Below are 56,197 nucleotides of genomic sequence, written 5' to 3'. Positions count from 1 at the left end.
CGCCGCGGCCAGCGCCATGTGTCCCTCGAAGCCGAGCCGGCCGGCCAGGTCCCGGTACCGGTCGCGGAAATCGCGGTAGCCGGCGTCGTCGCCCTTGGCGCGGGCGATGAGAGCGCGGATCCGTAACAACATGACGTCGCGAAGGATGAGGCCATCGCCTACCGGGATCGCCACCAGTCTGGCGATCGCGGCCTCGGCCTCGTCCACGTCACCCGCGGCGCCGCGGTCCAGCAGGGTCTCCGCGAGGATTCCGGTCGCCAGGATGTTGTAGGGAAGCTGTCCACTGTGAAAGAGGTCGTCGACCGCTTCGCGCAGCACCCGGATCGCCCCGGCCCGGTCGCCGCGCTTGGCCCGTTCGCGCGCGGTGTACACATCGATGCCAACCAGCTCGGACATATAGAACCGTCCGCTCACGCACATCTGCCGTACCTGGCCGAGGATGGCCAGTCCGCGCTCCCGGTCCGCCGGCGAATCTCGGTTCAGCAAGGCGTATCCCATGGTCACTCGAGCCAGGCCGAGCGCGATGTCGTCGCCGGCGCCTTCGGTGATCTGCAGCGCCTCGTCGATGTCGCTCAGCGCGTCGTCGCTGGCGAGCAGTACGCCGCAGGACACCGTGGTGAAGTACGTCCAGGTGATGACGAGTGCGTGGGTGAATCTGTCGGTGTTGCGTGCCATGGCGAGAGCATGATCGAGGTCCGCGCGCCAACCATCAAGGCCCAGGGCCCATTTGGCGATGCTGCGTGCTGCGAAGGCCGCTGCCAGCGGTGAGCCGACGATGAAGTTGCCCTTGGTGGTGTCGCCGTCGGCCAGGTCGATCGCCATCTGGGACCAGCGCAGCACCTCATCCATTTCGCCGCTTTCGATCTTGAGCGAGATCGGAGTCGCCGACAAGCCGACGGTGAGTGCGGGATCACCGATGGACTCGATCAGGGTCATGTGCTCGGACACCTGCCGTGATGCGTCGCGCACCCGGCCCTGCAGCATCAGTTCGCCGGTCAGCCCGGCCATACCGATGGCCAGTGAGGCTTTGTCTCCGGCGGACTCGCACAGCTCCTGCAGTTCCTCGAACCGGGCGCCGGAGACCTTCACCTTGCTGCGGAAGCCATTGCCGCACACCAGAGTGCGCGGAGCTATCCGCATCGCGGGCCGGTCGGGATCGTCGGCGGGCAGCAGGTCGGCGATCTGCCGGGCGCGCTCCCAGCACATCTGGGCTGCCGCGGTATCGCGGTTGTTCGCCCACGCTCCGGCGCGCATGTGCCAGGTGTATGCCGCATGCAGGTCGCCGGCGGCTTCCAGGTGTTCGGCGATCAATGCTGCGTTCTCGTCGGCCAGTTCGGGTTCGCGGTCGGCAATGGTGTCGGCCAGGCGTCGATGCAGTTCAGCGCGATCGGACTTGAGCTGTGATTCGTAGGCGACGGTCCGCACCATCGGGTGGTGGAATGCGAACTCCGCGTGCGGGGTGTACTGCACCTGATCGATCAGCTCCGCTTCGATCAGATCCCCGAAGAACGGCTCGGTGTCCAGGCAGGCCAACAGACCGGCACTGAACCGGGACCCGATCACCGCGGCGGCGCTCAGTGTTCGTTTGGCCGCCGGATCCAGCCGGTCGATACGCGCGGCGATGGTGGCCTGGAGGGTGGCCGGCACGCTCACCCGGCCCTGCCCGTCGCACAGCACGTAGGCGCCGCGTTCGCCACGGAGCAGGCCTCGTTCGGCCAGGTCGCGCACGATCTCGAGGGCGAAGAACGGGTTCCCGGCGGCCCGCCCGGCGATGGTGTCGGTGAGGTCGGCTACGCCGTCACCGGGCCCCAGGAGCTCGGTGATCAAGGCGGAGGTCTCCGAATTATCCAGTGGCGCAAGCACTATCGTCTGTGCGCCATGGACATGACTCAATGCCCCGTGGTACTCGGGGCGGTAGGTGATCACGACGAGGGACGGAGTCTGCGGCGTCACCGACAGGAAGTCCGACAACATCGATTCGCTGACGCCGTCGATCCAGTGGGCATCCTCGATGACGTAGACCGCCGGCGTGGTCCGCGCCAGCGACGCCGCGTTGACCAGGGTGGTGAGCCGGCGTCGCCGAGCGTCGGGGTCGATCACCGGCAGAACGACATCGGGGTCGGCGATGCCGAGCAGGTCGTCGAGTAGCTCCAGACTCTCCGTGGTGTCGTCGGGGACCTGGTCTCGAACCTTCGCGCGGGCCGCCTCACGGTCCAGGTCTGCCACACCGAATCCTGCCCGCAGCAGGCCGGCGATGGCATGAAATGGGATTTCGCTGGTGTGCGACTCGCAGAATGTGGAGTTCACCGGTACACCGCGGGCGGCGGCCTTCGCCGCGAGCTCGCTGACCAGCCGGCTCTTGCCGATGCCGGGCCCGCCCACCAGCAGGACGATGCTGCCGTGCCCCTGGATCGAGCGCTCCAGGATGCCCTCGATGGCGGATAATTCCCAGCCACGGCCGACCAGGGTCGATTCGCCGACATTGAGCAGGTTGTGTGCGGAATTGAGCTCCAGTAGCCGGCGCGCCCGGATCGGCTGGTCGGCACCCTTGACCTGCACCATCTCGGGCGCGCCCAGCATCATGGTGTCTTCGACCAGGTGGGCGGTCGACTCGGTGAGCATCACTCCGCCGGGTGGGGCGACCGATTCCATGCGTTGGGCCATCCCCACGTGTTCGCCGATCGCCGTGTAGCTCATCGTGTCGGTGCCGACTTCGCCGGTGATGACCTGGCCGGAACTCAATCCGATGCGCAACTGCAGGTCGAGGCCGTCGCGGGCCTTTACCTGCACCGCCAGCAGGGCGGTCTGCTGGTGGATCTCCAGTGCGGCCAGGCAGGACCGAAAAGCATGGTCTTCCAATGCAACCGGCGCCCCGAAGATGGCCATGATGCCGTCGCCGGTGAACTTGTCGACGGTGCCGCCATATCGGCGGACCACGGCGGCGGAGTGGTTGAACAGATCGCTCATGATCTCGCGGAGCCGCTCGGCGCCCAGGGTCGATGCGATGTCCATGGACCGCACGACATCGGCGAACAAGACGGTGACCTGCTTGTACTCGGCGCCCGCTGCCGAAGTGACGGGCGCCCCGCACGCATCGCAATACCGGGCACCCGCTCGCGGCTCGGTACCACACGCGCGGCACGTCGCAGTTTCCGTCATTTCGAAGCCCCCGCCATCGGAGAACCTGCTGCAACGAGGATAGAACGCAGCAACGCCGAAAGGGTACGGATGCCACACTGGCACGATGGGACTTTTCGCCGACCGTGACGAATCGAGCAACGACCTGCGCCGACGCGTCCAGGAACTCGAGCGCCGGGTTGCCGCCCTGGAACGGGCCGCCTCGGCGGCCGGGCACCCGGTGTCAGTGCCGCCCACGGGTCAGCCCAGCGAGATGATGGCCAGCCAGATGGTCCGCCAGCTCGCCCTGCAGGGCAACAAGATCGCCGCCGTCAAACTGTTGCGCGATGAGACCGGGCTGCGGCTCAAGGAGGCCAAGGACATCGTGGACCGGCTGGCCTGACCGAACCTAACCGCCCAGTGCGGTCCGCCAGGCGTCCAATTTGTCCTCGTAGCGCATCGTCTGTGCGGGGCTGGTCGACGGCACCCGCACACTGGGCAGCGCGGGCGTGCCGACCAGGCGCCGGTAATTGGCCTCGGCGGCGGCCCCGTTGAACACCACCCGATCGAGCGTGGGACGTAAGGCGAAGAACACCGCAAAGTCGTTGGGCACCATGCTGTCCCGTTCCACGGCCGAATCGAGGCTGCCCTCCCGACGACAGGACCGCAGTACATCCCACACGGCAACGTTGTGTGCACACAGGGCCCTCACCCGATCCGGATAGGGCGCATCGGCACTGAATCCGAAGAGGGAGCCGGTGATCCGCCAGAACGCGTTGCGCGGATTGCCGTAGTACTGACCGGCAGTCAGCGACATCACGCTGGGCATATTGCCCAGGATCAGCACCCGGGGCGCCTCGCCGACGATGGGATCCAACCCGTGCAGCAGCTCGGTCACCCTCGCATGTATACCGCGCACACGCGGGCGCCCCGAACGGTGTGGGGGTTATGTCACGTTCGGGGCGCCATGTCGTGAGTCTTCAGCTCAGGTGATGGACCTCCTGCAGTCCGTACACCGGCGTTGCCAGGCCCTCGTAGCGGGCCTTGAGCTGCAACGCCAGATACAGCGAATAATGGCGGGATTGGTGCAGATTGCCGCCGTGCAGCCACAGATTGGGCTGTTGGGTGGGCTTCCACATGTTGCGTTGTTCGCCTTCCCACGGCCCGGGGTCCTTGGTGGTGTCGGAGCCGAGGCCCCACACCTTGCCGATCCGGTCGGCGACTTCCTGGCTGATCAGGTCGGCCGCCCAGCCGTTCATCGAGCCGAACCCGGTCGCGTACACCACCACATCAGCGGGCAGCTCGGTGCCGTCGGCCAGGATCACCGAGTCCTCGGTCAGCCGGTCCACCTCGCCGTGCGCGAGTTTGATGCTGCCGTCGGCGATCAGCTCGCAGGCACCGACGTCGATGTAGTAGCCCGAGCCGCGGCGCAGGTACTTCATGAACAGGCCGGAGTCGTCGTCGCCGAAGTCCAGATCGAATCCGGCGGCTTCCAATCGCGCGTAGAAGTCCTTGTCGCGCTGGCGGATTGCGTCGTAGATGGGCCGCTGGAAGTCGGCCATGATGCGATAGGGCAGGGATGCGAAGGTGAGATCGGCCTTCTCAGTGGTCATTCCCGCGGCGACGGCCCGCTCCGAATACAGGTCGCCCAGGCCGAGCTCCATCAGCGAGTCCGATTTCACGATGTGTGTCGAGGAGCGCTGCACCATGGTGACGTCGACGTCGTTCTCGTACAACGCTTTACAGATGTCGTGGGCGGAGTTGTTGGAGCCGATCACCACGACTCGCTTCCCCAGATATCGGTCCGGGCCGGGGTGGTGGCTGGAATGGTGCTGCTCCCCGCGGAAGGTCTCCTGGCCCGGGAGCGTCGGGATGCTGGGCTTGCCCGACATGCCTGTTGCGAGCACCAGCTGCGTCGGCCGCAGCGTGACGGGCTCGCCGTTGCGGTTCACCTCGACGGTCCACCGCTGCTCGTCTTCGTCGTAGGACGCCGACAGGCAGGCGGTCGAGCTCCAGTACGGCACCTCCATTACCCGGGTGTAGAACTCCAGCCAGTCGCCGATCTTGTCCTTCGGCGCGAACACCGGCCAGTTGGCCGGGAACGGCAGGTAGGGCAGGTGGTCGTACCAGACCGGATCGTGCAGGCACAGCGACTTGTAGCGGTTGCGCCACTGGTCGCCGGGGCGTTCGTGCTGGTCGACGACGATGGCGGGCACGCCGAGCTGGCGCAGCCGGGCGCCCAGCGCGATACCGCCCTGGCCACCACCGATCACCACGATGTAGGGCTGCTCGGTGTAGCCGAGCGTGAGGTCCTCGTCGAGGCGCTTCTCGGACCAGGACCGCCGGTCCGGATCGGAGCCGTGCACGGCGCCCAGCGGCCGGTTGGTGCCCTTGCGCTCCTCGTGCCCCTTGAGCTCCTGCAGGGTCGTGAGGAGGGTCCAGCCCAACTCGTCGCGCAGGCGCAGGTGCCCCTTGCCGCGGCCCACCGCGGTCTCGAATTCGATGAACGCCGAGGTGACGACGGCCTCCCCGTCGAATTCCTCGGTCGGGGTCTCCGCGGTCCGGAACCCGGACGGGTCGGTGTCCGCCAGCCGCGCGGTAAGCATGTCGGCGATGCCGTCGTGGCCCTCGAGGGTCTTGAGGTTCCAGGTGAAGGCGACCAGGTCACGCCAGAAGCTGTCGGTCGCGAACTTTCCGACGACGCGTTCGACGTCCCGGTCGGCCAGTGCGGATTCGAAATCGGCCAGCCAGGCGTCAACCCGTTCCTGCGGTGACAGGGTGGCCAGCGGTGCGGCGGTGGTCTGTGTCATGTGGCTCAGCCCACACCGTGTCAAACACCGCAACAAGGGTTGCACGGGGTTGCAACCGACCCGGCGTTTGAGACCGCAACGTCTTGCAACCCTTACGGCGCACCCGGCAGGTCGCCTAAGAACGTCCACTATGAAAGCAGCCGTGTACTACGGACCGAACAAGGTCGAAGTCGCCGATGTCCCCGAGCCCGACCCCGCCCCGGGCACCGTCAAGGTCAAAGTCGGCTTCAACGGAATCTGCGGTACTGACCTGCATGAATACTATGCAGGACCGATCTTCGTGCCGACCGAGCCGCATCCGCTGACCGGCCGGCAGCTGCCGCTGACCATGGGCCACGAGTTCTCCGGAACCATCACCGATGTGGGTGCGGGCGTCACCGGCTTCGCCCCGGGCGACCGGGTGGCCGTCGAGCCGATCTACCGATGCGGACACTGTGCACCGTGCCGGGCCGGCACCTACAACATCTGTCAGCAGATCGGATTCCACGGTCTGATGTCCGACGGCGGCATGGCCGAATACACCGTGGTGCCGATCGCCATGTTGCACCGGCTTCCTGACAACGTCTCCCTCGAACTCGGCGCGCTGGTCGAGCCGATGTCGGTGGCCTACCACGCCGCCACCCTCGGTGAGGTCGGCCCGCTGCACACCGCGGTGATCTTCGGCGCCGGACCGATCGGAATCGGCCTGTGGTTCGCGCTGCGGGGCAAGGGACTCGACGACGTGTTCGTCGTGGAACCCTCGCCCACCCGCAGGTCCGCGATCGAGTCGCTCGGTGCCTTGACCCTGGACCCGACGGCCGTCGACGTCCCGGCGTTCATCGCGGATCACACCGGGGGCCGCGGGGCCGACGCGGCATTCGACGCTGCCGGCGTGGCTCCCGCGATCGAGGCGGCCACGGCGTGCGTGGGTGCGCGCAAACCGACGGTCAGCGTTGCGATCTACGAGAAGCCGCTGACGACACCGTTGCTCAACCTGGTGATGAACGAGTCCAGGATCCAGGGTTCGCTGTGCTACACCTCGGCCGACTTCGAGGCGGTCATTGATCTCATGGCGCAGGGGGTGTACGACACGAGGGGATGGGTCACTCCCATCGCCATCGATGACGTGATCGACGAGGGGTTCGAAGCCCTGCACGCAGGCAGGAAGATGAAGGTTCTGGTCGACCCGAGCGGAGGTGCATCGTGACGTTGCAGAGCAAGGTGGCGCTGGTGACAGGCGCGGGCCGGGGGATCGGTCGGGGTATCGCGCTGCGGCTGGCGCGGGAAGGTGCCGACCTCGCACTGGTCGACGTGGTACCGGACGGTATCAACGCCGTCGCCGAGGAGATCGCCGAAATCGGCTCGAAAACAACGACTTTCGTCACCGACGTGAGTGACCGCGACTCGGTCTACGCGGCGGTCGAGCACACCGCGGCCACCCTCGGTGGGTTCGACATCATGGTCAACAACGCCGGGGTGGCGCTGGTCGGACCGATCGCCGAGGTCACGGCCGCCGACGTCGCCCGGGTGTGGTCGATCAACGTCGACGGCGTGCTGTGGGGAATCCAGGCTGCCGCAGCCAAGTTCATCGAGCTGGGCCGGCCGGGCAAGATCATCAACGCCTCGTCGATCGCCGGTCATGACGGTTTCGCCATGCTCGGGGTGTACAGCGCGACCAAGTTCGCGGTGCGTGGCCTGACCCAGGCCGCGGCCAAGGAGTACGCGTCTGCGGGCATCACCGTCAACGCCTACTGTCCCGGCATCGTCGGCACCGACATGTGGGTCGAGATCGACAAGCGGTTCGCCGAACTGACCGGCGCCGCCGAGGGGGAGACATTCCAGAAGTACGCGGGCGGCATCGCGTTGGGGCGGCCGGAAACACCCGAGGACGTGGCCGGATTCGTTGCTTATCTGGCCGGACCGGATGCCGATTACATGACTGGTCAGGCGGGTCTCATCGACGGGGGGCTGGTGTATCGGTAGCCCGAGTTTGGCGTCCCGATGTGATGTGGAGCACAATCGGCGATGATGGCCGGTTCGTCGATACCTGAGCCCGCGGTCTCGCCTGGTGAGGATCCGCGGCGGTACGCCATGCTCTTGTCGGCGGTGTACGACGCGACCATGTCGGGTGACCGCGCGCCTGCGCGTCCTCGGGCGGTGATCGAAGACTCCTGGAACAGGCTGCGCGCCAAGGGGATAAACCCGGATCATCACATCCCGCCGCAGGTCGAGACGACCGGCCTGGACTTGCTGCGGCAGCAGTCCGGACTCATCGCTGTACTCGACGATGTTTCGCGAGGGCTGGACTCGGTGATCGACGAGGGCCACAACATCCTGGTGGTGGCGGATGCCAGGGGACGGGTGCTGTGGCGCTCGGGTTCGCCGCGCGTGCTCAGCCTCGCCGACCGCCTCGGTTTCATCGAAGGCGCGACCTGGAGTGAGAACGCGGTGGGCACCAACGGGATCGGTACCGCGCTGGCCTCCCATCGTGCGGTGCAGATCTTCTCGGCTGAGCATTTCCTGCGCAGCCACCACCCGTGGACGTGTGCCGGCGCGCCGATCCGAGATCCGCGGACCGGTCAGGTGATCGGCATCGTCGATGTGTCAGGCCCGGCCTCCACGGTGCATCCGACGACGGTCGCCCTGGTGGACCTGGTGGCGCGGCTCGCGGAATCGCAACTGCGCGAGGCGCATGACCGAACATTGAACCGCCTGCGTGCGGTGGCGGCGCCCATCCTGGCCAGGGTGGGCAGCCCGGCACTGGCAGTCGATGGTGAGGGCTGGGTCGCGGCGGTGGACTCCTTGCCGCTGCACAACCGGATCTTGTTGCCCGAGAGCGGGTTACCCGGCCGGGTGTGGATTCCCCCGCTGGGCATGTGCGATGTGGAGGCACTGCCGGGCGGGTGGCTGGTCCGGGTGGCCGACGACGCCGAGCCCAGCGCGGCCCCGTCGCGGGTCATCCTCGACCTACGCGATGGCGAACCGACGCTGGAGATGTCCGGCCAGTTCGGCAGCTGGCGGCGCAGCATCTCCTGCCGCCATGCAGAGATTCTGCTGGTCCTGGCGACCAGCCAGCAGGGCCGGTCGGCACCGGAGCTGGCGGAGGATCTCTACGGCGACCGGTCCAGGGTGGTGACGGTGCGCGCCGAGATGTCGCGGCTGCGTAAGCAGTTCGTCGGCCTGGTGGCCGGCAGGCCGTACCGCTTCGGGGATTCGGTGGTCGTGGACGTCCGTTATCCCCAGGACATGTCGTCGTTGCTGGCGTCCTCGACAGCTCCGGCCGTTCATGCAGCCCGTCGGTATACCTTGACCTGATGGTGGCAGACCCCACACTCCTTGACGGGCTCGACGGCGAAGCCGGCGCACAGCGTGCCGAACTGGTCGAATGGCTGTTGTCCCGCGGCATCACGGCCGACCAGATCCGCCAGGCCGGTACCCCGATGCTGCTGGCCTCGCGCCGGGTGGCAGGCGACGACGGCACCTATGTGTCGACGCGCGAGATCAGCGAGCAGACCGGGCTCGATGTCGGACTGGTACAGCGACTGCAACGGTCGATGGGGCTGGCGACAGTCGAGGATCCCGATGCCGCTGTGCTGTTGCGCGCCGACGCCGAGGCGGTGGCGTTCGCCGAGCGTTTCCTGGAGCTGGGCATCGCTCCGGACCAGATCGTGTTGATCACCCGGGTGCTCTCCGAGGGACTGGGCCGGGCCGCCGAGGTGATGCGCTACGCCGCGCTGGCGGCCGTGCTGACGCCGGGAGCCACAGAACTGGAAACCGCCAAGGCGACCGAGGCGCTGGTGGCGGAGGCGGCGCCGCTGATCGGGCCGATGATCCGCGACATGCTGTTCGTGCAACTGCGCCACTCGTTGGAGACCGAGGCCGTGACTGCCTCTGAGCGCGCCGAGGGATTGCCGATGCCCGGTGCCCGGTTGGTCACCATCGCGTTCGCCGATATCGTCGGCTTCACCCGGCTGGGTGAGGTCGTGCAGCCCGAAGACCTTGAGCGGCTGGCGAATCGGCTGGCCGACGCGGCACGTGAGGTGGCAGTCGGCCCGGTGCGGCTGATCAAGACCATCGGTGACGCGGTGATGTTCGTCAGCACCGATCCGGCGGCACTGCTGGACGCGGCCCTGCGATTGGTGGCTGCCACCGAAACCGACGAGGAATTCCCGCGGCTGCGGGTCGGGCTGGCGACCGGGCCGGCGGTGAGCCGGGCGGGTGACTGGTTCGGTGGTTCGGTCAATTTGGCCAGCCGGGTCACCGGGGCGGCGCGGCCCGGGACCGTACTGGTGGCCGAGTCCACCCGCGCGGCGATCGGCGAGACCGAAGGCGGCGAGAGCCGGTTCGGCTGGTCGTTTGCCGGAGCCCGACACCTCAAGGGCGTCAAGAATGACGTGAAGCTCTTCCGGGCCCGGCCCGCATAGAGATCTCCAGAGCTTTATCGAATCTTCATCGAACGACTAGAGCAGCCACATCGACTCTCGGGACGCTGGAGATGTGATGAAACTGATGATGCTGAGTGCCGGCGCGGTGGTCGCGGCGGCCCTGGTGGCCGGCTGTAGCAACGACCAGGCTGACAGGACTGCCGAGCCGATGACGAACACCCAGAGCACCTCGGCGGCAGCGAGCTCACCGGTCGCCGGCGAGGCTCACAACGATGCCGACGTGATGTTCGCCCAGCACATGATTCCGCACCACCAGCAGGCGGTCGAGATGAGCGACGTGCTGCTGGCCAAGCAGGGTATCGATGCGCGGGTGACTGATCTGGCCACCCAGATCAAGGGTGCCCAAGCCCCGGAGATCGAGCAGATGCAGGGCTGGCTGAAGCAGTGGGGCAACCCCCCGATGCCCCCCATGCCGCCGATGCCGGAGCAGGGCCACGGAAACATGGGCCACGGCGACATGGGCCACGGAAATATGGGTCAGGGTGGCATGCCCGCCATGCAGGGCATGGTGTCGGAGACCGATATGACCGCGCTGCGCAACGCCCAGGGCGTCGAGGCGGCCAAGCTGTACCTGACGCACATGATCGCTCATCACGAGGGCGCGATCACCATGGCGCAGGACGAGATCAAGGACGGTCAGTACCCCGCGGCGGTCGAGATGGCCCGCACCATCGTGAAGACGCAGCAGCAGGAGATCGACACCATGCGCCAGATCCTGGGTTCGCTCTAACCGGTCGGCAGGATGATCGTGAAGGTGGTCCCAGCGCCCGAACTGCTCACGCTGATGCGGCCGCGGTGCGCTTCGACCAGGGCCTTCACGATCGCCAGCCCGATCCCGGAGCCGCCGTGGTCGCGGTCGCGCGCGGTGTCGGCCCGGTAGAACCGTTCGAAGACATGGGGCAGGTGCTCGGCGGGGATGCCCTCGCCGGTGTCGGTCACCGTCAGCCTGACGCTCCGGTCGGCGGCCATGCCGGCATCGATCGTCACCCGGCCCCCGGCCGGGGTGTGTCGCAGCGCGTTGTCGAGCAGGTTGCCCAGGATCTGGGCCAGCCGGTGCGGGTCCGCCCACAAAGATGGCAGGTTCTCGTCCGCCCGCCAGCCCAGCGTCACGCCCTTGTCGTCGAACCGGTCCTGGGCCGCGGCGACCGCGGCGGCCACCACGGTGTCAGTCGCTACCGGGACCGGGGTGACCGTGGCGGGGCTTTCCTCGGCCTTGGCCAGGGCGCCGGCGTCGCCGGCAAACCGGACCAGGCGGTGGGTCTGCTGGCGCAACATCGAAACAGTCTCGGGGTCAAGAGTTCTCACGCCGTCCTCGATGGCCTCGAAGTAGGCCTCCAGAACCGAAACCGGAGTGCGGATCTCATGGGCAAGGTCGCTGAACAGTCTGCGGCGGCCGGCGTCGACGGCCTCCAATCGCCCGGCCATCTGATTGAAAGAACTTGCCAGGGAGTCGAACTCGTCACCGAGATGAGCCGGCGGAACCCGCGAGTCGTAGTGGCCGTCGGCGATGGCCGTGGCGGCCTGCGACACCTGGGTCAGCGACTTCTGCAGACGCCTGCCGAAGTACCAGGTGACGATCAGGGCCGCCAGTATCGCGACGCACGACGCCACCCCGATCGAGATCACCGTGGCATAGACATAGGCCTCTTCGGCGTGCATCTGCTCGGCGGAGTCGCCGGATACCCCTGCGCGGTGCAGATGTTCGCGGAACAGCGGCGGACCGACGATGGCAGCCACCAGTCCGGTGGTGCCCGCACCGGCGACGAGCACCAGGGCCTGGGCCGAGAGCAGTCGGGTGCGCAGGCCGATGCTCACCGTTGGCCGTCCTGCCCGGTACCCATCCGGTATCCGACCCCGCGCACCGTCATCACGTACAGCGGATCAGCCGGATCGTCGCCGAGCTTGCGGCGGAGGTGACCGATATGGACGTCGACGAGGTGTTCATTGCCGACATAGGTGGTCTCCCAGACGGATTCGAGGATCTGGCGACGGCTGAGCGCCACCCCGGGGCGGGCCGAGAGCGCGGCGAGTACGTCGAATTCGGTGCGCGTCAGCATGATCGGCTCGTCATCGAGGAACACCTGGCGGCCGTCGACGTCGATACGCAGCGCGCCGAACACGCGGCCGTCGGTCGCGGCGGGGGAGGAGACGCGCGGGCGGCGCAGCATGGCCCGGATCCTGGCCACCAGTTCCCGCGGGCTGAACGGTTTGGTCATGTAGTCGTCGGCGCCCACCGACAGGCCGACGATGGTGTCCATCTCGGTGTCGCGGGCGGTCAGCATCACCACGTAGGCGTCGGAGAACGTGCGCAGCGATCGGCAGACCTCCACGCCGTCTATACCCGGCAGGCCGAGGTCGAGGACCACTACGTCGGGGTCGACCTCACGGGCCAGTCGCAGCGCCTCGGACCCGTCGTGGGCGAGGGTGACCTCGAACTGTTCGCGGGTCAGATAGCTGGCGATGACCTCGGCGAGTGGGGCTTCGTCGTCGACCACCAGGGCCCGGTAGCCGCCCGGAATGTGCTCCATCAGCCCATAGTGCAGGAGTGAGGTGGGGGACATAGGAATTTCATACCCTAGGGGGGTATAGTATGAAGCGATATCGAATCCGGTTCAGGAGGAAACTGCATGAGTACCCAGACTGTCACGGTCACCGGCATGACCTGCGGGCACTGCGTCACGTCGGTGCGTGAAGAGGTCGGCGGCCTTCCTGGCGTGCGCACCGTCGAGGTCGACCTGTCGACCGGGTTGGTGACCATCGACAGTGACAGTCAGCTCGATCCGTCCGCCATCAGCGACGCGGTCGCCGAGGCCGGCTACGCCGTCGCGGGTTGAGCAGGGGTCGATCGTGAGTGCGCCGCAGAAGCTCATCGGGTTCGTCGTCGGACTCGTCGTGGTTTTCGCCGTGTCCTTCGGGATCGGTTCTGCGGTCACGCCGGGCAGTGTCCCCGCCGAAGGCCACGACGTCGGCCACGGTTCAGCCCATGGGGCGGGGTACACGCTGCAACTCGATGAGACTGCGCTGCCGTCCGGCACCGAGGTACCGCTGCGGTTCCGCATCGTCGACGGCTCCGGCGCCCCGGTGACCGACTACGTCGAGAGCCACGAAAAGCTGCTGCATCTGATCGTGGTGCGCCGCGATCTCGCCGACTACCAGCATGTGCATCCCGTACTCGACGATTCCGGCACTTGGAGCGTTCCGCTGGATCTGACCGAGCCCGGCGACTACCGGGTATTCGCCGACTTCGTGCCGGCCGACGGTCGTGCGGTCACGCTCGACGCGGACATGGCCGTTGCCGGGAAGTACCAGCCGCAGCCGCTGCCTGCACCTGCCACCACTGCGACGGTTGACGGTTACACCGTCTCACTCGCCGGGGTGACCAGGGCGGGGCAACCATCGGAGTTGACGCTCTCGGTCAGCCGCGACGGCAAGCCGGTCACCGATCTGCAGCCGTACCTGGGCGCCTACGGGCATCTGGTCGCGGTGCGTGCGTCGGATCTGGCCTACCTGCACGTCCATCCGATGAGCGATGCGGCCGACCCGGCCACCGCGCCCGGTCCGCAGATCGCGTTCCACACCACGCTTCCCAGTGCCGGTGAGTACCGGCTGTTCCTGGACTTCAAGCACCGCGATGCGGTGCACACCGCCGAATTCACCGTTGAGGGGACACCGTGAGCACCGCCACCGGACACGTCGTACTCGAGATCGGCGGGATGACGTGTGCCTCGTGCGCCGGACGTATCGAGCGGAAGCTCAACCATCTGGACGGCGTCACCGCGACGGTGAACTTCGCCACCGAGAAGGCCACTGTCGACGTAGCGGGTGAGGTGACGCCCGAGCAGCTGATCGAGGTCGTCGAATCCGCGGGCTACACAGCACAACTGCCCGCCACCGAACCGGGTGAGAGCCATGTCGAGGGCGATCCGACCGCCGCGTTGCGCACCCGGCTGATCGTGTCGGCGGTGTTGACCATCCCGGTGGTGGCTATGGCGATGGTCCCGGCGCTGCAGTTCACCAACTGGCAGTGGCTCTCGTTGACCTTGGCCGCGCCGGTCGTGGTGTGGGGCGCGCTGCCGTTCCACCGGGCGGCCTGGAGCAACCTGCGCCATGGCACCGCCACCATGGACACGCTCATCTCGATGGGCACCATCGCGGCGTTCGGCTGGTCGCTGTACGCGCTGTTCTGGGGTACCGCCGGAATGCCGGGTATGACGCATCCGTTCTCGCTGTCGATCTCTCAGTCGGACGGCACCGGCAACATCTACCTGGAAGTCGCGGCGGGAGTCACCACCTTCATCCTGGCCGGCCGGTATTTCGAGGCGCGATCCAAGCGGCGTGCGGGGGCGGCGTTGCGCGCGTTGCTCGAGCTCGGCGCCAAGGACGTCGCAGTGCTGCGAAACGGTGTGGAACAACGCATTCCGATCGAGTCGCTGGCCACAGATGACGAGTTCGTGGTCCGTCCCGGCGAGAAGATCGCCACCGACGGAGAGGTGGTCGACGGTTCGTCAGCGGTGGATGCCTCGATGCTCACGGGCGAATCGGTGCCGGTCGAAGTCGCCCCGGGGGACCAGGTGGTCGGCGCGACGGTCAACGTCGGCGGCCGGCTCGTGGTGCGGGCCAAGCGAATCGGATCCGACACCCAGCTGGCCCAGATGGCCCGGTTGGTCGAGGATGCGCAATCTGGCAAGGCACAGGCACAACGCCTGGCCGACAAGGTTTCCGCGGTGTTCGTGCCGATCGTCATCGCGCTCGCGGTGGGAACCTTGGGTTTCTGGATGGGCACCGGCGGATCGGTGGCGGCGGCCTTCACCGCCGCGGTGGCGGTGTTGATCATCGCCTGCCCGTGTGCGCTGGGCCTGGCCACACCGACGGCGCTGTTGGTCGGCACGGGCCGCGGTGCCCAGCTCGGCATCCTGATCAAGGGGCCCGAGGTGCTGGAGTCGACCCGTCGCGTGGACACCGTGGTGCTGGACAAGACCGGGACGGTGACCACCGGGGCGATGACGCTGCTCGACGTGTTCACCGCGCCCGGAGAGGATCCCGCCGAGGTGCTGCGGCTGGCCGGTGCGGTCGAGGACGGCTCCGAGCATCCGATCGCGCGGGCCATCGCCAAGGGCGCCCGCGAGAAGGTCGGGGACCTGCCCCCGGTGGAAGATTTCACCAACGTGGCGGGCCTCGGGGTGCAGGGCGTCGTCGACGGCCATGCCCTGGTGGTGGGCCGGCGTCAGCTGCTGGCCGACTGGTCGCAACAGTTGCCCCAGGAGTTGGATGCCGCGATGCGCGAGGCTCAGGCGCTGGGCCGCACGGCGATTGCCGTGGGGTGGGACGGGCAGGCGCGCGCGGTGCTGGTGGTCGCCGACTCGGTCAAGCCCACCTCGGAGGAGGCGATCGGGCAGCTGCGTGCCCTCGGTCTGGAGCCGATCATGCTGACCGGCGACAACGAGGCGGCAGCGCACGCGATCGCCGAACAGGTTGGTGTGCAAGAGGTATACGCCGAGGTCCTGCCGCAGGACAAGGTCGATGTGATCAAACGCCTGCAGGACGAGGGCCGGGTGGTGGCCATGGTCGGCGACGGTGTCAACGACGCCGCGGCGCTGGCCCAGGCCGACCTCGGCCTGGCCATGGGGACCGGTACCGATGTGGCGATCGAGGCCAGTGACCTGACCTTGGTCCGCGGTGATCTGCGGGCGGCCGCAGATGCCATCCGGTTGTCCCGGCGCACGCTGGCCACGATCAAGGGCAACCTGTTCTGGGCATTCGCCTACAACGTCGCCGCGTTGCCTCTGGCCGCAGCCGGACTGCTCAACCCCATGTTGGCCGGCGCCGCGATGGCGTTCTCCTCGGTGTTCGTGGTCAGTAACAGCCTGCGGCTGAGACGATTCCGATGATCGCTGATCAATCACAGGCTGGATTCGATTCACGCACAACCGGAATCGTGGGTATCGCGCGGTTACAGTTGGAAACATCGTGATATCGCGCAGCTCTCGCATGCACTCACTGTCACGGCTGGCAGCCATGATGGCGATTGTCTTGTGGGCCGGGGTACTCACCGGGCAGTGGCAGGCGACGAGCCACGACCACCCGACGCATCTGCCGCACGCGGTCTCGGCAGCGATCGGCGAGGGCGCCGATCTGATGATGCTGGACCACCCGCACGTCAGTGATGGTTCGCCTGCACACATGCCGGATGACTTCACCGCCGCCGTTCTGCCCAGGCCCTCCGTTACCCCCGCAGCGCTTTCGGTTGTGGCGCTCGTCCTCGGCTGTGCGGTGGTGTGCGCGTGCGCCGCGGTGCGCGCGCAGCGAGGTCCGCCCGACCGACACGGTGTCCTCCTCGCCGGACAGGAACTTCTGACCCGGATCTGTATCGCACGCCGCTGATCTGCCGGCGGGGGTGCCGGCGCTCAATGCGCCGTTGCCCCAACGCTGTCCAGGTCAGTTGCCGCGCGCGGCCGCGGCGGATACAGAAACGGCAAATCCATGAACCATGCCCTGTCCACCCGTTCATTCCACATCCTGCGCCGAAACCATGGTCCCAACACCATGGTCGGTCACACTCCCACCCTGTGGGTGTCCACTCCGTTCGCCGACGCCGGGCGCGGATTCTGGGCGAAACTCGAAGGTTTCAACCCCGGCGGCATGAAGGACCGGCCCGCCATGCACATGGTCGAGCAGGCCCGGGCCCGCGGCGATCTGAAACCAGGTGGCCGCATCATCGAATCAACCAGTGGCACATTGGGCCTGGGGCTGGCATTCGCCGGCACGATCTACCACCACCCGGTGACCCTGGTGACCGATCCGGGTCTGGAACCCATCATCGAGCGCATGTTGACCGCCTACGGTGCCCAGGTATCGATGGTGACCGAACCGCATCCCACCGGGGGCTGGCAGCAGGCCCGGCGGGACCGGGTGGCCGACCTGCTCGCAACCGATGAAAACGCCTGGTACCCGGACCAGTACAACAACCCGGACAACGTCGAGGCCTACCGGCCGCTGGCGCTGGAACTCAATGCCCAGATCGGTCATGTCGACGTGCTGGTCTGCTCTGTCGGCACCGGCGGGCATTCGGCCGGGGTGGCGCGGGTGCTGCGGGAGTTCAACCCGGATCTGCGCCTGATTGGGGTCGACACCATCGGCTCGACGATCTTCGGCCAACCCGCCGCGACCCGCGTCATGCGGGGCCTCGGTTCGAGTATCTATCCCCGCAACGTGGATTACGCCGCGTTCGACGAGGTGCACTGGGTCGCACCGGCCGACGCGGTGTGGGCCGCCCGGACGCTGGCGTCGACGTACTACGCGAGTGGGGGCTGGAGCGTCGGGGCGGTCGGTCTGGTCGCCGGCTGGGCAGCCCGAAACCACCCGGCCGGCACCACGATTGCCGCGGTGTTCCCCGACGGCCCGCAGCGCTACTTCGACACGGTGTACAACGACGACTACTGCCGTGAACTGGGTCTGCTCGATCACCAACCTGCCGATGAACCGGAGACGATCGCCAACCACACCGACCGCGTGGTGCAAACCTGGACCCGCTGCGAGACGGTCGTCGACCCCACGGTGGTGGCTCGATGAGCGGACTCATCACTCAGTTCCGCAGTTTCGACCTGCCGAGCCGGCTGCTGATGGTCAACCAGTTCGGCATCAATCTCGGCTTCTACATGTTGATGCCGTACCTGGCCGGCTACCTCGCCGGGCCGCTCGGTCTGGCGGCGTGGGCGGTGGGCCTGGTGCTGGGAGTGCGCAACTTCTCGCAGCAGGGCATGTTCATCGTCGGCGGCACCCTGGCCGACCGGCTGGGCTACAAGCCGCTGATCGTCGCCGGGTGTCTGTTGCGCACTGCGGGGTTCGGTCTGCTCGTCGTCGCGGATTCCCTGCCGGCGATGCTGATCGCCTCGGCGGCAACAGGTTTCGCCGGGGCACTGTTCAATCCCGCGGTGCGGGCCTATCTGGCCGCCGACGCCGGTGACCGGCGGCTCGAGGCCTTCGCCACGTTCAATGTGTTCTACCAGGCCGGGATCCTGCTGGGCCCGCTGGTGGGAATGGCGTTGCTGGCCTTCGATTTCCGGGTGACCGCCGCTGCAGCGGCCGGAGTCTTCGCGGTGCTGACCGTGGCCCAGCTGCTCGCACTGCCGCGGCACCGCCCCGAACCGGTCACCGAGCGGAGTTCGGTACTCGACGACTGGCGCAGCGTCATCGCCAACCGCGGGTTCGTGTTGTTCGCGGTGGCGATGATCGGCTCCTACGTGCTGTCCTTCCAGGTCTATCTGGCGTTGCCGCTACAGGCTGCGGCGCTGCGGCCCGGGAACGAAACGGCACTGGTGGCAGCCGTGTTCGTGGTGTCCGGCCTGATCGCGGTGGGCGGCCAGTTGCGCATCACGCGGTGGTTCTCCGACCGCTGGGGCCCGCGCCGCAGCCTGGTGGTGGGTCTGCTGGTGCTGGCGGCGGCCTTCGTCCCGATGGCCGTGGTGCCGGACGGCGACCGGTTCGGTAGCGCCGCCGCGGTGGCCGCACTGCTCGGCTCGTCCGCGCTACTGGCCCTCGGCTCGGCCGCGGTGTTCCCGTTCGAGATGGACACCGTTGTAGCGCTGTCGGGCGATCGGCTGGTGGCCACCCACTACGGGTTCTACAACACCGTCGTCGGAGTCGGGATCCTGCTGGGCAACGTGGCGACCGGCTCGCTGATCGGCGCGGCGCGCGCCGCGGACCTGGCCGAATTGGTGTGGCTGGGCCTCACGGCAATCGGGCTGGTATCCGCGGCCGCGCTCTACGCGCTGACTCGGGACGGCGGGAAGCTGGCGCCCAGCGCACCGCTTACTGCATCGGAACCGTGACACCCTCCGAGGGCTGCACGATCACGAAGCCGTTGCCGTGGAACGCGACCTGAATGGCCTCGCCGGAGCCCCTGCCGATCAGCGCGCCCGCCTTGAAGCTGGTCTTGAGTTGGGTCTGCAGGTCCGCCGACCACGCCACGACGGCATTGGTGTCGGCGAAGGTCGGGGCCTCGGAGGCGTTGAGCACCACGGGCGGGCCGTCGGTGGTCAGCGCCACCCACCCGGTGCCGCGCAGGGTGGTGTTGAACAGGCCGCCGGTGGCGATGCTGCCGCCACGGACCCGTTCGATGTTCCAGTCCAAGCTCGATGAGAAGGCCAGCACGTTCTTGCCGCTGATCGACAGGCCTGAGTTGGACAGCTGCAGCAGGTGTACGTCGAAACCCTGATCGGCCAGGAACACATCGCCCTGGCCCTGGCAGCGCATCAGCGGAAGGCCTTCACCCGTGAGAGCTTTCTTGATGAACTTCGACGCGCCACCACCCTCGAAGGCGAAGTCGACGTTGCCCTGGTAGGCGACCATCGAGCCCTGCCGGGCCATGAAGGGTTCGCCGAGGCGTACCCGCAGCATCTTCTTGTTCTGGTTGGCGATCGGCGTCGCCTCTTTCTCGCTGAACCGCCCGTCGACGAGATCCCCGCTGATGCCGTTGAACCCGTCACCCGTGGGTTGGGTCTGAACCTGGGGCTGTGGCTGTTGCGGGGCCTGCTGTGGGGCAGCGCCCATCGGCGCCTTGCCGGCCTGACCCTGATGGGACACCTGGTCGGTCCAGGATTGCCCATCCCACCACCGGTATTCGTAGCGGCCCTCGGGGTCGGGCAGCCAGCCGGGTTGCCAGTTTCCGTTCACAGTCATTCCTCGAATCGTCGGGTGGAGGCGAAATCGACACCAGGCTACAAGTCGTGGATCTCAGCAAGTACCGTGACGACTACGGTAACTTCGTCCAGATGTCCGGCGAGAGGTTCGGTGGTTGATGAAAGCCGTTATCGCGCAGCGTGGTTCGGTGAGCGTCGAGGACGTCGTCGAGCCGGTACCCGGCCATGGGCAGGTACTCGTAGCCCCTCTGGCCTGCGGGATCTGTGGGTCCGACCTGCACCTGGTCGAGTCACAGGCCGCGATGCCGGACCTGGTGCCGGCCATCGTGCTCGGGCACGAGTTCGTCGGTGAGGTGCTCGACTACGGTCCCGGCACCGAACGCATCGTCCCGATCGGTACGGCGGTCACGTCCGTCCCCTACCTGGACACCGGCGACGGGCCGCAGCTGTTGGGGCTCTCCCCGGGGGTGACGGGCGGGCTGGCCGAACGCCTTGTTCTGCAAGAGAAGCGCCTGGTCCCGGTGACGGGCGATGTCCCCGTGCACTACGCGGCCTTGGCAGAACCTCTGGCGGTGGGGGTGCACGCCGTTGCCGCGGCCGACTTGCAGCCCGGAGACGCCGTGCTCGTCGTCGGTTGTGGCCCGGTGGGGCTGTCGGTCATCGCGTGCCTCAAGGCGGCCGGGGTGGGGCCCGTCGTCGCGGCGGATTTCTCGCCCGGCCGCCGTGCTCTGGCTGAGCAGATCGGCGCCGACATTGTCATCGATCCCTCGGTGACCAGCCCGTACCAGAGCTGGGCCGAGCTGGCCGGCGCCCCGGTGCCCATGTCTCCGCTGATGGACACGCCGCAGCGAGCCAATACGGTGGTGTTCGAATGTGTCGGAGTACCAGGCATTCTGGCGACCGTGATGGAATCGGTGCCGCCGCAGACCCGGATCGTTGTGGTCGGGGTGTGCATGCAACCGGACACCATCACACCCGTAATCGGCACCACGAAGGAACTCTCGATCCGGTTCGTGTTCGCCTATCGCCCCGACGAGTTCGCCAGGGCCCTGGACTGGATCGTCAGCGGCACCGTGGACGTGGCGCCGTTCGTGACGGCGACGCTGCCGCTGGATTCGGCCACCGAGGCCTTCGCGGAACTCCGGCAGCCTGACAAACACTGCAAGATTCTGCTGCTGCCCACCTGAGCGGCCGGTCAGCTGGCATTCTGGTGCCATGGCAAAGGAAATCGACCCGATCCGCGCCCAGGGTGCGCTCGCGGTCTTCAAGCAGCACCCCGGCATGGTGCTGTTCGCGGTGTCGCCGGCGATCGTGGTGCTGGGCGCCGTGTGGTGGATAGCCGGTCCAGGCTGGGCGGGGCTGCTGCTGGTGGCCCTCGTGCTCGCCGGCGGCGCCGCACTGCTGCTCAAGCGCAACTGACCGCTTAGCCGCAAAAACCGCGTTCGCCGTGGGTGAACGCTGTCCCATCTGCGGTGTAACGGTGTAATCATGTAATCATGTACAAACATCAACACCATCGCCGGTCTGCAGATGAGGCCGCCGAATGGTTCGCGGGGCGACTGCCCGATACCTGGTTCACCGGCGACCCGACCGTGATCGTCGACCGTGAAGAGATCACCGTCATCGGCCGGCTTCCCGATACCACAGACAACCCAGAAGGCGAGACCGCTGCCCGCGCGTCCGGGCGGGCCGCCCGGTTCCGCGAGGAGACTCGTGGCGAGCGCATGCGCATCGCCGACGAGGCGCAGGGCCGTTTCGATCGCAAGGTCTCCTGGGGTGTCGAGGTCAGTGCCGGCGACGGCGGCACCGAGCGAATCCTGTTCACCCACATCGCCGTACCGGTGATGACCCGGCTCAAGCAGCCCGAGCGGCAGGTGCTCGACACCCTGGTCGACGCGGGCGTGGCGCGATCGCGCTCGGACGCGCTGGCCTGGTCGGTGCGCCTGGTCGGTCAGCACACCGAGGAGTGGCTGGACAAGCTGCGCGACGCCATGAAGTCGGTCGACGATCTGCGCGCCGAGGGCCCCGGCGCCTAGACCCGCTCGATCCCGACGTACACCGAGCCCAGCGTCGAGGTCTGCGAGAGCGGATCGATCGATGCGCGGTCGGCCAGCAGATTGCGGTTGACCCCGTAGGAGTCCGGTGCGCCGCCGTGTCGCGCGTCGAATACCCGTGAGCCCCAGCCATGGTCGAGCACGACGACCCCGCGGCGGGGCCGGTCGCTGAGGGCGGCCGTCACTTCCAGGCGCCCGACCGGCGAGACCACCCGCACCCGGTCGCCGGCCGCGATGCCCAGCGCTGCGGCGTCGTCGGGGTGGACGAGCACCTCGTTGCCCTTGCCTGCCGGATGCAGGCCCGGCAACTCGTTGAGCCACGAGTTCATCGAGTGCCGTCGGCGCCGGTTGCCCAGCAGGAACGGGAAACCCTCGGGCGCCCCGAGATCCGGTGTGGCGAGCAGTTCACGGGTCCGCGTCACGAACTCTGCCGGCGCCGCACGGACCTTGTGGTCCGGCGTCCGCAACGCCTCGCGGAACCGGCCGAACTGCCGGGGCCCGAGCACCAGGCCGTGCGGGTGCGCTTTGAGCTCGCGCCAGGTGAGCTTGTGCCCGTCGAACTTCCGTGAGGTGAGGATGATCAGGCGGTCCATCCACTGCGGCCCGAACGGCAACCCGGGCCGCCCGAAGCGCTTTCCCAGCCACCGGGTAGCGCGGACAAAACTGTTGAGACCTCTGGCGCCGAACAGCGGACGGCGCATGGCCAGCGCCAGATCGGTGAATATCCGCCATTCCTCGCGGGCACCGTCCGGCGGCTCGACAGCCTTCACGCCGTACTGCACATAGGGCACGTCGTGCATGCCGCTGGTGAAGGCCAGCAGATCATCGCGTTCCAGCCAGTGCACCGCGGGCAACAGCCAGTGCGCATGCCGGTGGCTCTCGCGCTGCACCAGATCGATGGCCACCAGGAGATCCAGCTGGGCCAGGGCCTCGTCGAGGCTGGCCCCGTCGGGTCCGGAGACCACGGGGTTACCGGAGTTGATCACCAATGCCCGGATCTGACCGCGACCGGGTGTGGTGATCTCGTCGGGCAGTTCGGCCAGCGCGTGGGCGCCGGCCACCAGATCCCGCCCGGCCAGCCGGCTCGTGTGCGGGCGGGTCGCCGCCAGCCCGGCCAGTCGCAGCGTGTCGACATAGCCGGGCTCGAAGCGGCGTCCCCCCGGACGGTCCATCCGCCCGGTGATCAGGTTGAGCACGTGCCCCAGCCATTCGGCCACCGTGCCCGCGGCCTGCAGCGACACCCCGGTGCGCGTGATGGCCATCGCCCCTGGCGCCGAGGCGAATTCGCGGGCCACCTGCTCGATGACGTCGCGGGCGATGTCGCACCGCGCGGCCAGGTCGTCGAGGTCGGCTTCGGTGGTCAGGACGCGCAGATCGCCCACCCCGGTGGCCAGCTCGGCGCAATCGCCGCGGTGCTCGCGCCCCTCGTCGAGGATCACCTTGACCATCGCCAGCAGTAGCGCCCAGTCCTGGCCGGGGCGCACCGCCAGATGCAGATCGGCGGCCTGCGCGCTCTCGGTACGGATCGGGTCGACCACGACGATGCGCGCACCCTGCTTCTGGCGGGCCAGCGCGCGACGCCAGCCGCCCGGCACCGATTCCACCCAATTCCAGGCGCTCACAGCGGGATTGGCTCCGACGATCAGGAAGTAATCGCAGTTGTCGACATCGGACACCGGCACCATCAGTGGCGATCCGAACATGGCCTCGGCCACCACGTGCAGCGCGTTCTGGTCCACCGATCCGACCGCGTACCGGCTGTGCGTGCCGATGGCGTCCAGCCAGGCGTTCATGAACACCAGGTTCGACGACGAATATCCGGCCGGATTGCCGTAGTAGGCCGCCACCGCATCTGGGCCCCCGGCCTCGATGATGCGGTTCATCCGCTGCGCGATATCGCTGATCGCCTCGTCCCAGCTGGCCTCGACATAGGTGTCACCGACCCGGCGCATCGGCGCGATGATGCGCCGCGGGTGTTCCACGACCTGACCGGCGGTGCGGCCCTTGGCGCAGAAATCTCCCCAGGTGTGCGGGTTGAGCTTGTCGGCGGCAATCTTGACCACGTGGTTGTCCTCGACCGTCACCTCGAGGCCGCACGAGGCCAGGCAGTACCGGCAGAACGTGTGCACGGTACCGGTCGCCATTACACCGACAGTACGGTTTGTAACGGATTTCGGGCGCTAAACCCGGGTCATTTCCCAGTACCGGCCATGCCGCGACATGAGCTCCTCGTGGGTACCGCGTTCGATGATCCGGCCGGCGTCCATCACCAGGATCAGGTCCGCATCGCGGATCGTCGAAAGCCGGTGGGCGATGATGAAACTCGTCCGGTCCCGGCGCAACTCGGCCATCGCCTGCTGGATCAGCAGTTCGGTGCGGGTGTCCACCGCGCTGGTCGCCTCGTCGAGCACCAGCACCCGCGGCCGGGCCAGCACCGCCCGCGCGATCGTGATCAGCTGCTTCTCGCCGGCACTGATGGCGCCGCCGTCGTCGTCGACGCGGGTGGCATAGCCATTCGGGAGGGTGTGTACGAACCGGTCCACATAGGCCGCCCTGGCCGCCTCGCGCACCTCGTCCTCGGTCGCGTCCGGTCGGCCGTAGGCGATGTTGTCGTAGATGGTGCCGCCGAACAGCCAGGTGTCCTGCAGCACCATGCCGATCGAGGACCGTAGCGACTGCCGGCTGACCGTCGAGATGTCCACGCCGTCGATCAGGATCCGGCCGGAGTCGACGTCGTAGAACCGCATGAGCAGGTTCACGCATGTCGTCTTCCCTGCACCGGTGGGGCCGACGATCGCCACGGTGCTGCCGGCTTCGGCCACCAGCGACAGGTCCTCGATCACCGGGGTGTCCGGGAGGTAGCTGAAATTCACCCGGTCGAATTCGACGCGGCCCGTGTGGATCTGCAGCGGGGGATCGGGGTCGGGCGACTGTTCCTCGGCGTCGAGCAGGTCGAAAACACGTTCGGCACTGGCGATCCCGGACTGCAGCGTGTTGTACATCCCGGCTACCTGGCCCAGCGGCTGGTTGAACTGGCGCACGTACTGGACGAATGCCTGGATGCTGCCCAGGGTGATCTGCCCTCCCGCCACCTGCAGGCCGCCGACCACCGCGACGGCCACATAGCTGAGATTGCCGATGAACATGGTCGCCGGCCCCACCAGGCCCGAGAAGAACTGCGCCCCGATGCTGGATCGGTAGACCTCTTCGTTGAGTTCGTCGAACCGCCGTTGCGATGCCTCCCGGTGCCCGAATGTCTTGACGATGGTGAAACCGCTGTAGGTCTCTTCGATATGGGCGGCCAGTCGCCCGGTGTTACGCCACTGCGCCACGAACAGCGGCTGAGAGCGGCGGGTGATCCAGTGGATCACCCACAGCGACAGCGGCACGGTGATGACGGTCAGCAGCGCCAGCAGCGGCGAGATGGTCAGCATCATCGCGAGCACCGCGAACACTGTCAGCAGTGCGGTCAGCAGCTGGCTGACTGTCATGGACACCGAGGTCTGAATGTTGTCGATGTCGTTGGTGACCCGGCTGAGTACCTCGCCGCGCTGCCGGGAATCGAAGTAAGACAGCGGAAGCCGATGCAGTTTGTCCTCGACCTCGGCCCGCAGCGCCACCATGGTGCGTTGCACGGTGACGTTCAGCAACCGGGCCTGCAACCAAACCAGCACGGCGGCAAGCACATACAGGCCCAGCGCCAACGCGAGGGTGCGGGCCACCGCAGCGAAGTCCACCCCGTGACCTGGGACCACGTTCATGCCCGACAGCAGGTCGGCGAACGTGGTGTCGCCGCGGGCCCGGGCCGCCGCGATGGCCTGCTCCTTGGTCTGCCCCGCGGGTAGCCCGCGCCCGATCACGCCGTTGAACAGCAGGTCCGTGGCGTGGCCGAGAATCCGCGGGCCGATCACCCCGATCGCGACACCGGCCACGCCGAGCAGCACCACCGAGATCGCCAGACCGCGTTGCGGCACCAGGCGTCTGAGCAGACGCAGGGCCGACCCGCGGAAGTCGCGGGTGCGTTGGGGAGGTGCGACGGGCGTCCCCGAGCGACGCAGCACGGGCCCCGTCATCGCCGGTCTCCGGTGGTGATCGCCTGCGATGCGGCGAACTCGGCGTAGGTGGGGCAGTCGGCGAGCAGTGACTCATGGGTGCCGATGCCGACGACGCGGCCGTCCTCCACCACGACCACCTGATCGGCCTCGACCACCGTCGAGATCCGTTGCGACACGATCACGACGGTCGCGTCGGCCGATACCTCGCGCAGGGCGGCGCGTACCCGGGCATCGGTGTGCACGTCGAGTGCCGAGAACGCGTCGTCGAACAGATAGACCGCGGGCCTTCGGATCACCGCCCGGGCGATCGCGAGCCGCTGGCGCTGGCCACCGGAGAAGTTGATGCCGCCCTGGGCCACCGGGCGCTGCAGTCCGTCGGGGTGAGCGGCAACGAAGTCGTCGGCCGCCGCGATCCGCAGCGCCTCCCACATTTGTTCGTCGGTGAGTTCCTGCCCCGGTGCCGCGCCGTAGCGCAGGTTCTCGGCGACGGTCCCGGAGAACAGGTAGCCGCGCTGGGGGACCAGGCCGATCGACGCCCACAGCTGTTCGAGGTCGAGTTCTCGGACGTCGAGGCCGTCGATGCGGACCGCCCCGGAGGTGACATCGTAGAACCGGCAGATCATGGCGAGCAGGGTGGACTTGCCCGAGCCGGTGGACCCTACGACCGCGGTGGTGGTGCCGCGCCGGACATGCAACGAAACCTGCTGCAGCACCGGGCGATCGGCGCCGGGGTAGCTGAACGATGCGTCGTCGAAGGCGATCTCGCCGGTGAGAGTTCGCGGTCGGACCGGATCGTGCGGGCTGGTGATCTGGGGACGGGTGGACAGCACGCCGGTGACGCGCTCGGCGCACACCGATGCGCGCGGGATCATCACCGCCAGCACCGCCGCCATCAACACGGCCATCAGGATCTGCATGAAGTAGGCCAGGAACGCGATCAGTGAGCCCACCTGCATGTGCCCGGTGTCGATGCGCAGCCCGCCGAACCAGATCAGTGCGACGCTGGAGATGTTCATGACCAGGGTGGTGGCCGGCAGCATCAGCGCCTGCCACCGCCCGGCGTCCAGTGCGGTGGCCGAAAGGGCCTGGCTGGCCTCGGTGAACCGGCGTTGTTCGACGGGTTCGCGGGCGAACGCCCGGATCACCCGGATGCCCGACAGCTGATCGCGCAACACGCGGTTGATCCCGTCGATCAGCCGTTGCATGCGACGGAAGATCGGCCACAGGTGGCGGATGATCCAGTAGTTGGTCAATGCCAGCACCGGCACGCTGACGAGCAGCAGCCACGACAACCCGGCGTCCTGGTGCAGCGCCATGAGGATGCCGCCGACCGACATGATCGGAGCGGTGATCAGGATCGTGGCGGTCATCTGCAGCAGCTGCTGGATCTGCCCGACGTCGTTGGTGGTTCGGGTCAGCAGCGATGGGGCGCCGAAGCGGCCGGTCTCCTCGGCCGAGAACGTGGTGACATGGTGGAAGATCGCCGAGCGCAGATCGCGGCCGAAGCTCATGGCTGCCCGCGACCCGAAGAACACCGCGCCGATGGCGCATGCCACCTGTAGACCGGTGACGCCCAGCATCACTCCGCCGAGCTCGACGATGTGCCCGGTGTCGCCCGTGGCCACCCCGTCGTCGATGATGGCCGCGTTGACCGTCGGCAGGTACAGCGAGGCCAGGGTGCTGATCACCTGAAGTGTCGCGACGACCGCGAGCAGCCGCCGGTACGGCCGCACGTACTGTCGCAGCAGCGCCCAGAGCATCTGGCTACTCTCGCACACCGGCGCGGTGTCGTCGGTGTCCAGCTGCCGTCGTGTCCTTGCTGGTGAAAGTCCAGGTCAGTCGGCATGTCGGGATAGGACATAGGTGTTGCCGCTACAGTGCATGGCGTGACTGTCCGCACGGCCGCCATGCCACGATTCGCCCACGCCAGAGCCTTCGCGGTGTTGGCTGCGGCAATGGTTCCGGTGTTCGCCGCCTGCTCGTCCGGCGAGCCGGCATCCCCGCAGGTTCCGCAGACCGAGTCGCCGAGTGCCGGTGGAACGGGCAAGCACGGCCCGCACTTTCCGCATTGCGGTGGCGTGACCGACCAGACGGTGACCGAGTTGACCCAGGTGCAGGGGCTGGTCAACACCGCGACCAATTCCTCGGGCTGCCAGTGGCTGCAGGGCGGCAGCATCCTGGGACCGCACTTCTCCTTCACCTGGTTCCGGGGCAGCCCGATCGGCCGCGAACGCAAGACCGAGGAGCTGTCGCGGACCAGCGTGGAGGACATCAACATCGAGGGCCACGGCGGTTTCATCGCCGTCGGGGAGAACCCGCTCAAGGCCGGTGACGTGAACCTGTGTGAGATCGGCATCCAGTTCGACGACGATTTCATCGAATGGTCCGTGAGCTTCGATCAGAAGCCCTATCCCGATCCGTGCGAGGTCGCCAAGGAGCTGACCCGCCAGTCGATTGTGAATTCCAAATGATGACGCGACTTGGGATCAGAGGACCGATGGCTGTGCTCGCCGGGCTGGCGGTGTTCGTCGGGCTGACCGGCTGCACCACCACGGTGGACGGCACCGCGGCCAAGGAGGGGTCCAGTGGCGGCCCCAGCAACAACAAGTCCGAGAAGACCTACCCCAACCTGCTCAAGGAATGTGATGTCCTGACCCAGGACATCCTGGCCAAGACGGTGGGTGCCGACCCGCTGGACATCCAGAGCACGTTCGTCGGCGCGGTATGCCGCTGGCAGGCGGCCAACCCGGCCGGCCTGGTCGACATCACCCGGTTCTGGTACGAGCAGGGCAGCCTGGCCAACGAGCGCCAGACCGCCGAGAAGCTGCAGTACGCGATCGAACAACGCCGGATCGCCGGTGTCGATTCGATCGTCATGAGGCCCAACGGGCTCAACGGTGCATGCGGCGTGGCCAGCGACGCGGCCGGTGTAGTCGGCTGGTGGGTCAATCCGCAAGCACCGGGCATCGATGCCTGCCCCATGGCCATCAAGCTCATGGAACTGACGCTGGCCACCAACTCCTAGCGAGGCACGTGGAAACGCACCAGCGTCGCGCCGCCGAGCTCGAGCTGGTCCCACGGGTGGCCGGTGCGCAGCATGGCGATCGCCGAGGTCGGGAACTTCAACGAAATGCTCTCCGCCGCAGCGCGGTTGGATCCGTCGGCCAGGCCGAGCGCGACGGCGGACATGGCGGGTTCGTGCCCGATGACCAATACCGTGGAAGGGTCGGTGCCGAAACGTGACGACACACCGTTGATCTCGTCGATGACGGTGCCCGGCCGGGCGTCGTAGATGCGTTCGGCGAACTGCACGGGTGCCTCGATGCCGGTGCGTTCCAACGTCTGACGGGTCCGCGTCGCCGTCGAGCACAACACCGCGTCCACCGCGGGAAAATTGGCTCGGATCCAGTCGCCGGCCAGCGCAGCCTCCCTGATGCCGCGGGCGGCGAGCGGACGGTCGTGGTCGGCCACCCCGTCGGGATAGTCCGACTTGGCGTGGCGCATCAACAGCAGGGTTCTGATCGGACTGATCGGATTAGCCATTCCAACCAGGTTAGGCCATGCCGCTGCAGGTCCCAGGACTTGTCGGCCCCCGGTTTTAGACTCGCCTTGCTCGGAAGATGAACCCACAGGCAATGGACACAGAAGGGACGGGGCCCGATGCGTTTTCTGCATACCGCCGACTGGCAGCTCGGCATGACCCGTCACTTCCTGAATGGTGAGGCGCAGCCCCGCTACTCGGCGTCGCGCCGGGAGGCTGTGGCGGCCCTGGGCCCCGTGGCCGCGGCCGCGGGTGCGGAGTTCGTCGTGGTGTCCGGGGACGTCTTCGAGCACAACCAGTTGGCCCCGCGTGAGGTCAGCCTGTCGCTGGAGGCCATGCGGGCCATCGGCGTGCCGGTGTATCTGCTGCCCGGCAACCATGACCCGCTCGATGCCGCGTCGGTCTACACCAGTGCGCTGTTCACCGCCGAATGCCCGGACAACGTCGTGGTCCTCGATCGTGCGGGCGTGCACGAGGTGCGGCCGGGGCTGGAAATCGTGGCGGCGCCGTGGCGCTCCAAGGCGCCGACTTCGGATCTGATCGGGGACGTGCTGGCCGATCTGCCCGCCGACGGTGTCACCCGCGTGGTGGTCGGCCACGGTGGCGTCGACATCCTCGATCCGGACAAGGACAAGCCGTCGCTGATCCGGCTGGCCGGCGTCGAGGACGCGCTGGCGCGCGGTGCGGTTCACTATGTGGCATTGGGGGACAAGCACTCCCGCACCGAGGTCGGGTCGACCGGCCGGGTCTGGTACTCGGGCTCACCCGAGGTGACGAACTACGACGACATCGAATCCGATCCGGGACATGTGCTGCTGGTCGAGATCGACGAGACCGATCCGCACCGCGGCGTCCGGGTCGACTCCGAGCGGGTGGGCCGCTGGCGGTTCGTCACGCTGCGCCGTGAGGTGGACACCGACCGCGACGTGGCCGATCTGGATCTGAATCTGGACCTGTTGGAGGACAAGGAACGCACCGTGGTGCGTCTGGCGCTGTCGGGCTCGCTGACGGTGACGGACAAGGCCGCACTCGACGCCTGCCTGGACCGTTACGCCCGGCTGTTCGCCGCGCTGACGCAATGGGAGCGGCACACCGAGATCGCGGTCCTGCCCGCCGACGGAGAGTTCGACGACCTGGGAATCGGCGGGTTCGCAGCGGCCGCGGTGGACGAGTTGGTGGCCACCGCCCGCACCGACGGCGCCGGCGCCGACGACGCGCGGGCGGCACTGGGGCTGCTGCTGCGCCTGGTTGAGCGGGGGAGTGCGGCATGAAACTGCACCGCCTGGTCCTGACCAACTACCGCGGCATCACCCACCGCGAGATCGAGTTCCCCGATCACGGTGTGGTGGTGGTCAGCGGCGCCAACGAGATCGGCAAGTCGTCGATGATCGAGGCGCTGGACCTGCTGCTCGAGGCCAAAGATCGCTCGGGCAAGAAGGAAGTCAAGCAGGTCAAGCCGACGCACGCCGATGTCGGTGCCGAGGTGATGGCCGAAATCTCCACCGGCCCTTACCGGTTCATGTACCGCAAGCGCTTTCACAAGCGCGCCGAGACCCAGCTGACGGTGCTGGCGCCGGTCCGCGAGCAGCTCAGCGGCGACGAAGCTCATGAGCGGGTGCTGGCCATGCTCGCCGAGACGGTGGACACCAACCTGTGGCAGGCCCAGCGGGTGCTGCAGTCGAGCTCGACGGCACCGGTCGACCTGTCGGGCTCGGATGCACTGGCCCGGGCACTGGATGTGGCCGCGGGCGAGGCGGTCGCGCTCTCCGGGGACGAGCCGCTGCTGATCGAGCGCATCGACGCGGAGTATCTGCGCTACTTCACCGCCACCGGTCGGCCGACCGGCGAGTGGGCGGCAGTGACCAAGCGGCTCGCGGCCGCCGAGGGTGAGGTGGCGCAGTGTGCTGCCGCAGTGGCCGAGGTCGACGATGCGGTGCGCCGGCATGCCGAACTCACCGTCGAGGTCGCCGGTGTCGCCGGTCAACGCGAACAGGCCCGGGCCGGCCTGGCCGCGGCCCGCAAGGCCGCCGATGAGGTTGCCGCACTGCTGCAGCGGCTCAAGGAGGCCGAGGTGGTCGCCGAGGCCGCCCGGGTAGCCCAGGCCGCGTCGGCCGCTGCGCTGATCGAACGCCGACGGCTGCGCGCCGAGCTCGAAGAGCGCGCCGCCACCATCACCGAGTTGCAGGCCGCCCTTGGCGTGACCGAGGGTGAAACCACCACGGCCCGTGAGGTTCACGAGGCTGCCGAGGAAGCGGCCGAACAGGCTCGGGTGGCAGCGCAGGAACATGAAGCCCGGGTGGAGACGGCCCGCACCACGCTGACGCGCATGACCGATCGCGACGAGGCCGACCGGCTGGCCACCCGGCTGAGCAAGATCGACGCCGGAGTACGGGATCTGGACCGGATCAAGAGTGAACTCGCTGAGATCACCCTCGACGATGCTGGGATGCGGACCATCGAGACCGCCGCGGTGGCGGTGGAACGTGCCGCGGGACAGGCTGAACTCGCCTCGGCGCGAATCGAACTCGTGGCCGTCGCGGACCGCGATGTCCGGGTGGATGAGGCGCAGGTATCCCTGGAGGCAGGCCAACCCTGGTCGGTCAACACCACTGCAGACACCGAGATCGATGTGCCCGGGGTGCTCACGGTCCGCGTGGTGCCGGGCACCCCCGCCGCGCAGACACAGGCCCGTCTCGACGAGGCGCAGAACGCGCTGACCGCCGTGCTGGCCGCGGCCGGGGTCGGCGATGTGGAGGCCGCGCGTGTCCTCGACGCCCGACGCCGGGAACTGCTCGGTAGCCGGGACCGGTTGCGCGCCACGGTCGATGCGCTCACCGGTGAGGACGATCTGGCGGATCTGCGCTCACGGCTGACGCAGTTGCGGGCCGGCCAGCCCCACGAGGCCGGGCTGTTCGAGCTGGCCGGGCCCACCGACACCGCCACCGCCCGAACCGAGCTCGACACCGCTGTGGCAACGCACCGCCAGGCGGTGGCCGACAGTGAGACCAGCCGCAAGGTGGTGGCCGCCGCGGCCAAGAAGCTGTCGGAGAAGTCGACCCGGCTCAGTGTGCTGCGCGACAAGCTCACCACGGCCCAGGCGGAGATGACGGTGGCCGGCGGCCGGTTGGAAGTCCAGCGCGCGCAAACCGGCGACGACGAGCTGGCCGTCAAGGCCCAGGCCGCCGATGAGGAGGCCGGTGCCTCCGCGGGCCGGGTGGCCGCGCTCCGTACTGAATTGTCGGCCAACGAACCGGATTCGGTGAAGGCCGCGCTCGACGAGGCGGCGCGCCGCGCCGCGCTGCTGGACACCCGTCACGAGACGGCGGTCGAGGGGTTGCGGGAGGTGTCCGCTCAACTCAAGGTGTACGGCACCCAGGGGCGTAAGGGACATCTGGATGCCGCCGAGACCGAACGTGAACATGCCCATGCCGAGTATCTACGGGTGCACCGCCGGGCTCGCGCGGCCGAGACGCTGCGGTCGGTGATGGCGCGCCACCGTGATGCCACCCGGCAGCGCTACGCCGATCCGTTCCGCCTCGAGGTGCAGCGGCTGGGCCGGCTCGTGTTCGGTGAGGATTTCGAGGTCGACGTCGACAGCGATCTCAACATCCGGACCCGCACATTGTCGGGGCGGACGGTCCCGTACGAATCGCTGTCCGGCGGCGCTAAGGAGCAGTTGGCGATCGTCGCGCGGCTGGCCGGTGCGTCCATGGTGGCCAAGGAGGACAGCGTGCCCGTCATCATCGACGACGCGCTCGGTTTCACCGATCCGGCCCGGTTGACCAAGATGGGCGCGGTGTTCGACGCTGTCGGCGGGGATGGGCAGGTCATCGTGTTGACCTGCAGCCCGGAGCGCTACGCGAGCGTCGGCGGCGCACACCACATCGAACTGAGCGCCTGACGCAGGACGTGTCGTCGTTTTCGACGCCGGGGTCGCCTCTCCTGTGGACCCTAGGCCTGGGACGTCACTCCCGCACTCAGAAGTAGGCGTTGGCCGGAACGGGCGTGCCGTGCAACAGGTTCTGGCCGATCACCCGTGCCTTGTAGGCCACCGGGTTGTGCAACGTGATCGTGCGGATGTTGCGCCAGTGCCGGTCCAGGTTGCGCTGCCGGGAGGCGGCACTGGCCCCTCCGAGTTCCAGCAGTCGGGTGGCGGCTTCGGGGGCGACGTCGTCGAGGTGGACTTTGACCTTGGCGACTTTGAGCTGCGCTTCCGCGGCGAGGCGAGTATCGGGAACCCCGTCGACCGCGGAATCGGTCGCGGCTCCGATCGCCGCGGCTGCATCAAGGACCGCGGCCCGCGCCACATAGGCCGTACTGGCGAGAACCCCGAGCTGGCGTTGCAGCAGGGGATCGTCGGTCGGCCGCTCGGTGACGGCATGGCTGAAGTTGCGTTCGCGGGAGCGCAGTAGCGTCACACCGTCGTCGACGACATTGGCCAGGATGCCGGCGACCACCGCATGGATGAACAACTGGAGCGAGGCGTATTGCACGGTCGGCACCGGTTCGGCGTCATACGGTGTGTCGGTGAGTATCTCGTCGGCGGCGACGGCGACGTCGGTGAATGTCGTGGTACCCGTCCCGGTGCGGCGCTGACCGAATCCGTCCCAATCGTCGACGAGCCGCACTCCTTCCCGGTCGGTGGGTACCAGGACGTTGGCCACCGAGTCGTGGTCGGTGGTTGCGGTGACAGTCAGATAGTCCGAGAACAAGGTGCCGGTGCTGTAGTACTTCTCGCCGGTCAGCCGGAACCCCGACCCGGCTGGATCGGCCAGCAGCCGGGTGTTGAACACCAGGCTGCCCACGGCCAGGGAACCCTTCTCGCTGAACGCGTTACCGAAGATCTTTCCCTCGGCGATCTTGCCCAGCCAGCGCTTGGACACCGGATCGTCGGCGCCGCGCAGCCGCTCCTCGGTGAACCAGAAGTGGGTCCGGAAGATGTGGGCCACGATGGGATCGGCCTTGGCCACGTCAATCACCGCGGAGAACAGCTGCGGCACAGTGAATCCGGCACCACCGAGGGACTCGGGCAGGCGCAGGGTGCCGAACCCGGCGCGCTTGAGCGCGGCGACCTGATCGAAGGGATTCTCGTCGTTGAGGTCGCGGTCCTTGGCGCCCGCGGCGATCGAGGCCAGCAGGTCATCCCACTCCGGCGTACCGGGCAAAACACGGGTCACGTTCTCGACGGTCGTCATGGCACCGTTGTATCCGCATCGCCTATGGGTGGGCACGCGTTTGGATCAGCCCGAACCTAAGCCACCTAGACCGCCCGCAGGCCATACACATACGTGGTCAGGTACTCGGCGATCACCGGGGCCCGGACTTCGGCCGCGTCCGGGATGGTGATCAGCAGCGCGTACAACCCGACCAGAAATGACACGCCGTTGTGCATCACGTCCACGTCGGCAGGGATCTCATTGCGTTCCTGCGCCCGCTGCAACTCCTCGACCACAGCGACGATCACGGGATGACCGGCCCACTCCTCTGACGGTGGCCGGGTGGTGGAAAAGTGCAGGGCCAGAAAATCTTTGAACAAACGGAGACCAAGGCGCCGTTCGAGTTTCTCCAGCATGCGGACGGATTCGGCCAGGGTGGCCCGCACATCGTGCGGTGTGGCGAAGAACCGGGTGAGTTCGGTGGCCATGCGGACCTGCTCGCGTTGTTCCAGCTCCACCAGGATGTGTTCCTTGGTGGGGAAGTGGAAGAAAAAGGTGCCGTGGGCGACACCGGCGGCCGACGCGATCGCGGCGGTATCGGCCGCCGCCATACCGTCGCGTTTGAACTCGGAGATCGCGGCCCCCAGCAGCCGTTCCCGCGTCTGGAGGCCTTTGCGGCTGCGTGGTGGTCCAGTGCGCACGGCCCGATGCTACGACACCGACAAACTGACTGCACTCAGTATTGACTCTTTCAATTCGTACCGACTGCCGTTACGGTTTCGACAACAAGTGCTTCTGACTCAAGTCAGTTTTGGAGGTTGGCGTGCAGATCCTGGAGCAGGTTCAAGACCTGCCTGAAGCCGGGAACATCAAGGCCCAGTGGGTGAGCCTGTGGACCGGGCCGGTTGTCGGCGCGGTGCTGCTGGTGGCGCTGCTGGCGTTCCCCGGCTTCTGGCCGCCGATGTCGCCGACCTGGAACGCACAACAGGTCGCCGAGTTCTACGCCGATCACAACGCCTGGATCCGATTCAGCCAGGTGACGTTCAACCTGTGCGGGATCCTGATCCTGCCGTTCTTCATGGTGATCGTCGTCCAGATGAAGCGTATGAAGACCCAGAGCCATGTGTTCGCGTACTGCTACCTCACCGCGGCGGTCAGCGGCGCCACGATCTTCGCGCTGTCCAACGTGTTCTTCCTGGTGGCCGCGTTCCGTCCGGACCGCAACCCCGAGCTGATCCTGCTGCTCAACGACCTGGCCTGGATCGTGTTCGTCGCGCCGGTGGGCATGGTGGTGTCGCAGTTCGCGCTGCTGGCAGTCGCGGTCTACTTCGACAACGGGCCCGACCCGGTGTTCCCCCGATGGGTAGGGCATTACTCGCTGGCCACCGCAGTGGCCATGATCCCGGCGGCGGGCGCGGCGGTGTTCCACACCGGGCCGCTGGCCTGGGACGGCGTGCTGGCCTTCTGGTTGCGCAACGGTGCCTTCGCGGTCTTCGTCGTCGTGATGTTCTTCGTACTGCGTCGCGCGGTGCTCAACCAGGCCGTCAACGAGGGCGTAGTAGAGGGCACTGCGGCATGACGACAATGACAAAAGCGCCCCCGGGCAAGCCCGATGTGCGGTTGATGACCTGGTTCTTCCCGATCTGGTACGGAGCTTTCGGCGTCATCATCTGCATCCTCACCCGGGTGACACCGCCACCGCGGCCCGATGTCACCGCGGCCGACAAGGTGGCGTTCTTCACCGAACACGGTCTGACCATCAAGATCGGCTTCTGCCTGCTGCTGATCCTGCTGGGCGGTGCGGCGATGACCAACGGACTGGTCGCCTATCAGATCAAACGGATGTCGGTGGGGTCGGTGTTCGCCTACGGCTACATCGGCGGCATGGGCGTCGGCGCGCTGCCCGGGTTTCTGTTGGTGTCGGTGTGTTTTCTGACCGCGGCCTTCCGGCCCGACCGTGACCCGGAACTGATCAGCTTGCTCTATGACCTCGGAATGCTTTCGTACAACGGCTCATTGGGCTGTTTCACGGCTGCCTACCTGGTGTTGGCGATCGCCATCCTCTACGACAAGAACAACGTGTTCCCGGCCTGGTTCGCGTACGTGACAATCTGGCAGATCATCACCGAGGTGATCGCCACCCAGATGTTCGTCTTTTCGTCGGGACCGTTCGCATGGAATGGCTCGATCGCGTTCTGGTGGGCAGTGGTGGTGTTCTCGGTCTGGCTTTCGGCACTGATCGTGCTGTTGCGGCAGGCCGCGATGCGTGAGGCTGCAGAAGAGCCGGGACTGGAATGAGTGACGCAATGACGAGTAATCCGGTTCTGGCGCAGTCTGACTCGCAACGGCGAGCCGCATCCGGACGCCTGCCGGGCGACGGCCACATGTGGGTGATGGTGCTCGGTGATCTGGTCATCTTCGGTGGCTACTTCATCGTCTTCATGATCTACCGGACCATGCATCCGGACGAATTCCTGCGTGCTCAACAGCATCTCGACATCACCATCGGTGTCGTCAACACGGTGATCCTGCTGACCAGTTCCTGGTTGGTGGCCCGGGCCGTGCTGGCCGCTCGGGCCGGCCGCCCCGAGACAGCGATCCGGCTCACCTACGCCGGCGGTATCGGCGGCGTGATGTTCATGGCCTGCAAGGGTTATGAATGGGTGGTCAAGATCCGGGCCGGCCACACCAACTCGGAGATGTTCTATTCGTTCTATTACGTGCTGACGGGTGTACACCTGATCCACGTGCTGATCGGGCTCATCGCGTTGGGTGTGATCGTGCGGGAATTGCGCAATCCGGCCCGCCGTCGGACATCGGTGGTGGAGGCGGGCGCGGTCTACTGGCACATGGTCGACCTGCTCTGGGTGATCATCTTCGGCCTGCTGTACGTGGTGAGGTGATCATGACCGACAAGGCCGTGACTCAGACGTGGCTACTGCTGGTCGCCATCACCGTCGGATCCTGGTGGCTGGCGCCGGCCCAGTACTCGGATGCCCTCCGAGCCAGTGTGCCGATCACCGCGCTGGTGCTCGCGCTGACGCTGATCAAGTCTCGGTTGATCATCCGGCAGTTCATGGAGGTCCGGACCGCGCCGACGTGGCTCAAGCTCGCCACCGACGGGTGGCTGGTGGTGCTGTTCGGGGCGATCTTCGCCATCTATCTGATGTGAACGTTGCGCGGCACAATGGAGCGCAATGACGATGAACGCCAAGCGCAGGCGGGTGCACGACAAACTGGCTGCGCTACCGGGGGTGCGGGCGGTGCGACGCCCGGTCAGTCCGGGTTCCGACGAGCAGTTCGACCTGTTCTACGTACGGGCCGGGCGCAAATCCGCGCACCCGGTGGTGATCATCCCGGGTGGTCCCGGCGTCGCATCGATCCAGCCCTACCGCGCTCTGCGCAGGCGCGCGGCCGCGGCCGGGTTCGACGTGATCATGATCGAGCACCGGGGCATCGGGATGTCGCGGCATACCGATGGGGGTGCGGATCTGCCTCCGGCGGCCATCACCGTCGAGCAGGTGGTGGATGACATCGCCGCGGTGCTCGACGACGCCGGTGTGCACGAGGCGGTGCTCTACGGCACGTCGTACGGCAGCTACATCGCCGCGGGGTTCGGGGTGCGGCATCCCGACCGGATCGCGGCGATGGTGCTCGACTCTCCGCTGCTGTCCACCGCCGATATCGAAGTCATGCGCAGTGCCATTCGCGGGCTGCTGTGGGAGGGCACAGACCCGGAGACCGCCGGCCTGGCGCCCAAGGTGCGCCGCCTGGTGGCCGATGGGGCGTTGGCCACCAGAGGGGGAGAGCTGGCCGGCCTGCTCTATGGGTTGGGCGGTGCCGCACTGCTGGACCGCCAACTCGATCTGCTGCTGCGCGGGCGCACGCTGGTGTGGTCGGGTCTGGCCCGGCTGAGCCGGCTCTCGACGCGAAAAGCGCCGTACCGCAACGAGGTAGATCTTGTCGGGCGGATCGCGTTTCGCGAGTTGAACTACGCCGGCGTGCCCGACGGCCTGCCGCTGGACCCGGCTCTGGAGATGGCCGACATGATCGGCAGCGCGAAGTTCTACGAACCGTTCGAAGCCGAGCCCTTCGACTTGCTCGCCGAGCTGCCGGAGTTCCACTGGCCCACCGTCGTGCTGTCCGGTGGCCGGGATCTGACCACTCCGCCGGCTGTGGCCGAGCGGATCGCGGCACTGGTCCCCGAATCCGTGTTGGTTCGGATGCCGACGGTGGTGCACAGTGTCGTCGACACCCGCGAGCGTGCTGCGTTCGCGGTGATCCGTGCGGTGCGCGACGGTGTGGCCGAACAACTTTCGGCCACCGCCGCCGAGCTGGACGCCCTGCCTGCACGTCCCGTGATCCGGGTGGCGGTGTCTGCGATCGCGGTGGCCACTGTCGTGGAGACGGCGCTGCCCACTGCCAAATGGCTGTGCCCGGAAACTACTTGAGGAAGCCGACCTTGGTGTAATCGGTGTCGGCCAGCCCCGGGGCCCCGAAATTGGCCAGGTTGCTGCGCACCGCCACGTTGCCGGGTGATTGGAACAGCGGGAGGCTGAACACCTCGGCGAACAACATCTGGTCGAGCTCGTTGGCCAGGGCGCGCGCCTTGACCGGGTCCAGTTCTTCCAGCGTCTGCTCGATCTTGGCGTCCACCTCAGGGCTGCCGATCCTGCCGAAGTTACTGGCCCCGTCCTGCGTATAGATCTGGGTCAGCGAGCTCAACGGGAAAGCGTCGCCGAGGAAAGCGAACTGGGCAATGTCGAAGTCGCCCTTGATGATGTAGTTGGTGAAAAATCCCGTGCCCGGCTTGGTGTCGAGCTTCAGGTTCACCCCGATCTGGCCGAGCATGTTCTGCGCGATCTGGGCCACCTGCCGGGTGCTGCCCGCGTCGTAGAACACGTTGCGGATGACGAGTTCCTTGCCGTCCTTCTCCCGGAACTGCCGTCCCTCAGGCACTTTCCAGCCCAGCGCGTCGAGTTCGGCCTTGGCTTTCTCGGGATCGAAGGCCACCGACGCCGCGTTGTCCTGATAACCCTGCTGGCCCGCGACGTAGATGTGGTTGTTCAGCGGCACCGGATTGTCGGTGAGACCCCGCTGGGTGATGTTGGCGATGGCCTGCCGGTCGATGCCCTTGGCGACCGCGCTGCGCAGGGCCGGATCGGCCAGGATCGAGCCGGGCGCGCCGTTGAAGGTCAGGTGGTACCAGCTGGCCGACGGCGCCCGTCGGATGCTGATGCCCGCGGTCTTGCGGGCGATGGTCAGTTCATCCAGCGACGCGGTACCGGTTGCGTCGATGGTGTTGTTCTGCAGCGCCGGGATGCGGGCGGCGTCATCGAGCACCAGGTAGGTGATGGTGTCCAACACGGGAGGGGGACCCCACCATTTCGGGTTGCGGCTCAACGTGATCCGCTGTGCGCCCCGGTCGATGTTGGACACCACGAACGGGCCCGCCGACGGCCCGGGCTGGGTGAGTTGAGCCTTGTTGAAGGCCTCGGGGGTGGCGGTCATGCTCTTGGGCAGCAGGCTGCCGTTGCCGGCGAACATGCCCTGCCAGTCGGCGTAGGGCTTGGCGAAGGTCATCACGGCCTGGCGGTCGTCCACGCCGCGGGTCACCGAGGCTACCCGCTCGAAGCCGTTGGGCGCGGCGATGACGAACGCCGGGTCCTTGCCGCTGTTGGCCTCGGTCTGGGACTTGATGTCCTCCCAGGTGATCGGGGTGCCGTCGGTCCACACCGCCTTGGGATTGATCGTGTAGGTGACGACCTGCGGGTTGGTGCCGGTCAGTTCGACATTGGTGAAGTAGTTGGTGTTCACGCTCGCCGACCCGTCGGCCGCGATCACGAAGGCGCGGGGCATCGTGGATCTGGTGAGCGCGCCGACGTCGCCGGTGTTGCCGTCGAGGTGCAGCGGGTTGAAGTTCGGCGGGAACTCGGTCAGTGCCAGGCGAAGGTTGCCGCCCTGGCGCAGGTTCGCCACATCCTGCGGATTCATGTCGTTCGTGGTGCCCACCTCGGCGTTACCCCCGGCCGACGGGGTTTCCCGCTCGCCGCCCGAACACCCGGCCAGGGCCAGTGCGGTGACCGCTGCGACGACGGCGAGGCGTCGGATCTTCAATCCGTTCATCTCGCCGATGCTAGAGGGAGCCGGGGCAATTTGGGGACAGGACCCCGAGGTGTCAGTTGGCGGTTGCTGGGTCTGCGGGGGCCGATACCGTGATGACGGGGTGTGGTTGACGGGGAGGGGCGTCGTGACGGACACAGATGCAGGCGATGTTCGCTGGCCGCTTGCGACGCGGATCGGCTTCCGGTTCGGATCCTGCTACTTCGGCCTGTTCGGCCTGGCCTGCCTGCTGGGGTTGACCCCGATCCTGCTGGCTGGGGTGGGGATCAGGCTGCCGTGGTCGTCGGTGTCGGGGCTGCTCGCGACGCTGCGCCCGCCCATCGAGTGGACGGCGTCGCACATTCTGGGGTTGCGGGTCGAGAGTACGCAGGTGGGCAGCGACAGCGCCTTCCAGTGGACCGCTCTGTTTCTCATGGTGGTGGTGTCGACGGTGGCCACGCTGCTGTGGTCGGTGCTGGACCGCCGTCGCGGCGGGTATCCGCGGATGTGGGCCTGGATGTCGCTGTACTTGCGGTTCGTGCTGGCCGCCGCGATGTTCTATTTCGGGATGGCCAAGGCCATCCCGACACAGATGCCATTCGTCCTGAACCGCCTGGTCGAGCCGTTCGGCAATTTCAGCCCGCAAGGCGTGCTGTGGACGCAGGTGAGCATCTCCCAGCCGTACCAGATTGCGCTCGGCTCGGCTGAACTGCTTGCCGGTGTGCTGCTACTCATCCCGCGGGCGGTGCCGGCGGGAGCGCTCCTCTGTGCAGTCGACATGACGCAGGTCTTCCTGCTCAACATGACCTACGACATCCGACTCAAGACGGTCTCGTCGATGCTGCTGATGATGAGCCTGTTCCTGCTGGCTCCGTATGCCGCGCGGCTGGCTGCGGCGTTCTTCTCCGATCAGGCGGTCCCTGCGGCGCGTACACCGCAGCTGTTCGCCGCCCGGCGGGCCAACCGGATTGCGCTGGTGGCCCAGTTGATTCTCGGCGCGAACCTGCTCGGCGTCATCGCCGTGCAGAACTGGCGGCAATGGGCCAGACCGGTCCCGGAGTTGTACGGCATCTATCAGGTCGACGGTTTCTCCGCCGAAGGCTACCGGCGTGATCCGCTCCTGACCGATGAATTACAGTGGCGCCGAGTGATTTTCGACCGATCGTTCAGCATGGTCGATCCCGTGAGGCTGACCATCCAGCACATGGACGATTCGTTCGAGGAGTACGGCGGCACCATCGACCCGGGCCGGCATTTCATCGACCTGAACCACTACGTCGAGGTGGGTACCTTCAAGGAGACGCCGGTGCGGGTGCGCCTGACATATTGGTGGCCGGGTCCGAACCGGTTGGTCATCGACGCCGACGACTACGCCGGGCACCGCATCCACGCCTGGTGCACCAAGGTGGATCCGAATTCGTTTCCGGTGGTGGAACGTGGGTTCAGTTGGGTCCGTGAGGGCTCGTACAACAGGTGAACTCAGTCGACCGGCTTTGGTTGCGGAACCGCGGCCAGCAACTTGCGGGTATAGGCGTGCCGCGGGTTGGCGAACACCTCGTCGCCGGAGCCCTGTTCGACGACCGCCCCCTTGTGCATCACCGCGACATCGTGAGCCAGGTGCCTGACCACCGACAGATCGTGGGAGACGAACAGATAGGCCAGGCCGAACCGGTCCTGTAGGTCCAGCAGCAGGTTGATGATCCCGGCCTGGATCGAGACATCGAGCGCGGAGACCGGTTCGTCGAGTGCGATGATCTTGGGCTGCAATGCCAGGGCGCGGGCGATCCCGATGCGCTGTTTCTGCCCGCCGGAGAACTCGGCCGGATAGCGGCCCGCGTCGGCGCGTCGCAGGCCCACCAACTCGAGTAGCTCGGCCACCCGCTCGTCGATCCGCGGTTTGTCGAAACCGTTGGCGGTCAACGGCTCTGCCAACACATCCGACACCGGCAGCCGCGGGTCCAGTGAAGCCACCGGATCCTGGAACACCACTTGAAGGTCGGTGCGCAGGGCGCGGCGCGTTCGCCGGTTCAGGGTGGCCACGTCGGAGCCGAGGACTTCGATCGAACCCGACTGCGGTGCAGACAGATTCAGAATCTGGTGCAGGGTGGTGGATTTGCCCGATCCGGACTCGCCGACGATGCCGAGGGTGCGGCCGCCGCGCAGGTCGAAGCTGACGTCGTCGACGGCCCGGACCTCACCGACCTGCCTGCGCAGCACCGCCCCTTTGGTCAGTTTGTAGGTCTTGGACAGGTTGCGCACCCGCAGCACCACGTCGGCATCGGCGGGCCGGGCCTCGGGGGCGGCGGTGGTGCCGGTGCCGGTCACCTGATAGATCTCGGCGGCGCTGTGCCCGCTGACCTGGTCGGTGCGGATGCAGGCGGCGTGGTGGCCCGGCGCCAATTCGATCAGTTCGGGTTCGGCGGCGTCGCACTCGTCGATGGCCAGCGGGCAGCGCGGGGCGAAGGGGCAGCCGTGCGGCGTCGTGGTGAGCGACGGCGGCGCCCCGGGGATCGGGACCAGGCGGGTGCCCTGCGGGGCATCCAGGCGTGGCACCGAGCCGAGCAGGCCGACGGTGTAAGGCATCCGGGCCTTCTCGTACAACCGGGTCACCGGAGCGTCCTCGACAGCCCGCCCGGCATACATCACCATGGCGCGGTCGGCGAATTCGGCCACCACCCCGAGATCGTGGGTGATGATCAGTACCCCGGCGCCGGTGACGTCGCGTGCGGTCTTGAGTACCTCGAGAATCTGGGCCTGTACCGTGACGTCGAGGGCGGTGGTGGGCTCGTCGCAGATCAGCAGATCGGGGTCGTTGGCGATGGCGATGGCGATGACCACCCGCTGGCGTTCGCCGCCGGACAACTCGTGCGGGAAGGCCCGGGCACGCTGCTCGGGTTGAGCGATGCCCACCAGCTCGAGCAGTTCGACGGCCCGGATACGGGCCGCGCGTCGGCCCAGATCGCGGTTGTGGACGGTGAGAGCCTCGGCGATCTGATCGCCCACGGTATAGACCGGCGTGAGCGCGGACATCGGGTCCTGGAACACCGTTCCGATGGTGTTACCGCGGACCTGTGACATCTGCGCGTCGGACAAGCCGACGAGCTCCTCGCCGCGCAGCCGCACCGATCCGGAGACTTCGGCGAATTCGGGCAGCAGCCCGACCACGGCCATGGCACTGGCCGATTTCCCGGCGCCGGACTCGCCGACGAGCGCGACCACCTCACCGGCGCCGACGTGAAAGTTGAGGCCCCGCACCGCGTGTACCACGTCGGTGTCGGTCGGAAAGTCCACCGTCAGGCCGGATACTTCGAGTAGTTCGCTCATCGGCGTGCCTTCTTGCGTCGCAGCCGGCCGCTTCCCGGGTCGAGTGCGTCGCGCAGGCCGTCACCGATCAGGTTGGCACACAGGATGATCAGCACCAGTACCCCGGCCGGGAACAGGAACACCCACGGGAACGTGGTGGCGGATTTGGTGCCGTCGGCGATCAGCGTGCCCAACGATACGTCGGGCGCCTGGATGCCGAATCCCAGGTAGCTCAAACCGGTTTCGGACAGGATCGCCACCCCGACATTGAGCGCGGTGTCGATGATCAGGATGGATGCCACGTTGGGCAGGATGTGCCGGACGATGATGCGCCAACTGCTGACACCCATATAGCGTGCAGCCAACACGAATTCGCGCTCCCGCAGGCTCAGGGTCATCCCGCGCACGATGCGCGAACTGATCATCCAGCTGAACGCCGAGAGCAGCACGATCAGCCAGAACACCCGGTCGGACTGGCTCAACCGCGGCGTGACGATCGCGATCAGGATGAAGCTGGGTACCACCAGCAGCACGTCGACGATCCACATGAGCGTGCGATCGCGCCAGCCGCCGAAGTATCCGGCCACCGATCCGACCGTGGCGGCGATGACGGTCGAGATGAACGCCACGCAGACACCGATCAGCATGGATTTCTGCATGCCGCGCAGGGTTTGGGCGAAGATGTCCTGCCCGAGCGCGTTGGTGCCGAACCAGTGGTCGACCGACGGCGGCTCTTGCAGCGCGTAGTAGTCGAGGTCCGAATAGCTGTAGGGAAGCACCGACGGCAGCGTGTAGCAGGCCACGAACATGATCACGAGAAGTGCCAGCGACACCACGGCGGGCCAGTTGCGCAGGAACCGCCGGAACACCAGGGTGCGCCGGGTGGCGAACTCCTCGGTGTGCAGACCCGAGCGGGCCGCGGCGGCATCACCGGTGGGGGCGGAGGTCTGGGTCATGTGACTCTCACCCTCGGGTCGAGCATCGCGTAGATGACGTCCGAGAGCAGGCCGGCGACCAGGATCACGGTGCCGGTGAACACCGTGATGGCCGCGATGATGTTGGTGTCCTGGGTGGCGATGCCCTGTACCACCCATTCGCCCATGCCGTGCCAGCCGAAGATCTTCTCGACGAACACCGCACCGGTGACCAGCCCGGCCACGCCGTACGCGAACAGGGTGGCCATCGGGATGAGTGCCGTTCGCAGCCCGTGCTTGAACAGGGCGCGACGCCGGGTCAGCCCTTTGGCCCGCGCGGTGCGGATGAAGTCCTGGCCGAGCACGTCGAGCATCGCGTTGCGCTGGTAGCGGCTGTAGCCGGCGATGGCTATCAGCGCCAGCGTGAGCGTCGGCAGCACGAGGTGCTGGAGCCGGTCGACGAACTGGTCCCAGGCGCCGCCGACGGGCACCGGCGCCGTTTCCCCCGTGTACTCGAAAATCTGGACGCCCAGTACCGAGTTCACGTTGAGCGCGGCGAGGATCAGCATGTTGGCGATCACGAACGATGGTGTGCTGATCACCAGCAGGGACACCACGGTGATGACGCGGTCCGACAGCCGGTACTGGCGGATCGCACCCCAGGCCCCGACCACCACGCCGATCACGGTGCCCGATATCGCGCCGATGACGAGCAACCGCAAGGTCACCCCGATGCGTCGCCACAACTCGTCGGCTACCGGTTGGCCGGTCACCGTGGTGCCGAAGTCGCCGCGGACCGCGCCGGCGGCCCAGTTCGCGTAGCGCAGCGGAATGGGCTGGTCGAGGCCTAGCTCAGCGGCTTTTGCGTCGATCGCGGACTGCGGTGGCCGCGGATTGCGCTGCTCGAGACTGTCGAGCGGTTTGAAGTTCAGCGACGTCAAGGTGAACGTCAGGAACGATGCCAGAGCCAGCAGCACGATGTAATTGAGCAGCCGGCGCGCCAGAAAGCGCGTCATCCGGTTCTTCCCACCCACGGCTGCATGCCAGACAGGGTAGATCAGCCGGAACCGGAATCCGGTCACCGTCGTCGTGTGAGATCACGGGCGCGCCCGCACTCGGTGGGTAACTGACAGTCGAGCCACAGCCTCGGCATAGAAATCGGTAGTTCACTGAATTACATGAAGGTCAGCGGGCTCAAGAATGTGAAAGTGATCGCTGCGGTAACCGGTGGTGCGGCAGTGGTGGGGCTGGGAGTCATCGGAGCCATTTCGGACGGTGTCGGGGCCCCGGGCTCGCCGGCGCTGGCGTCCGGATCCCATATGAACGTCGGCCAGACCAGCACGGATACGACGCCTCCGACTGCACCGGCGGTTTCGATGGCCGTACCTGGGATCAGGGGCTATACGCCGCCGTCCGGATTCGCCGTCACGCACTGATCGCCGGGCGAGGCGCCTGGTAGTGGTTTCGCCTCCGGCCGCATCGGATATACGAGGCGGCGGGAGGTGAGCGCATGGGTTGCGCGAAGGAAAACAATCAGCGAAATCTGAAATTGATCTCTGCCGGCATCGGCGCGATCGGCGGGTTAGCCACAGCGATGCTCGGAGTCGGGGTGGGCGGTGGTCTCACCGGCGCCCAGCAGCGGGTCGAACCGCCTGCCATCACCACAGGACAGACCGTCACTCCGACAACTCCGCCGACGGCTCCGGAGACATCCGAGGCCTCACCGACGGTATCGGCGACGACTCCGCCTGGGTTTGCCACTCCGCACTGATCACGGCTGATCCCGTCAGCCGGTAGGCGACGCGGCCGGTTTACCTTGCCCGTGGGTCCCGGGTAGGGAGGTCTGTATGACAGGAGCCGAACGCAACAAGCGGACCAACCATGCGATGGCCGGTGTGGGAGCGATCGCACTGGTGATGATGTGCGCCCTCGGCGCGATGCTGGCCGAGGCGCCGACGAGCGCGGCGGTGCCTGCGGTCAATGTCGGTGAAACCGTAACGAAGACAACAGCTCCCAGTGAGTTGGAAACGTCTTTCGCGAAGCCGACGGTGAAAGCGCAACTGCCCGACGGCTACGGCAACTAGGGGGAGGGCCGACGGTTCGGGGCCTCACCGATGCTGGTGACGGTCGGCCTTTCGGTTGATGCCGGCCCGGTGCGGGTGGCCCGGACCAGGACCCGGTCGTCGACCCCGAACGGGGTCTGGGCGGAGGCCGGCAAGGTGTAGCTCTGGATGAACCCGTCGTTGCTGCGCACCGTGACCGAGGTGGCCGTCAGTTCGGTGATCGTGCCGGTCTGCGTCAGCGCCGTGGTGTAGCTGCCATCGTGGTCGGCCAGCACCGACTCGCTGTGGACGGTGGCCGGGTCGGGCCGGTCTCCCGGCCCGCGCATGCCGGGCGGTGGCCCGGGAAAGCCCGAGCTGTGGGTTTCGGTGGCGGCGTAGATCGTCGCGCCGCCGAGCCCGGCAATCGCCGCCGCAATGCCGACTGCGGCGGCCGTGTGTCGGATGCTCATGCGGTCCACGGTGCAGGTGTTGTCTGTGAGTCGGCTGTGTGCGTGCTCTGCGCCGGATATGGCCCTCTTTCACAGCTGGCGCATAGACAGCGCTCAGTTCGGGCCTATCGAGCCGGCGAATACTGAACGGGTGAGCATGACGACCAATGGCACCGATTCCGAGTCCGGGCGCGCTGTCATGCGCCGCGCCGACGGCAACCCGATCCAGGTCCTGGTGGTTGACGACGAGCCCGTATTGGCCGAACTGGTGTCGATGGCGCTGCGCTATGAGGGGTGGGACATCGCCACGGCAGGAGATGGCGCGAGCGCGATCACCGCGGCCCGGGAGAACCCGCCGGATGTCGTCGTCCTCGACGTGATGCTGCCCGACATGAGCGGTCTGGACGTTCTGCGCAAACTGCGCGAGCAGATTCCCGGCCTGCCGCTGCTGCTGCTGACCGCCAAGGATTCGGTGGAGGACCGCATCGCGGGTCTCACCGCGGGCGGCGACGACTATGTCACCAAGCCTTTCAGCCTGGAGGAAGTGGTGCTGCGGTTGCGGGCACTGCTCCGGCGCACCGGGGTGACGAGCGAGGACGGCGGCGCGAAGATCATCGTCGGCGATCTCGTGCTCGACGAGGACAGTCATGAGGTGACCCGCGGCGGTGACTCGATCACATTGACTGCCACCGAGTTCGAGCTCCTGCGATTCATGATGCGCAACGCCAAGCGGGTGTTGAGCAAGGCCCAGATCCTGGACCGGGTGTGGAGTTACGACTTCGGTGGCCGGTCCAACATCGTCGAACTGTATGTGTCGTATCTGCGCAAGAAGATCGACAGCGGGCGCGATCCGATGATCCACACTCTGCGCGGTGCGGGTTATGTCCTCCGTCCCGCGCGCTGAGGTGACTGCCGGGACCGGAAGCGCCACTCGGTGGTGGTCACCGCGGACCTGGTCGCTGCGCGCCCGGCTGGTTGTCACCCAGGTGGCCCTGCTGGCCGTGGTGTGCGCCAGCATCGGGGTGGCCACGGAGTTTGCGCTGCAGCGGTTTCTGATGCACCAGCTGGACGAGCAACTGATCGAGGCCGGAAGGCGCTCGGCGGCCATCTTCGAATTGCCGCCTCCGCCACCGGGATCCCCGCCTCCGCCGGGGATGCGCGGCCACCATCGCGTGCCGTTCGATCCAGAGGAAGGGCCGGGCCCCGGATTTCTCAACGCGCCAGGGCAGGCCGCTCGCACGGTCGGTGCCGTGGTGTCGCCCCATCGGCCCGTGGATGCCGGGGTGATCACGGGTGAAGGGGAGCGGATCGAGGTGACCGCAGCCGCGGCGGCACAGCTGGCCCAGATTCCGGGAACCCGGGATCCCCAGACCGTCGACCTCGACGGGTTGGGCCGCTACCGGCTGATCGGCCTGCACCCGCGCCACGGCGGCTCGCAGATCATCGTGACCGGCCTGCCGACCGCCGTCGTCGACGACACATTGTTGTGGGTGCTGGGAATGTTCTGCCTGCTGGCGGCCATCGCATTGATCGCCGCGACGACCGCGGGCACGCTGATCATTCGGCGTCAACTCGCCCCGCTGTCACGGGTTTCGGCGGCGGCACGGAAAGTGGCCGATCTCGAACTCGATCGTGGGGAAGTGCAGCTGCCCACGCGGATCGTGCCCGTCGACCCGGCCGTCGCCCACACCGAAGTCGGTCAGCTGGGCACCTCGCTGAACCGGATGCTCGACCGCATCGCCGGCGCGCTGTCGGCCCGCCACGCCAGTGAGACCCGGGTACGCCAATTCGTCGCCGATGCCAGCCATGAGTTGAGAACGCCCCTCGCGGCGATCAGGGGTTACACCGAGCTGGCCCAGCGCAAACGCGATGACCTGCCCGCCGATGTGGCCCACGCGATGAATCGGGTGGAGTCCGAGACGACGCGGATGACGCAACTGGTCGAGGACATGCTGTTGCTGGCCCGCCTCGATGCCGGCCGGCCCCTGGAACGCGAGAGCGTGGACCTGTCCCGGCTCGTGGTCGACTCGGTCAGCGACGCGCACATCGCCGGCCCCGACCACCAGTGGGCACTCGACCTGCCCGAGGACCCGGTGATGGTCGAGGGGGATGAGGCCCGGCTGCATCAGGTACTGGCGAATCTGCTGGCCAATGCCCGGACCCACACCCCAGCGGGAACCTCGGTCACGGTTGCGCTGAAGCCCGGCAACAATGACGAGGGCGCGGTACTGCTGAGCGTCGCCGACGACGGCCCCGGTATCCCGGCGGCATTGCTGCCCGACGTATTCGAGCGGTTTGCCCGCGGCGATTCGTCGCGGTCACGACGGGAGGGCAGTACCGGGTTGGGCCTGGCGATCGTCGCCGCAGTGGTCAAGGCGCACGGTGGCACCATCGAGGTGTGCAGTACCGCCGGTTCGACCGAGTTCGTGGTGCGGCTGCCTGGGACGAGCTCACAGGGCACACACAGGACGGACCAATCGGACACCTAGCGGCCGCGGCAAACATGGAGGAGTGACCCTTGTTGCCGCAGATCCCGCTGCCGAGCAGGAGACGGCAACGCCGGCTGCCTCGGGGCCCGGCCGTACGAATCCCGGCCCCTCCAGCCCGGTCGCCCGACACATCGCGCTCGCGGCGTTGTTGGCCGGCACGGCCGTGCTCTATCTGTGGAACCTGTCGAGCAGCGGGTGGGCCAACGCGTTCTACTCGGCCGCGGCGCAGGCCGGGGCCCAGGACTGGACCGCCATGCTGTTCGGGTCCAGCGATGCGGGCAATGCCATCACCGTCGACAAGACACCTGCGGCGTTGTGGATCATCGACCTCTCGGTGCGCCTGTTCGGACTGAACTCGTGGAGTGTTCTCGCGCCGCAGGCGTTGATGGGTGTCGGAGCGGTCGCGATGCTCTACGCCGCGGTGCGCCGGGCCTCCGGCCCGTGGGCCGGTCTGCTGGCCGGTACGGTGCTGGCGCTGACGCCGGTGGCCGCATTGATCTTCCGGTTCAACAACCCCGACGCACTGCTGGTGCTGCTGCTCGTCACGGCGGCCTACTGCGTGCAGCGCGGGATCGAAAAGGATGCCAGCCGTTGGTGGTTCGTGGGCGCCGGGGTCGCGGTCGGCTTCGGGTTCCTCGCCAAGATGTTGCAGGCGTTCCTGGTGCTGCCGGCCGTTTCCGCCGCGGCGCTGATCGCCGGAGACCGCCCACTGGGCCGGCGGGTGCTCGATGTCGTCGCCGCCGGTGTCGCCATGGTCCTCAGCGGTGGTTGGTATCTGGTGTTGGTGGAGCTGTGGCCGTCCTCGGCACGGCCCTATATCGGTGGTTCGCAGAATGACAGCATCGTCGAATTGGCCCTGGGCTATAACGGTTTGGGACGACTGACCGGGGACGAGACGGGCGGCCTGGGAAACCTCAACTTCGATGTCGGGCCGGGCCGGTTGTTCGGATCCCAGATGGGCGCCGACATCGCCTGGCTGCTGCCCGCCGCCCTGATCTGCCTGGTGGCCGGGCTCTACCTGACCCGCCGCGTGGCCCGCACCGATCCGACCCGTGCCGCTCTGATCCTGTGGGGCGGTTGGCTGTTGGTCACCGCGGTGGTGTTCAGCTTCATGAACGGCATCGTGCACCCCTACTACACCGTCGCACTCGCCCCTGCGATCGGCGCGGTGACCGGGATCGGCGCCACGCTGCTGTGGCGGCACCGCGCCGATATCCGTGCCGCCACAGCGATGTCGGGTGCGGTGCTCGTGACCGCGATCCTGACGGCGGTACTGCTGGCCCGCCACGACGATCCGTATCCGTGGCTGCGGGCCGCGGTGGCAGTCGGCGGAGTGGGGGCGGCGGTACTTCTGCTCATGGTGGGACGGCTGGATCGCCCGATGGTGCGGGTGACCGCGGCGCTGGCCGTCGGGGCCTGTCTGGCCGGTCCGGCCGCATACTCGATCGCCACCGCGGCAAGTCCGCACAACGGGGCGATACCGTCCGTCGGGCCGTCGCGCGGCGGCGGTTTCGGCGGACTGTTCGCCGCACCGGAACCCGGTCCGACTCTGACCGCGACGCTGGCCGCCGATGCCGACCGCTACACCTGGGCGGCAGCAGTGGTGGGTTCGTCCAATGCCGCTGGATACCAATTGGCCACTCGTGCACCGGTAATGGCCGTCGGCGGTTTCAACGGCACCGATCCCGCGCCGACGCTTCAGGAGTTCCGACAGCTGGTCGACGACGGCGCGATCCACTACTTCATCCGCTCCCACATCATGGCGGGCGGATTCGGCGGACATATGCCGAGCGGCAGCCAGGCGTCCACCGAGATCGCGGAATGGGTACAGGCCCACTACAACCCGGTCGCCGTCGACGACGTGACCATCTACGACCTGACACAGCGTGCGACGAACACATAGCAGGCGCATAGCTTCGCCCCACCCAGATCACAAGCCGCCGGAGAACGATGAAGTCATGACAACCTTGGTCCAAGACCCCGAGCAGCGGTTCCGATTCGCGTCACGGCCCAACGCCGCACTGGCCGCCCGGGAGGCCGGGGTTCCAGTGCTCGACATTGTCGTGCCGGTGTACAACGAGCAGGCGGCGCTTGCCCATTCGGTACGGCGGCTGCACCGCTACCTCGAAGAGAACTTCGCCGTGCCCGTCCGCATCACCATCGCCGACAATGCCAGCACGGACGACACCCCGCGTATCGCCGCCGAACTCGCCTCCGTACTCGACGGTGTGCGGGTGGTGCGACTGGAGGAGAAGGGGCGCGGACGCGCACTGCGCGCCGTGTGGTCAACCTCGGACGCACCGGTGCTGGCCTACATGGACGTCGACCTGTCCACCGATTTGGCCGCGCTCGCGCCGTTGGTGGCGCCGCTGATCTCCGGTCACTCCGACCTGGCCATCGGCACCCGGCTGGGTCGCGGCTCACGGGTGGTCCGCGGAGCCAAGCGCGAGTTCATCTCGCGCTGCTACAACCTGATCCTGAAATCAACTCTGGCAGCTCGGTTCTCCGATGCCCAGTGCGGATTCAAGGCGATCCGGGCCGATGTTGCCCACCGGCTGTTGCCGTATGTCGCCGATACCGGGTGGTTCTTCGACACCGAGCTGCTGGTGCTGGCCGAGCGCAGTGGCCTGCGTATCCACGAGGTGCCGGTGGACTGGGTGGACGATCCGGACAGCCGGGTCGACATCGTCGCCACCGCCACCGCAGACCTCAAGGGCATCGGCCGGTTGCTACGCGGATTCGCCAACGGCTCGATCCCGGTGAACACCATCGCCGCGCAGCTGGGATCGTCGCGGAAATCGGGTGCCCCCCGATCCCTGCTGCGCCAGGCGGTGCGCTTCGGCGCCGTCGGCGTGGTGTCCACGCTGGCTTATCTGCTGCTGTTCACGGCGCTGCGGGCCGGCGTCGGCGCCCAGGCCGCCAATCTGGTGGCCCTGCTGGTGACCGCGATCGGAAACACCGCCGCCAACCGCCGTTTCACGTTCGGTATCGCCGGCGCCGGCAACATCACCCGCCATCATCTTGAGGGGTTGACGGTGTTCGCGATCGCGCTGACGATCACCAGCGGATCCTTGGGACTCCTGCACTTCGTGGCGCCCGTGCCGCACCGCGGCGTCGAACTTGCAGTGTTGGTGGCAGCCAACCTGTTGGCCACCGTGGTGCGCTTCGTACTGTTGCGGGGGTGGGTATTCCATCCCTCGCGGACGCGGCGTGCCGCCGGGTCGAACCGAGAGACAGGGCTATGACGACCATCGTTGACGCGGCACCGGCTTCCGCGGAAGCGACCGCGGAATCTCCGAAGGCTCTGACCCCGCGCTGGGTTCGCCCCTCTTACTGGGCTCTGCTGGCCGGCACCGCGGTGCTCTACCTGTGGGGCCTGGGATCGTCGGGATGGGCCAACAGCTACTACGCAGCCGCGGCCCAGGCCGGCACCCAGTCCTGGAAGGCCTGGCTGTTCGGGTCATTGGACGCCGGGAACGCCATCACGGTGGACAAGCCGCCGGCCGCGATGTGGGCAATGGGGTTGTCAGGCCGGCTGTTCGGCTTCAACGAGTTCACCATGCTGCTGCCACAGGCACTGATGGGCATTGGTGCGGTGGCACTGCTCTACGCCACCGTGCGGCGGACCAGCGGTCCCGGCGCCGCGCTGATCGCCGGGGCGGCGCTGGCGTTGACGCCGGTGGCGGCCTCGATGTTCCGCTACAACAATCCCGATGCGCTCCTGGTACTGCTTCTGGTGCTCGCCGCCTACTTCATGGTGCGCGCGGTCGGCCCGGTATCGGCCAGGGCCAGCGCCGGGTGGGTGGCACTGGCAGGATGTGCGCTCGGTTTCGCCTTCCTGACCAAGATGCTGCAGGCGTTCCTGGTCGTGCCGGGCCTGGCGTTGATGTTCCTGGTGGCCGCACCCGCGGTCGGTATCTGGAAACGATTGGGCACCTTGCTGATCGGCGCGGCGACGATGGTCATCTCGTCTGGTTGGTACATCGCCCTGGTGGCATTGTGGCCGGCCGACTCCCGGCCCTACATCGCCGGTTCGACCGACAACAGCCTGCTGCAACTGGCATTCGGCTACAACGGCCTGCAACGCATCATGGGGCAGGAGGGCCCGGGGCCTGGCCACGGCCCGGGCGGCCCCGGACCCGGTCAGGGACCCGGCGGCGGCGCCAACCTGATGTTCGGCGGCGATCCGGGCATCGGCCGGATGTTCGGAATGTCCATGGGTACCGAGGCATCGTGGTTGTTGCCCGCCGCGCTGATCGGCCTGGTGGCCGTACTGTGGCTGACGCGGCGCACCGCGCGGACCGCCGGGCTGCGGGCCGGCCTGGTGATGTGGGGCGGCTGGCTCCTGGTCACCGCCGTGGTGTTCAGCTTCATGGACGGGATCATCCACCCCTACTACACCGTGGCGCTGGCGCCCGCCGTGGCCGCGGTCGTGGGCATATCGGTCGCCGAATTGTGGCGGGTTCGTGCACGGCTGGCTTCGCGGCTGGTACTGGCGGTCATGCTGGCCGGCACCGGGGTGTGGGCCTTCGTCCTGCTCGACCGGACCCCCGACTGGCTACCGGCGCTGCGCTGGATCGTGCTGGTCGGCTCGGTGCTCATCGCGGTGGCCCTGGCTGTCGTCGCCCACCGTCCCGGCAGGCTGACCGCGGTGGTGGCCTTGGCCGCCATGATGTTCGGCTTCGGTGCGACCGCGGCCTACACCGTGGAGACGGTGGCTGCGGGTCACAGCGGTGGACCGATCGCGATGTCGGGTCCCGAGCGGGACTCCGGGTTCGGCGGTCCAGGTGGGCCGGGCGGCCCGCCGCCGGGCTTCGGGCGAGCCGATGATCCGGCCCTGGCCGAGCTCATCTCGGGCGCCGAAGGCCGTTGGGCCGCAGCGAGTGTGGGGTCGATGATGGTCAGCGACCTCGAGCTCAGGACGGGGGAGTCGCTGATGGCGATCGGCGGGTTCACCGGCAGTGACAACTCGCCGACACTCGCGCAGTTCCAGCAGTACGTCGCAGACGGTCAGGTCCGGTACTTCCTGGATCGGCCCGAGGGCGGTCGCGGTGGACCTGCAGGGCCGCCGCGCGAAGAGCACGGGAGTGCCGCAGAGATCACCGACTGGGTGAAGGCGCACTTCACCAAGACCCTGGTCGGCGACACTCCGGTGTACGACCTGTCGTCGCCACGTCCCTGACGTCCCGACTGCGGCGGCCGTCCTGCACCCCCGGCAGGACGGCTGTCGCTCGTTCCACGCAGCGGGCACCCCATCGACTCAGCCTGATTCTGCCGCTAGCCGTGCCGCCCATTGCGGGGTTAGCGTCGAAATATGTCTGTCACCGATCAGTACCTGGCCAACAACGAGGTCTATGCCGAGACCTTCACCGGGCCGTTGCCGCTGCCGCCGAGCAAGCACGTCGCGGTGGTGGCGTGCATGGATGCCAGGCTGGACGTGTATCGGATCCTCGGTCTGGGTGACGGCGAGGCACACGTCATCCGCAATGCCGGCGGTGTCATCACCGATGACGAGATCCGGTCGCTGGCCATCAGTCAGCGTCTTCTGGGGACCAAGGAGATCATCCTGATCCACCACACCGATTGCGGCATGCTGACTTTCACTGATGACGGTTTCAAACAGCAGATCCAGGACGACACCGGTATCAAGCCGAACTGGGCGGCTGAGTCATTCGTCGACCTCGAAGAGGACGTGCGTCAGTCATTGCGGCGGATCGAGGCCAGCCCGTTCGTCACCAAGCATGAGTCGTTGCGCGGCTTCGTCTTCGACGTCGCCACCGGCAAGCTCAACGAGGTCACGCTGTGAGGATGCCTCGTCAGTGCGTCGCGCAGGGCTGAAGCTCGCGTTGGTAGCGCTACGGCGGGAATCCGGCCGTTTTTTCGCCACAGCGCTACGAACGCGAACGTCGCACTTGATTTTCGCGGCAGGCTCACCCCACCTTGTACGTCGCGATGGCCTTGGCCACCGCCTCGCCGTCGGGCGTGACGATATCGACGTCGCAGTTCACCAGGGACCTGCCCTGGCGCAGCACGCGCCCGAGGCCGATCAGATCGGTGGCCCGCGCCGGCGCCAGATAGCTGATGGTCATCGAGACCGTCACTC

52 protein-coding genes (2 of these 52 running past the window's edge) are annotated in these 56,197 nt (G+C 67.4%); 34 read left to right on the top strand and 18 right to left on the bottom strand.

Annotated elements, in window-relative coordinates; genetic code table 11:
* Positions 1-3,159, bottom strand: the 5' portion of a protein-coding gene (locus ACWEFV_RS08585; protein ID WP_450069835.1) for an ATP-binding protein. The gene continues 9 nt to the left of window position 1, outside the view; only the first 3,159 of its 3,168 coding nucleotides appear in the window; the start codon lies at positions 3,157-3,159; its stop codon lies beyond the left edge, outside the window.
* Positions 3,160-3,244: 85 nt separating this feature from the next.
* Between ACWEFV_RS08585 and ACWEFV_RS08580 the strand changes: the two genes are divergently transcribed.
* On the top strand, positions 3,245-3,520 hold the full coding sequence (locus ACWEFV_RS08580) for a ribosomal protein L7/L12 (protein ID WP_450069834.1): 276 nt from the start codon (positions 3,245-3,247) through the stop codon (positions 3,518-3,520).
* 6 nt (positions 3,521-3,526) lie between these two features.
* On the opposite strand, the gene ACWEFV_RS08575 is transcribed toward ACWEFV_RS08580, so the two are convergent.
* Together ACWEFV_RS08575 and ACWEFV_RS08570 are read right to left on the bottom strand one after the other, a co-directional pair.
* Positions 3,527-4,015 (bottom strand): DNA-deoxyinosine glycosylase, encoded by a 489-nt coding sequence (locus ACWEFV_RS08575; RefSeq protein WP_450069833.1) that lies wholly within the window; start codon positions 4,013-4,015, stop codon positions 3,527-3,529.
* A gap of 82 nt (positions 4,016-4,097) precedes the next feature.
* Positions 4,098-5,927, bottom strand: a complete 1,830-nt coding sequence (locus tag ACWEFV_RS08570) for a flavin-containing monooxygenase (protein ID WP_450069832.1) — start codon at positions 5,925-5,927, stop codon at positions 4,098-4,100.
* A 130-nt stretch (positions 5,928-6,057) separates the two neighbouring features.
* On the opposite strand from ACWEFV_RS08570, the gene ACWEFV_RS08565 reads away from it, so the two are divergent.
* The 5 genes from ACWEFV_RS08565 (at position 6,058) to ACWEFV_RS08545 (ending at position 11,081) form a co-directional block, all read left to right on the top strand.
* A complete protein-coding gene (locus ACWEFV_RS08565; protein ID WP_450069831.1) occupies positions 6,058-7,113 on the top strand; it encodes a 2,3-butanediol dehydrogenase in 1,056 nt (351 codons plus the stop codon).
* Positions 7,110-7,889 (top strand): acetoin reductase, encoded by a 780-nt coding sequence (locus ACWEFV_RS08560; RefSeq protein WP_450069830.1) that lies wholly within the window; start codon positions 7,110-7,112, stop codon positions 7,887-7,889. Before ACWEFV_RS08565 ends, ACWEFV_RS08560 begins: the two co-directional genes overlap by 4 nt.
* Before the next feature lie 45 nt (positions 7,890-7,934).
* Positions 7,935-9,221 (top strand): GAF domain-containing protein, encoded by a 1,287-nt coding sequence (locus ACWEFV_RS08555; protein ID WP_450069829.1) that lies wholly within the window; start codon positions 7,935-7,937, stop codon positions 9,219-9,221.
* Positions 9,221-10,330: an adenylate cyclase regulatory domain-containing protein gene (locus tag ACWEFV_RS08550; protein ID WP_450069828.1), complete on the top strand. Its 1,110-nt coding sequence runs from the start codon at positions 9,221-9,223 to the stop codon at positions 10,328-10,330. The genes ACWEFV_RS08555 and ACWEFV_RS08550 overlap by 1 nt, the downstream gene beginning before the upstream one ends.
* Positions 10,331-10,406: 76 nt before the next feature.
* Positions 10,407-11,081 carry a DUF305 domain-containing protein gene (locus tag ACWEFV_RS08545; RefSeq protein ID WP_450069827.1) on the top strand — a complete coding sequence of 225 codons (675 nt, stop codon included), beginning with the start codon at positions 10,407-10,409 and terminating at the stop codon, positions 11,079-11,081.
* On the opposite strand, the gene ACWEFV_RS08540 is transcribed toward ACWEFV_RS08545, so the two are convergent.
* Positions 11,078-12,166: a HAMP domain-containing sensor histidine kinase gene (locus ACWEFV_RS08540; protein WP_450069826.1), complete on the bottom strand. Its 1,089-nt coding sequence runs from the start codon at positions 12,164-12,166 to the stop codon at positions 11,078-11,080. The two genes, ACWEFV_RS08545 and ACWEFV_RS08540, sit on opposite strands and share 4 nt — an antisense overlap.
* The gene (locus ACWEFV_RS08535) at positions 12,163-12,879 is read right to left on the bottom strand and encodes a response regulator (RefSeq protein ID WP_450070154.1); all 717 of its coding nucleotides are present in this window, start codon (positions 12,877-12,879) and stop codon (positions 12,163-12,165) included. The genes ACWEFV_RS08540 and ACWEFV_RS08535 overlap by 4 nt, the downstream gene beginning before the upstream one ends.
* Before the next feature lie 99 nt (positions 12,880-12,978).
* Here ACWEFV_RS08535 and ACWEFV_RS08530 point away from each other — a divergent pair, with 99 nt between their 5' ends.
* From ACWEFV_RS08530 to ACWEFV_RS08505, 6 genes are all read left to right on the top strand, one after another.
* A complete protein-coding gene (locus ACWEFV_RS08530) occupies positions 12,979-13,185 on the top strand; it encodes a heavy-metal-associated domain-containing protein (protein ID WP_044519704.1) in 207 nt (68 codons plus the stop codon).
* A gap of 13 nt (positions 13,186-13,198) precedes the next feature.
* Positions 13,199-14,026, top strand: a complete 828-nt coding sequence (locus tag ACWEFV_RS08525; protein ID WP_450069825.1) for a hypothetical protein — start codon at positions 13,199-13,201, stop codon at positions 14,024-14,026.
* A complete protein-coding gene (locus ACWEFV_RS08520) occupies positions 14,023-16,239 on the top strand; it encodes a heavy metal translocating P-type ATPase (protein WP_450069824.1) in 2,217 nt (738 codons plus the stop codon). Before ACWEFV_RS08525 ends, ACWEFV_RS08520 begins: the two co-directional genes overlap by 4 nt.
* Positions 16,240-16,339: 100 nt before the next feature.
* Entirely contained in the window at positions 16,340-16,732 is a 393-nt protein-coding gene (lpqS, locus tag ACWEFV_RS08515) for a putative copper homeostasis (lipo)protein LpqS (RefSeq protein WP_450069823.1), read from the top strand.
* A gap of 99 nt (positions 16,733-16,831) precedes the next feature.
* Entirely contained in the window at positions 16,832-17,920 is a 1,089-nt protein-coding gene (locus tag ACWEFV_RS08510) for a PLP-dependent cysteine synthase family protein (protein WP_450069822.1), read from the top strand.
* Complete coding sequence (locus ACWEFV_RS08505; RefSeq protein ID WP_450069821.1) at positions 17,917-19,179, top strand: MFS transporter; 1,263 nt, start codon at positions 17,917-17,919, stop codon at positions 19,177-19,179. The genes ACWEFV_RS08510 and ACWEFV_RS08505 overlap by 4 nt, the downstream gene beginning before the upstream one ends.
* Here ACWEFV_RS08505 and ACWEFV_RS08500 read toward each other — a convergent pair.
* Positions 19,160-20,029 carry an AIM24 family protein gene (locus ACWEFV_RS08500; protein WP_450069820.1) on the bottom strand — a complete coding sequence of 290 codons (870 nt, stop codon included), beginning with the start codon at positions 20,027-20,029 and terminating at the stop codon, positions 19,160-19,162. The two genes, ACWEFV_RS08505 and ACWEFV_RS08500, sit on opposite strands and share 20 nt — an antisense overlap.
* A gap of 118 nt (positions 20,030-20,147) precedes the next feature.
* Here ACWEFV_RS08500 and ACWEFV_RS08495 point away from each other — a divergent pair, with 118 nt between their 5' ends.
* From ACWEFV_RS08495 to ACWEFV_RS08485, 3 genes are all read left to right on the top strand, one after another.
* Positions 20,148-21,176, top strand: coding sequence for a zinc-binding dehydrogenase (locus ACWEFV_RS08495; RefSeq protein WP_450069819.1), 1,029 nt, complete (start codon positions 20,148-20,150; stop codon positions 21,174-21,176).
* Between the two features lie 28 nt (positions 21,177-21,204).
* Positions 21,205-21,408 carry a hypothetical protein gene (locus tag ACWEFV_RS08490; protein WP_135457139.1) on the top strand — a complete coding sequence of 68 codons (204 nt, stop codon included), beginning with the start codon at positions 21,205-21,207 and terminating at the stop codon, positions 21,406-21,408.
* A gap of 77 nt (positions 21,409-21,485) precedes the next feature.
* The gene (locus ACWEFV_RS08485) at positions 21,486-22,025 is read left to right on the top strand and encodes a hypothetical protein (protein WP_450069818.1); all 540 of its coding nucleotides are present in this window, start codon (positions 21,486-21,488) and stop codon (positions 22,023-22,025) included.
* On the opposite strand, the gene ACWEFV_RS08480 is transcribed toward ACWEFV_RS08485, so the two are convergent.
* The 3 genes from ACWEFV_RS08480 to ACWEFV_RS08470 are packed head-to-tail and all read right to left on the bottom strand — an operon-like array spanning position 22,022 to position 27,858.
* Positions 22,022-24,187, bottom strand: a complete 2,166-nt coding sequence (locus ACWEFV_RS08480; protein WP_450069817.1) for a molybdopterin-containing oxidoreductase family protein — start codon at positions 24,185-24,187, stop codon at positions 22,022-22,024. The genes ACWEFV_RS08485 and ACWEFV_RS08480 overlap by 4 nt on opposite strands.
* Before the next feature lie 36 nt (positions 24,188-24,223).
* A complete protein-coding gene (locus ACWEFV_RS08475; protein WP_450069816.1) occupies positions 24,224-26,116 on the bottom strand; it encodes an ABC transporter ATP-binding protein in 1,893 nt (630 codons plus the stop codon).
* On the bottom strand, positions 26,113-27,858 hold the full coding sequence (locus ACWEFV_RS08470) for an ABC transporter ATP-binding protein (RefSeq protein ID WP_450069815.1): 1,746 nt from the start codon (positions 27,856-27,858) through the stop codon (positions 26,113-26,115). Before ACWEFV_RS08470 ends, ACWEFV_RS08475 begins: the two co-directional genes overlap by 4 nt.
* A 147-nt stretch (positions 27,859-28,005) precedes the next feature.
* Between ACWEFV_RS08470 and ACWEFV_RS08465 the strand changes: the two genes are divergently transcribed.
* Both ACWEFV_RS08465 and ACWEFV_RS08460 read left to right on the top strand, forming a co-directional pair.
* On the top strand, positions 28,006-28,569 hold the full coding sequence (locus ACWEFV_RS08465) for a DUF3558 domain-containing protein (RefSeq protein ID WP_135460202.1): 564 nt from the start codon (positions 28,006-28,008) through the stop codon (positions 28,567-28,569).
* Between the two features lie 26 nt (positions 28,570-28,595).
* Positions 28,596-29,123 (top strand): DUF3558 domain-containing protein, encoded by a 528-nt coding sequence (locus ACWEFV_RS08460; protein ID WP_286175105.1) that lies wholly within the window; start codon positions 28,596-28,598, stop codon positions 29,121-29,123.
* Here the strand turns inward: ACWEFV_RS08460 and ACWEFV_RS08455 are convergent.
* A complete protein-coding gene (locus ACWEFV_RS08455; RefSeq protein ID WP_450069814.1) occupies positions 29,120-29,641 on the bottom strand; it encodes a SixA phosphatase family protein in 522 nt (173 codons plus the stop codon). The genes ACWEFV_RS08460 and ACWEFV_RS08455 overlap by 4 nt on opposite strands.
* Before the next feature lie 117 nt (positions 29,642-29,758).
* Between ACWEFV_RS08455 and ACWEFV_RS08450 the strand changes: the two genes are divergently transcribed.
* Positions 29,759-30,910, top strand: a complete 1,152-nt coding sequence (locus ACWEFV_RS08450; RefSeq protein ID WP_135457129.1) for a metallophosphoesterase family protein — start codon at positions 29,759-29,761, stop codon at positions 30,908-30,910.
* Positions 30,907-33,540 carry an AAA family ATPase gene (locus ACWEFV_RS08445; RefSeq protein WP_450069813.1) on the top strand — a complete coding sequence of 878 codons (2,634 nt, stop codon included), beginning with the start codon at positions 30,907-30,909 and terminating at the stop codon, positions 33,538-33,540. The genes ACWEFV_RS08450 and ACWEFV_RS08445 overlap by 4 nt, the downstream gene beginning before the upstream one ends.
* Positions 33,541-33,616: 76 nt before the next feature.
* Here ACWEFV_RS08445 and ACWEFV_RS08440 read toward each other — a convergent pair whose 3' ends face one another.
* Both ACWEFV_RS08440 and ACWEFV_RS08435 read right to left on the bottom strand, forming a co-directional pair.
* Complete coding sequence (locus ACWEFV_RS08440) at positions 33,617-34,834, bottom strand: acyl-CoA dehydrogenase family protein (protein WP_450069812.1); 1,218 nt, start codon at positions 34,832-34,834, stop codon at positions 33,617-33,619.
* Positions 34,835-34,899: 65 nt separating this feature from the next.
* Positions 34,900-35,496: a TetR/AcrR family transcriptional regulator gene (locus tag ACWEFV_RS08435; protein WP_135457123.1), complete on the bottom strand. Its 597-nt coding sequence runs from the start codon at positions 35,494-35,496 to the stop codon at positions 34,900-34,902.
* A gap of 122 nt (positions 35,497-35,618) precedes the next feature.
* Between ACWEFV_RS08435 and ACWEFV_RS08430 the strand changes: the two genes are divergently transcribed.
* Genes ACWEFV_RS08430 through ACWEFV_RS08410 form a run of 5 tightly spaced genes read left to right on the top strand, consistent with a single transcriptional unit; the run spans position 35,619 to position 39,246 of the window.
* On the top strand, positions 35,619-36,374 hold the full coding sequence (locus ACWEFV_RS08430) for a hypothetical protein (RefSeq protein ID WP_450069811.1): 756 nt from the start codon (positions 35,619-35,621) through the stop codon (positions 36,372-36,374).
* On the top strand, positions 36,371-37,093 hold the full coding sequence (locus tag ACWEFV_RS08425) for a hypothetical protein (protein WP_450069810.1): 723 nt from the start codon (positions 36,371-36,373) through the stop codon (positions 37,091-37,093). The genes ACWEFV_RS08430 and ACWEFV_RS08425 overlap by 4 nt, the downstream gene beginning before the upstream one ends.
* An 8-nt stretch (positions 37,094-37,101) precedes the next feature.
* Positions 37,102-37,698, top strand: a complete 597-nt coding sequence (locus ACWEFV_RS08420) for a cytochrome c oxidase subunit 3 (protein ID WP_450069809.1) — start codon at positions 37,102-37,104, stop codon at positions 37,696-37,698.
* Positions 37,699-37,700: 2 nt separating this feature from the next.
* A complete protein-coding gene (locus ACWEFV_RS08415; protein WP_450069808.1) occupies positions 37,701-37,967 on the top strand; it encodes a cytochrome C oxidase subunit IV family protein in 267 nt (88 codons plus the stop codon).
* Between the two features lie 25 nt (positions 37,968-37,992).
* The gene (locus ACWEFV_RS08410) at positions 37,993-39,246 is read left to right on the top strand and encodes an alpha/beta fold hydrolase (protein ID WP_450069807.1); all 1,254 of its coding nucleotides are present in this window, start codon (positions 37,993-37,995) and stop codon (positions 39,244-39,246) included.
* On the opposite strand, the gene ACWEFV_RS08405 is transcribed toward ACWEFV_RS08410, so the two are convergent.
* Positions 39,239-40,921 carry an ABC transporter family substrate-binding protein gene (locus tag ACWEFV_RS08405; protein ID WP_450069806.1) on the bottom strand — a complete coding sequence of 561 codons (1,683 nt, stop codon included), beginning with the start codon at positions 40,919-40,921 and terminating at the stop codon, positions 39,239-39,241. The genes ACWEFV_RS08410 and ACWEFV_RS08405 overlap by 8 nt on opposite strands.
* Positions 40,922-41,045: 124 nt before the next feature.
* On the opposite strand from ACWEFV_RS08405, the gene ACWEFV_RS08400 reads away from it, so the two are divergent.
* Positions 41,046-42,374, top strand: a complete 1,329-nt coding sequence (locus ACWEFV_RS08400) for a DoxX family protein (RefSeq protein WP_450069805.1) — start codon at positions 41,046-41,048, stop codon at positions 42,372-42,374.
* 2 nt (positions 42,375-42,376) lie between these two features.
* Here the strand turns inward: ACWEFV_RS08400 and ACWEFV_RS08395 are convergent, their stop codons facing one another.
* From ACWEFV_RS08395 to ACWEFV_RS08385, 3 genes are read right to left on the bottom strand one after another with little or no spacing between them, the layout of a single operon-like run.
* The gene (locus ACWEFV_RS08395; protein ID WP_450069804.1) at positions 42,377-44,221 is read right to left on the bottom strand and encodes an ABC transporter ATP-binding protein; all 1,845 of its coding nucleotides are present in this window, start codon (positions 44,219-44,221) and stop codon (positions 42,377-42,379) included.
* Positions 44,218-45,156 carry an ABC transporter permease gene (locus ACWEFV_RS08390; protein WP_135457102.1) on the bottom strand — a complete coding sequence of 313 codons (939 nt, stop codon included), beginning with the start codon at positions 45,154-45,156 and terminating at the stop codon, positions 44,218-44,220. The genes ACWEFV_RS08395 and ACWEFV_RS08390 overlap by 4 nt, the downstream gene beginning before the upstream one ends.
* Positions 45,153-46,130, bottom strand: coding sequence for an ABC transporter permease (locus ACWEFV_RS08385; protein WP_450069803.1), 978 nt, complete (start codon positions 46,128-46,130; stop codon positions 45,153-45,155). Before ACWEFV_RS08385 ends, ACWEFV_RS08390 begins: the two co-directional genes overlap by 4 nt.
* 162 nt (positions 46,131-46,292) lie before the next feature.
* Between ACWEFV_RS08385 and ACWEFV_RS08380 the strand changes: the two genes are divergently transcribed.
* The 3 genes from ACWEFV_RS08380 (at position 46,293) to ACWEFV_RS08370 (ending at position 47,198) form a co-directional block, all read left to right on the top strand.
* Positions 46,293-46,550, top strand: a complete 258-nt coding sequence (locus ACWEFV_RS08380) for a hypothetical protein (protein ID WP_450069802.1) — start codon at positions 46,293-46,295, stop codon at positions 46,548-46,550.
* 74 nt (positions 46,551-46,624) lie between these two features.
* Positions 46,625-46,885, top strand: coding sequence for a hypothetical protein (locus ACWEFV_RS08375; RefSeq protein ID WP_450069801.1), 261 nt, complete (start codon positions 46,625-46,627; stop codon positions 46,883-46,885).
* Between the two features lie 76 nt (positions 46,886-46,961).
* Entirely contained in the window at positions 46,962-47,198 is a 237-nt protein-coding gene (locus ACWEFV_RS08370; protein ID WP_450069800.1) for a hypothetical protein, read from the top strand.
* Here ACWEFV_RS08370 and ACWEFV_RS08365 read toward each other — a convergent pair.
* Positions 47,195-47,626, bottom strand: coding sequence for a hypothetical protein (locus tag ACWEFV_RS08365; RefSeq protein WP_450069799.1), 432 nt, complete (start codon positions 47,624-47,626; stop codon positions 47,195-47,197). The genes ACWEFV_RS08370 and ACWEFV_RS08365 overlap by 4 nt on opposite strands.
* Positions 47,627-47,804: 178 nt before the next feature.
* Here ACWEFV_RS08365 and ACWEFV_RS08360 point away from each other — a divergent pair, with 178 nt between their 5' ends.
* From ACWEFV_RS08360 to ACWEFV_RS08335, 6 genes are all read left to right on the top strand, one after another.
* Positions 47,805-48,509, top strand: coding sequence for a response regulator transcription factor (locus tag ACWEFV_RS08360; RefSeq protein WP_135460199.1), 705 nt, complete (start codon positions 47,805-47,807; stop codon positions 48,507-48,509).
* Positions 48,487-50,094 carry a sensor histidine kinase gene (locus tag ACWEFV_RS08355; RefSeq protein WP_450069798.1) on the top strand — a complete coding sequence of 536 codons (1,608 nt, stop codon included), beginning with the start codon at positions 48,487-48,489 and terminating at the stop codon, positions 50,092-50,094. The genes ACWEFV_RS08360 and ACWEFV_RS08355 overlap by 23 nt, the downstream gene beginning before the upstream one ends.
* Before the next feature lie 130 nt (positions 50,095-50,224).
* Positions 50,225-51,997 (top strand): ArnT family glycosyltransferase, encoded by a 1,773-nt coding sequence (locus tag ACWEFV_RS08350; protein WP_450070153.1) that lies wholly within the window; start codon positions 50,225-50,227, stop codon positions 51,995-51,997.
* A 55-nt stretch (positions 51,998-52,052) separates the two neighbouring features.
* Complete coding sequence (locus ACWEFV_RS08345; protein WP_450069797.1) at positions 52,053-53,339, top strand: glycosyltransferase; 1,287 nt, start codon at positions 52,053-52,055, stop codon at positions 53,337-53,339.
* Positions 53,336-55,276 carry an ArnT family glycosyltransferase gene (locus tag ACWEFV_RS08340; RefSeq protein WP_450069796.1) on the top strand — a complete coding sequence of 647 codons (1,941 nt, stop codon included), beginning with the start codon at positions 53,336-53,338 and terminating at the stop codon, positions 55,274-55,276. The genes ACWEFV_RS08345 and ACWEFV_RS08340 overlap by 4 nt, the downstream gene beginning before the upstream one ends.
* 132 nt (positions 55,277-55,408) lie before the next feature.
* Positions 55,409-55,900 carry a beta-class carbonic anhydrase gene (locus tag ACWEFV_RS08335; RefSeq protein ID WP_450069795.1) on the top strand — a complete coding sequence of 164 codons (492 nt, stop codon included), beginning with the start codon at positions 55,409-55,411 and terminating at the stop codon, positions 55,898-55,900.
* Positions 55,901-56,024: 124 nt separating this feature from the next.
* Here the strand turns inward: ACWEFV_RS08335 and ACWEFV_RS08330 are convergent, their stop codons facing one another.
* Positions 56,025-56,197, bottom strand: the 3' portion of a protein-coding gene (locus tag ACWEFV_RS08330) for a PaaI family thioesterase (RefSeq protein WP_450069794.1). Its footprint extends 241 nt past the window's final position; only the last 173 of its 414 coding nucleotides appear in the window; the start codon falls outside the window, past its right edge; the stop codon is at positions 56,025-56,027.

The organism is Mycobacterium sp. NPDC004974, from assembly GCF_053600815.1.
Note: the sequence above shows the minus strand (reverse complement) of the source record. Positions and strands in the feature narration are given on the sequence as shown.

Coding starts and splice junctions, on each gene's coding strand:
- ACWEFV_RS08570 (WP_450069832.1), bottom strand. CDS start 5,927: ATGACACAGACCACCGCCGCACCGCTGGCCACCCTGTCACCGCAGGAA.
- ACWEFV_RS08580 (WP_450069834.1), top strand. CDS start 3,245: ATGGGACTTTTCGCCGACCGTGACGAATCGAGCAACGACCTGCGCCGA.
- ACWEFV_RS08370 (WP_450069800.1), top strand. CDS start 46,962: ATGACAGGAGCCGAACGCAACAAGCGGACCAACCATGCGATGGCCGGT.
- ACWEFV_RS08355 (WP_450069798.1), top strand. CDS start 48,487: ATGTCCTCCGTCCCGCGCGCTGAGGTGACTGCCGGGACCGGAAGCGCC.
- ACWEFV_RS08385 (WP_450069803.1), bottom strand. CDS start 46,130: ATGACGCGCTTTCTGGCGCGCCGGCTGCTCAATTACATCGTGCTGCTG.
- ACWEFV_RS08390 (WP_135457102.1), bottom strand. CDS start 45,156: ATGACCCAGACCTCCGCCCCCACCGGTGATGCCGCCGCGGCCCGCTCG.
- ACWEFV_RS08535 (WP_450070154.1), bottom strand. CDS start 12,879: ATGGAGCACATTCCGGGCGGCTACCGGGCCCTGGTGGTCGACGACGAA.
- ACWEFV_RS08550 (WP_450069828.1), top strand. CDS start 9,221: ATGGTGGCAGACCCCACACTCCTTGACGGGCTCGACGGCGAAGCCGGC.
- ACWEFV_RS08440 (WP_450069812.1), bottom strand. CDS start 34,834: ATGACGACCGTCGAGAACGTGACCCGTGTTTTGCCCGGTACGCCGGAG.
- ACWEFV_RS08405 (WP_450069806.1), bottom strand. CDS start 40,921: ATGAACGGATTGAAGATCCGACGCCTCGCCGTCGTCGCAGCGGTCACC.
- ACWEFV_RS08475 (WP_450069816.1), bottom strand. CDS start 26,116: ATGACGGGGCCCGTGCTGCGTCGCTCGGGGACGCCCGTCGCACCTCCC.
- ACWEFV_RS08555 (WP_450069829.1), top strand. CDS start 7,935: ATGGCCGGTTCGTCGATACCTGAGCCCGCGGTCTCGCCTGGTGAGGAT.
- ACWEFV_RS08415 (WP_450069808.1), top strand. CDS start 37,701: ATGACCGACAAGGCCGTGACTCAGACGTGGCTACTGCTGGTCGCCATC.
- ACWEFV_RS08445 (WP_450069813.1), top strand. CDS start 30,907: ATGAAACTGCACCGCCTGGTCCTGACCAACTACCGCGGCATCACCCAC.
- ACWEFV_RS08340 (WP_450069796.1), top strand. CDS start 53,336: ATGACGACCATCGTTGACGCGGCACCGGCTTCCGCGGAAGCGACCGCG.
- ACWEFV_RS08545 (WP_450069827.1), top strand. CDS start 10,407: ATGAAACTGATGATGCTGAGTGCCGGCGCGGTGGTCGCGGCGGCCCTG.
- ACWEFV_RS08395 (WP_450069804.1), bottom strand. CDS start 44,221: ATGAGCGAACTACTCGAAGTATCCGGCCTGACGGTGGACTTTCCGACC.
- ACWEFV_RS08485 (WP_450069818.1), top strand. CDS start 21,486: ATGTACAAACATCAACACCATCGCCGGTCTGCAGATGAGGCCGCCGAA.
- ACWEFV_RS08450 (WP_135457129.1), top strand. CDS start 29,759: ATGCGTTTTCTGCATACCGCCGACTGGCAGCTCGGCATGACCCGTCAC.
- ACWEFV_RS08490 (WP_135457139.1), top strand. CDS start 21,205: ATGGCAAAGGAAATCGACCCGATCCGCGCCCAGGGTGCGCTCGCGGTC.
- ACWEFV_RS08505 (WP_450069821.1), top strand. CDS start 17,917: ATGAGCGGACTCATCACTCAGTTCCGCAGTTTCGACCTGCCGAGCCGG.
- ACWEFV_RS08380 (WP_450069802.1), top strand. CDS start 46,293: ATGAAGGTCAGCGGGCTCAAGAATGTGAAAGTGATCGCTGCGGTAACC.
- ACWEFV_RS08480 (WP_450069817.1), bottom strand. CDS start 24,187: ATGGCGACCGGTACCGTGCACACGTTCTGCCGGTACTGCCTGGCCTCG.
- lpqS (WP_450069823.1), top strand. CDS start 16,340: ATGCACTCACTGTCACGGCTGGCAGCCATGATGGCGATTGTCTTGTGG.
- ACWEFV_RS08335 (WP_450069795.1), top strand. CDS start 55,409: ATGTCTGTCACCGATCAGTACCTGGCCAACAACGAGGTCTATGCCGAG.
- ACWEFV_RS08530 (WP_044519704.1), top strand. CDS start 12,979: ATGAGTACCCAGACTGTCACGGTCACCGGCATGACCTGCGGGCACTGC.
- ACWEFV_RS08495 (WP_450069819.1), top strand. CDS start 20,148: ATGAAAGCCGTTATCGCGCAGCGTGGTTCGGTGAGCGTCGAGGACGTC.
- ACWEFV_RS08410 (WP_450069807.1), top strand. CDS start 37,993: ATGACGATGAACGCCAAGCGCAGGCGGGTGCACGACAAACTGGCTGCG.
- ACWEFV_RS08345 (WP_450069797.1), top strand. CDS start 52,053: ATGACAACCTTGGTCCAAGACCCCGAGCAGCGGTTCCGATTCGCGTCA.
- ACWEFV_RS08465 (WP_135460202.1), top strand. CDS start 28,006: ATGCCACGATTCGCCCACGCCAGAGCCTTCGCGGTGTTGGCTGCGGCA.
- ACWEFV_RS08420 (WP_450069809.1), top strand. CDS start 37,102: ATGACGAGTAATCCGGTTCTGGCGCAGTCTGACTCGCAACGGCGAGCC.
- ACWEFV_RS08510 (WP_450069822.1), top strand. CDS start 16,832: ATGAACCATGCCCTGTCCACCCGTTCATTCCACATCCTGCGCCGAAAC.
- ACWEFV_RS08360 (WP_135460199.1), top strand. CDS start 47,805: ATGCGCCGCGCCGACGGCAACCCGATCCAGGTCCTGGTGGTTGACGAC.
- ACWEFV_RS08470 (WP_450069815.1), bottom strand. CDS start 27,858: ATGCTCTGGGCGCTGCTGCGACAGTACGTGCGGCCGTACCGGCGGCTG.
- ACWEFV_RS08375 (WP_450069801.1), top strand. CDS start 46,625: ATGGGTTGCGCGAAGGAAAACAATCAGCGAAATCTGAAATTGATCTCT.
- ACWEFV_RS08500 (WP_450069820.1), bottom strand. CDS start 20,029: ATGACTGTGAACGGAAACTGGCAACCCGGCTGGCTGCCCGACCCCGAG.
- ACWEFV_RS08425 (WP_450069810.1), top strand. CDS start 36,371: ATGACGACAATGACAAAAGCGCCCCCGGGCAAGCCCGATGTGCGGTTG.
- ACWEFV_RS08365 (WP_450069799.1), bottom strand. CDS start 47,626: ATGAGCATCCGACACACGGCCGCCGCAGTCGGCATTGCGGCGGCGATT.
- ACWEFV_RS08565 (WP_450069831.1), top strand. CDS start 6,058: ATGAAAGCAGCCGTGTACTACGGACCGAACAAGGTCGAAGTCGCCGAT.
- ACWEFV_RS08460 (WP_286175105.1), top strand. CDS start 28,596: ATGGCTGTGCTCGCCGGGCTGGCGGTGTTCGTCGGGCTGACCGGCTGC.
- ACWEFV_RS08455 (WP_450069814.1), bottom strand. CDS start 29,641: ATGGCTAATCCGATCAGTCCGATCAGAACCCTGCTGTTGATGCGCCAC.